Origin of the sequence: Xenorhabdus santafensis (assembly GCF_033949405.1) — a bacterium.
Classification (GTDB): Bacteria; Pseudomonadota; Gammaproteobacteria; order Enterobacterales; family Enterobacteriaceae; genus Xenorhabdus; species Xenorhabdus santafensis.
Window position 1 is genome coordinate 230,687 of the sequence record NZ_VCDN01000011.1, and the last position, 41,897, is coordinate 272,583.

Annotated in this window: 40 protein-coding genes; 28 read left to right on the top strand and 12 right to left on the bottom strand. The window is 44.1% G+C overall.

Annotated features, from left to right (window positions below; all coding sequences use genetic code 11):
• Positions 1 to 771 precede the first annotated feature (771 nt).
• From lsrB to lsrG, 3 genes are all read left to right on the top strand, one after another.
• Entirely contained in the window at positions 772 to 1,791 is a 1,020-nt protein-coding gene (lsrB, locus tag FE392_RS02665) for an autoinducer 2 ABC transporter substrate-binding protein LsrB (RefSeq protein WP_319928679.1), read from the top strand.
• A gap of 65 nt (positions 1,792 to 1,856) precedes the next feature.
• Complete coding sequence (gene lsrF / locus FE392_RS02670; protein ID WP_319928680.1) at positions 1,857 to 2,741, top strand: 3-hydroxy-5-phosphonooxypentane-2,4-dione thiolase; 885 nt, start codon at positions 1,857 to 1,859, stop codon at positions 2,739 to 2,741.
• Between the two features lies 1 nt (position 2,742).
• Positions 2,743 to 3,042: a (4S)-4-hydroxy-5-phosphonooxypentane-2,3-dione isomerase gene (gene lsrG / locus FE392_RS02675; RefSeq protein ID WP_319928681.1), complete on the top strand. Its 300-nt coding sequence runs from the start codon at positions 2,743 to 2,745 to the stop codon at positions 3,040 to 3,042.
• 126 nt (positions 3,043 to 3,168) lie between these two features.
• Here lsrG and FE392_RS02680 read toward each other — a convergent pair whose 3' ends face one another.
• From FE392_RS02680 to mobA, 3 genes are all read right to left on the bottom strand, one after another.
• Positions 3,169 to 4,557, bottom strand: coding sequence for a pyridoxal phosphate-dependent decarboxylase family protein (locus tag FE392_RS02680; RefSeq protein ID WP_319928682.1), 1,389 nt, complete (start codon positions 4,555 to 4,557; stop codon positions 3,169 to 3,171).
• A gap of 82 nt (positions 4,558 to 4,639) precedes the next feature.
• Positions 4,640 to 5,164: a molybdopterin-guanine dinucleotide biosynthesis protein MobB gene (gene mobB, locus FE392_RS02685; protein WP_319928683.1), complete on the bottom strand. Its 525-nt coding sequence runs from the start codon at positions 5,162 to 5,164 to the stop codon at positions 4,640 to 4,642.
• Positions 5,161 to 5,763: a molybdenum cofactor guanylyltransferase MobA gene (gene mobA, locus FE392_RS02690; RefSeq protein ID WP_319928684.1), complete on the bottom strand. Its 603-nt coding sequence runs from the start codon at positions 5,761 to 5,763 to the stop codon at positions 5,161 to 5,163. The genes mobB and mobA overlap by 4 nt, the downstream gene beginning before the upstream one ends.
• 315 nt (positions 5,764 to 6,078) lie before the next feature.
• On the opposite strand from mobA, the gene FE392_RS02695 reads away from it, so the two are divergent.
• The 5 genes from FE392_RS02695 (at position 6,079) to spfP (ending at position 11,730) form a co-directional block, all read left to right on the top strand.
• A complete protein-coding gene (locus FE392_RS02695; RefSeq protein ID WP_319928723.1) occupies positions 6,079 to 6,348 on the top strand; it encodes a YihD family protein in 270 nt (89 codons plus the stop codon).
• Between the two features lie 18 nt (positions 6,349 to 6,366).
• Complete coding sequence (locus tag FE392_RS02700; RefSeq protein ID WP_319928685.1) at positions 6,367 to 7,356, top strand: serine/threonine protein kinase; 990 nt, start codon at positions 6,367 to 6,369, stop codon at positions 7,354 to 7,356.
• 50 nt (positions 7,357 to 7,406) lie between these two features.
• Complete coding sequence (gene dsbA / locus FE392_RS02705) at positions 7,407 to 8,030, top strand: thiol:disulfide interchange protein DsbA (protein WP_319928686.1); 624 nt, start codon at positions 7,407 to 7,409, stop codon at positions 8,028 to 8,030.
• A gap of 392 nt (positions 8,031 to 8,422) precedes the next feature.
• On the top strand, positions 8,423 to 11,242 hold the full coding sequence (gene polA / locus FE392_RS02710) for a DNA polymerase I (protein ID WP_319928687.1): 2,820 nt from the start codon (positions 8,423 to 8,425) through the stop codon (positions 11,240 to 11,242).
• A gap of 440 nt (positions 11,243 to 11,682) precedes the next feature.
• Positions 11,683 to 11,730, top strand: coding sequence for a small protein SpfP (spfP, locus tag FE392_RS22110; RefSeq protein WP_438361642.1), 48 nt, complete (start codon positions 11,683 to 11,685; stop codon positions 11,728 to 11,730).
• Between the two features lie 81 nt (positions 11,731 to 11,811).
• On the opposite strand, the gene yihA is transcribed toward spfP, so the two are convergent.
• Positions 11,812 to 12,435 carry a ribosome biogenesis GTP-binding protein YihA/YsxC gene (gene yihA, locus FE392_RS02715; RefSeq protein WP_319928688.1) on the bottom strand — a complete coding sequence of 208 codons (624 nt, stop codon included), beginning with the start codon at positions 12,433 to 12,435 and terminating at the stop codon, positions 11,812 to 11,814.
• Positions 12,436 to 12,907: 472 nt separating this feature from the next.
• Between yihA and ppiA the strand changes: the two genes are divergently transcribed.
• The 4 genes from ppiA to FE392_RS02735 all read left to right on the top strand — a co-directional run bounded on the left by ppiA (position 12,908) and on the right by FE392_RS02735 (position 15,761).
• The gene (gene ppiA / locus FE392_RS02720) at positions 12,908 to 13,474 is read left to right on the top strand and encodes a peptidylprolyl isomerase A (protein ID WP_319928689.1); all 567 of its coding nucleotides are present in this window, start codon (positions 12,908 to 12,910) and stop codon (positions 13,472 to 13,474) included.
• A gap of 36 nt (positions 13,475 to 13,510) precedes the next feature.
• Complete coding sequence (locus FE392_RS02725) at positions 13,511 to 13,783, top strand: hypothetical protein (RefSeq protein WP_319928690.1); 273 nt, start codon at positions 13,511 to 13,513, stop codon at positions 13,781 to 13,783.
• Positions 13,784 to 13,839: 56 nt separating this feature from the next.
• Positions 13,840 to 14,415: an aminodeoxychorismate synthase component II gene (locus FE392_RS02730; RefSeq protein ID WP_092513414.1), complete on the top strand. Its 576-nt coding sequence runs from the start codon at positions 13,840 to 13,842 to the stop codon at positions 14,413 to 14,415.
• Between the two features lie 122 nt (positions 14,416 to 14,537).
• Positions 14,538 to 15,761, top strand: a complete 1,224-nt coding sequence (locus FE392_RS02735; protein ID WP_319928691.1) for an aspartate aminotransferase family protein — start codon at positions 14,538 to 14,540, stop codon at positions 15,759 to 15,761.
• Between the two features lie 97 nt (positions 15,762 to 15,858).
• Here the strand turns inward: FE392_RS02735 and crp are convergent, their stop codons facing one another.
• From crp to FE392_RS02755, 4 genes are all read right to left on the bottom strand, one after another.
• Positions 15,859 to 16,491 carry a cAMP-activated global transcriptional regulator CRP gene (gene crp / locus FE392_RS02740; RefSeq protein ID WP_004240730.1) on the bottom strand — a complete coding sequence of 211 codons (633 nt, stop codon included), beginning with the start codon at positions 16,489 to 16,491 and terminating at the stop codon, positions 15,859 to 15,861.
• 504 nt (positions 16,492 to 16,995) lie between these two features.
• Positions 16,996 to 17,865 (bottom strand): phosphoribulokinase, encoded by an 870-nt coding sequence (locus FE392_RS02745; RefSeq protein ID WP_319928692.1) that lies wholly within the window; start codon positions 17,863 to 17,865, stop codon positions 16,996 to 16,998.
• A gap of 77 nt (positions 17,866 to 17,942) precedes the next feature.
• Positions 17,943 to 18,161 (bottom strand): YheU family protein, encoded by a 219-nt coding sequence (locus FE392_RS02750; protein ID WP_319928693.1) that lies wholly within the window; start codon positions 18,159 to 18,161, stop codon positions 17,943 to 17,945.
• Positions 18,162 to 18,163: 2 nt separating this feature from the next.
• A complete protein-coding gene (locus FE392_RS02755; protein ID WP_319928694.1) occupies positions 18,164 to 19,249 on the bottom strand; it encodes a hydrolase in 1,086 nt (361 codons plus the stop codon).
• Between the two features lie 100 nt (positions 19,250 to 19,349).
• Between FE392_RS02755 and FE392_RS02760 the strand changes: the two genes are divergently transcribed.
• Positions 19,350 to 19,955 carry a LysE family translocator gene (locus tag FE392_RS02760; protein ID WP_319928695.1) on the top strand — a complete coding sequence of 202 codons (606 nt, stop codon included), beginning with the start codon at positions 19,350 to 19,352 and terminating at the stop codon, positions 19,953 to 19,955.
• Positions 19,956 to 20,326: 371 nt separating this feature from the next.
• The gene (locus FE392_RS02765; protein ID WP_319928696.1) at positions 20,327 to 20,932 is read left to right on the top strand and encodes a LysE family translocator; all 606 of its coding nucleotides are present in this window, start codon (positions 20,327 to 20,329) and stop codon (positions 20,930 to 20,932) included.
• A gap of 15 nt (positions 20,933 to 20,947) precedes the next feature.
• Here FE392_RS02765 and murP read toward each other — a convergent pair whose 3' ends face one another.
• Together murP and murQ are read right to left on the bottom strand one after the other, a co-directional pair.
• Positions 20,948 to 22,432, bottom strand: coding sequence for a PTS N-acetylmuramic acid transporter subunit IIBC (gene murP, locus FE392_RS02770; protein WP_319928697.1), 1,485 nt, complete (start codon positions 22,430 to 22,432; stop codon positions 20,948 to 20,950).
• 26 nt (positions 22,433 to 22,458) lie between these two features.
• A complete protein-coding gene (gene murQ / locus FE392_RS02775) occupies positions 22,459 to 23,364 on the bottom strand; it encodes an N-acetylmuramic acid 6-phosphate etherase (protein ID WP_319928698.1) in 906 nt (301 codons plus the stop codon).
• Between the two features lie 624 nt (positions 23,365 to 23,988).
• Between murQ and FE392_RS02780 the strand changes: the two genes are divergently transcribed.
• Positions 23,989 to 27,036 (top strand): inverse autotransporter beta domain-containing protein, encoded by a 3,048-nt coding sequence (locus tag FE392_RS02780; protein WP_319928699.1) that lies wholly within the window; start codon positions 23,989 to 23,991, stop codon positions 27,034 to 27,036.
• Positions 27,037 to 28,105: 1,069 nt separating this feature from the next.
• Entirely contained in the window at positions 28,106 to 28,996 is an 891-nt protein-coding gene (locus FE392_RS02785; protein ID WP_319928700.1) for a LysR family transcriptional regulator, read from the top strand.
• A gap of 280 nt (positions 28,997 to 29,276) precedes the next feature.
• Here FE392_RS02785 and FE392_RS02790 read toward each other — a convergent pair whose 3' ends face one another.
• Complete coding sequence (locus FE392_RS02790; protein WP_319928701.1) at positions 29,277 to 31,232, bottom strand: ABC transporter ATP-binding protein; 1,956 nt, start codon at positions 31,230 to 31,232, stop codon at positions 29,277 to 29,279.
• Positions 31,233 to 31,348: 116 nt separating this feature from the next.
• On the opposite strand from FE392_RS02790, the gene kefG reads away from it, so the two are divergent.
• The 4 genes from kefG to slyD all read left to right on the top strand — a co-directional run bounded on the left by kefG (position 31,349) and on the right by slyD (position 34,755).
• A complete protein-coding gene (kefG, locus tag FE392_RS02795) occupies positions 31,349 to 31,912 on the top strand; it encodes a glutathione-regulated potassium-efflux system ancillary protein KefG (protein WP_319928702.1) in 564 nt (187 codons plus the stop codon).
• Positions 31,913 to 31,914: 2 nt separating this feature from the next.
• Complete coding sequence (gene kefB / locus FE392_RS02800) at positions 31,915 to 33,720, top strand: glutathione-regulated potassium-efflux system protein KefB (RefSeq protein WP_319928703.1); 1,806 nt, start codon at positions 31,915 to 31,917, stop codon at positions 33,718 to 33,720.
• 14 nt (positions 33,721 to 33,734) lie between these two features.
• Positions 33,735 to 33,938, top strand: coding sequence for a YheV family putative zinc ribbon protein (locus FE392_RS02805; RefSeq protein WP_319928704.1), 204 nt, complete (start codon positions 33,735 to 33,737; stop codon positions 33,936 to 33,938).
• Between the two features lie 280 nt (positions 33,939 to 34,218).
• On the top strand, positions 34,219 to 34,755 hold the full coding sequence (gene slyD, locus FE392_RS02810) for a peptidylprolyl isomerase (protein ID WP_319928705.1): 537 nt from the start codon (positions 34,219 to 34,221) through the stop codon (positions 34,753 to 34,755).
• A gap of 194 nt (positions 34,756 to 34,949) precedes the next feature.
• On the opposite strand, the gene FE392_RS02815 is transcribed toward slyD, so the two are convergent.
• On the bottom strand, positions 34,950 to 35,168 hold the full coding sequence (locus FE392_RS02815; RefSeq protein WP_319928706.1) for a SlyX family protein: 219 nt from the start codon (positions 35,166 to 35,168) through the stop codon (positions 34,950 to 34,952).
• Positions 35,169 to 35,426: 258 nt separating this feature from the next.
• Here FE392_RS02815 and fkpA point away from each other — a divergent pair, with 258 nt between their 5' ends.
• The 8 genes from fkpA to fusA all read left to right on the top strand — a co-directional run bounded on the left by fkpA (position 35,427) and on the right by fusA (position 41,805).
• A complete protein-coding gene (fkpA, locus tag FE392_RS02820) occupies positions 35,427 to 36,203 on the top strand; it encodes an FKBP-type peptidyl-prolyl cis-trans isomerase (protein WP_319928707.1) in 777 nt (258 codons plus the stop codon).
• 453 nt (positions 36,204 to 36,656) lie between these two features.
• Positions 36,657 to 37,379: a helix-turn-helix transcriptional regulator gene (locus tag FE392_RS02825; RefSeq protein WP_319928708.1), complete on the top strand. Its 723-nt coding sequence runs from the start codon at positions 36,657 to 36,659 to the stop codon at positions 37,377 to 37,379.
• The gene (tusD, locus tag FE392_RS02830; protein ID WP_319928709.1) at positions 37,379 to 37,774 is read left to right on the top strand and encodes a sulfurtransferase complex subunit TusD; all 396 of its coding nucleotides are present in this window, start codon (positions 37,379 to 37,381) and stop codon (positions 37,772 to 37,774) included. Before FE392_RS02825 ends, tusD begins: the two co-directional genes overlap by 1 nt.
• Before the next feature lie 16 nt (positions 37,775 to 37,790).
• Positions 37,791 to 38,150, top strand: a complete 360-nt coding sequence (gene tusC, locus FE392_RS02835) for a sulfurtransferase complex subunit TusC (protein WP_319928710.1) — start codon at positions 37,791 to 37,793, stop codon at positions 38,148 to 38,150.
• A gap of 34 nt (positions 38,151 to 38,184) precedes the next feature.
• Positions 38,185 to 38,472: a sulfurtransferase complex subunit TusB gene (gene tusB, locus FE392_RS02840; protein WP_319928711.1), complete on the top strand. Its 288-nt coding sequence runs from the start codon at positions 38,185 to 38,187 to the stop codon at positions 38,470 to 38,472.
• 187 nt (positions 38,473 to 38,659) lie between these two features.
• A complete protein-coding gene (gene rpsL / locus FE392_RS02845) occupies positions 38,660 to 39,034 on the top strand; it encodes a 30S ribosomal protein S12 (protein WP_010848548.1) in 375 nt (124 codons plus the stop codon).
• Positions 39,035 to 39,132: 98 nt separating this feature from the next.
• Positions 39,133 to 39,603: a 30S ribosomal protein S7 gene (rpsG, locus tag FE392_RS02850; protein WP_092513454.1), complete on the top strand. Its 471-nt coding sequence runs from the start codon at positions 39,133 to 39,135 to the stop codon at positions 39,601 to 39,603.
• A 93-nt stretch (positions 39,604 to 39,696) separates the two neighbouring features.
• Complete coding sequence (gene fusA / locus FE392_RS02855) at positions 39,697 to 41,805, top strand: elongation factor G (protein WP_319928712.1); 2,109 nt, start codon at positions 39,697 to 39,699, stop codon at positions 41,803 to 41,805.
• Positions 41,806 to 41,897 lie beyond the last annotated feature (92 nt).

Below are 41,897 nucleotides of genomic sequence, written 5' to 3' on the forward strand. Positions count from 1 at the left end.
AACATATTTTAATATAATCTTATTTTTTTCACAAAATGTGATCTAACTACTAAAAAAATTATTAATTTTTAATTAACTCATTGAATAAACATTATTTTATATAAATAATGCTTCATATAACTATATGGCTGGGTAAGTGAACATAGTCAACAAAGTTACAACTTGAAAGACGGTAGGTATAAGTATTAAAAATGTCATGAAATAAACGTAATGTTACCGATCAACACTGTTACCGATTTAAATAGTTTACTAAGGGAGCATATTGGTTAGGACTACGTGCAGGCTTATTGAGCTATCTTCTGGCATGATTATATTGAAACAAATTAATTTCACGTTGATGTTGAGTCTGGTTTACGCTCTGCGATCCTGGATAGGATTAGTGGAATGTTATTGTTCAGTATCAGTAATTTTATCTGTACTAGAATTATTGCCATTCTTTTAACTTTATTTGTAGGCATGCAGTATAGCTCGTTTAATACCGCCCTGATTTTCTATACGCGTTATGATGTTATTCTTGTGAATAAAATCTTCGCCTGTTTTATATCTTGACTGTGCCGATTTTAATAATAACAGTGATTGTTTTTGTTGTTATTTGGTGTTTTTCTGATTGCAGTGTTGAAGAGCATTTTGTTTTGCTGCATCGCTACCGAGTTCGTGATTGGTGGCAATGTTGAAGGGTTTCTTTTTCATAACAATATATTTCAAATCCGAAATGAAAAAGATGCTCCTGAAATATAAATGATTTTAGGACAAGAATAGATGGAGATAGGCATGAAAGCACCAACAATACAAAAACTGGCTTTAGCTGCTGCATTAAGTCTGGTATGGGTTTCTTGGGGACAAGCGGCAGAAAAGATAGCATTTATCCCTAAATTGGTCGGTGTTGAGTTTTTTACTGGTGGTGCTCGAGGTGCGATAGAAGCTGGGAAGGCATTGGGAGTCGAAGTCACTTATGATGGCCCAGTAGAATCAAATATGGTTGAGCAGGTTCATCTTATCAATACATTCGTTAATCAAGGCCATAACGCAATTGTAGTGTCAGCCGTATCAAGAAATGGCCTTTGCCCCGCATTAAAACGTGCAATGAAACGGGGTGTTAAAATTTTGACATGGGATTCAGATACCTCACCAGAGTGCCGTTCCATCTATATCAACCAAGGGACGCCAAAACAGTTGGGTGGGCTGCTGATAGACATGGCTGCCAATCAAGTGAAGAAGAAAAACGCAAAGGTGGCATTTTTCTATTCCAGCCCAACAGTAACAGACCAAAATCAGTGGGTAAAAGAAGCCAAGGCCAAGATTGCTGCCGAGCACCCTGATTGGGAAATTGTGACTACTCGGTTTGGTTATAACGATGCCACGAAATCGTTGCAAACGGCAGAGGGTATTTTGAAAGCGTGGGATGATTTGGATGCGATCATTGCTCCAGATGCCAACGCGTTGCCGGCAGCGGCTCAGGCAGCAGAAAACCTGAAACGCAAGGATGTGGCGATTGTTGGGTTCAGTACTCCGAATGTTATGCGTCCTTATGTCGAAAATGGTACGGTCAAACAATTCGCTCTGTGGGATGTGGTCAAGCAGGGCAAGATAGCAATCCATATCGCCAATGAGATATTGCAGAAAGGCGATTTGAATGTAGGCGATAAATTGACGATTCCAGATATTGGCAATGTTGAAATTTCTCCCAACAGTGTACAGGGATACCGTTATGAAGCGGAAGGTAATGGTATCGTCGTCATGCCGGAGCGAGTGATTTTTACGAAAGACAATATCAATGAGTACAATTTCTAACCAATGTGATTTCTGATTGATGGGCTGCGGTGCAGCCTGTTTCTGACACCTTTTTGGAGGGCAACATGGCAGATTTAGATGATATCAAAGACGGTAAAGATTTTGGCCTTGATACGCCACAGAAGAATACTTTGTTTGAACTGAAAGGGTGTGGTGCACTGGATTGGGGGATGCAATCCCGCCTGTCTCGGATTTTCAATCCCACGACCAATAGAACCGTTATGCTGGCGTTTGATCACGGTTATTTTCAAGGGCCAACAACAGGTTTAGAGCGCATTGACATTAATATTGCCCCGCTGTTTGAACATACCGATGTGCTGATGTGTACCCGTGGGATCTTGCGTAGCCAAGTTCCCCCTGCAACCAATAAACCCGTGGTGCTGCGTGCGTCTGGCGCCAATTCCATGTTGACTGAACTTTCGAATGAAGCTGTCGCCGTTGCGATGGAAGACGCCCTTCGGCTCAATGTTTGTGCGGTTGCCGCCCAAGTTTATATTGGTTCGGAATATGAACATCAATCCATTAAGAACATTATCAAGCTGGTGGATCAGGGGACGCGCTATGGTATGCCAACGATGGCGGTGACGGGAGTGGGTAAGGATATGGCCCGTGATCAGCGCTATTTCTCGCTGGCTACCCGCATTGCGGCGGAAATGGGCGCGAACATTATCAAAACTTATTATGTCGATAGTGGGTTCGAGCGGATTGTCGCTGGCTGCCCTGTACCGATTGTCATTGCAGGTGGCAAAAAACTGCCGGAGTTGGATGCGCTGGAAATGTGTTACCAAGCCATCGATCAAGGCGCGTCAGGTGTTGATATGGGACGCAATATCTTCCAGTCCGAAGCGCCCGTTGCGATGCTGAAAGCGGTACAGGCGGTGGTACATGGCAATGAAAAACCCGCACTGGCGTATGAATTGTTCCTGAGCGAAAAGGCCAAGGGAGAATAATATGCACGTCACATTAGTTGAGATTAATGTCAAAGCTGACAAGATCGACGAATTTATTCAGGTATTCCGGGATAATCATCTTGGCTCGGTGAAAGAACCGGGCAATTTGCGCTTTGATGTGCTGCGCGATGAGAATATCCCGACTCGCTTCTATATCTATGAAGCTTATGCTGATGAAGCGGCTGTAGCAGCGCATAAGACAACGCCCCATTACTTGCGTTGTGTCGAAAAGCTGGAAGCGTTGATGACTGAACCACGTAAAAAAACGACGTTTGTTGGTTTGATGCCGGAAGGAAAGTAAGAGACAGGGATTGCTCATTCATCCCCGGGAACATAACCATGTGACCGGGGAGAGCGAATGTAGCCAATAATTAAAGCAGCACCTGAAAAACGCAGGGTATATCGAGTTGCTCTTTTTTTATTGCTTTTATTTCATTGGAATCGCTTTTACTTCCTCGATGGCTGTAGCAATTGCTGTCAAGCTGCGCTGAATATCATCTTCCGTCGTTGCCCAAGAACTGACGCTAAGACGTATGGCTTCTTTTCCCTGCCACGTTGTTTGCCCGAACCAGCATTCGCCGGATTGCTGAACTTTTTGCAGCATCGCACGCTGTAAAGTGGTGTCTGGCAGACAGGCGACAACCTGATTAAGAACAACATCATTAAGGACAGTAAAACCGAGTGTTTTCAGCCCTTCAGCCAACATTTTTGCATATCGGCAGCAGCGCTCAACCAGCACCTCTATTCCCTGTGAACCCAGTTCGGCAATGGCAGCCCATACTTCGACCGCTCTGGCCCTGCGAGAAAATTCTGGCAGCATATCTTTTGCCTGCCACATATCTTGTGTTTCTACATAAGCGGCTGAAGTTGTCATGACATCCCTGAGTGCTTGCTTATGTCGAACGATACACATGCCACAATCGTAAGGAGTGTTCAGCCATTTATGGGCATCTACCGCCCAAGAATCTGCGGCTTCAACGCCTTCGACCAATGCGGATTTTTCCTTTGATGCCCGCGCCCAAAGCCCGAAAGCCCCATCAACATGCACCCAGCAGCCCGCTTGTTTGGCTTTTGGGATCAGAGAATGAAAGTTATCCGAACTACCGGAATTCACATTTCCCGCCTGTAACACCAGAATCATGTTGTCTGAAAACTCAGGAACGGCACTCTCGATGATCCGGCCTTGATTATCACATGGCACAAAAATGCATTGCGAACGGCCAAAACCGAGTAGTCTCAATGCCTTTAAAACAGAGATATGTGCTTCTTCAGGTAAGACAATTTTCAATTCCGGTGCATTGTGCAGCCCTTGCTCTGTAATGTCATAACCCTGTTTCTGGTACAGATAATGCCGTGCTGTGCTCAGGGCGCTCACATGGGCCATTGTCGTGCCTGTCACAAAACCAACAAACGCATCGGATGGCAGGCTCAGTAACTCTAGTACCCAGCGACCGGCAATCTTTTCTAATTGATTGGTGACAGGTGAGGAGGATTCCATCAAAGCGATTTGATCCCAAGCACTGGTAATGATGTTGGCACCCATAGCGGCAGGGGTTGAGCCTCCAACAACCAGCCCAAAGTAGCGGCCACCGGTTGTTGCGACTGTGGCTGGCGAACCATATGTATGGAGCTGTTCCAGTACTTGCTGGCAATGAGTGCCCGCTACGGGTAAAGGTTTATCGAAATATTGCAGGTTTGATAAGGCGGCTGCATCGGGATATACCCGTTGGTTTCGGATTTCACTGACGTAGTCGTATGCTATTTTGCTTGCGGTTTTAACCGCAGACAATGAGGCGTCGCGGATAGGATCTTTCATGGCGGGATTCCTGTTATATCTATTTTTCGGTGATCTGATGTAATGCGTTTTTATTGGTATAACTAGTTATCGGTATAGCCACTTATCTGTATAACCATGTTGAAATAAATGCTGCGACTTGCTCTGGTTGGTTGATGTCAAGTTGCGGTAATGATGTTGCCAGTGGAATATCACTGGCAATGGCGATCACATGGGGATCCAGCAGTTCGTCAACGGTATGGTTGAGGCCATCTCGATAAAGGGCAATTTTGGGGATAGGCTCTTGTTTAAAACCTTCAACCAAAATCAGATCCAGTGAATTTGCATCAAATCGGCTGGCGAGGTAGTGAAGATCCAATTCTGGAAGTTCTGGTGTTTCTGTCATCAGCGCCCAACGCTGCTGGCTGGCAACCAATGTCTGGCTTGCCCCAGCCTTGCGCAGTTCATAGCTATCTTTGCCGGGCTTATCAACATCCATATTGTGATGAGTGTGTTTAATCAATCCAATGCGGATATGCTGCTGGCGCAATAGTGGAATAACCTGTTTTAGTAGCGTCGTTTTTCCGGTTCCACTATAAGCAACGATGCCCAGTACAGGCAGTGCTGGATCGTCTAAGCGATGGGTCATGCACTCTCCTGAAGAAATTCCCAATGTCGGAGTTCCCAGTCATGGCACTCTTCCGGTGTATTTAAGTTCGTAAAGGCATTGGTATCAGGGAAATAAACAGCTTTTGCTTTTATCATCTGCATAAAGAACATCAGCTTTCTATCTCCCAGAGCAAGATAGCTTTCCAATCGCGGGATCAAACTGCGGTGCATTAATGTCAGTGTCGGGTGGGCGCGTTCGCAGTCGTGTACATAGGCGGCTCTGGCGTGTTGTTTGTAGCTCCACAGCTTTTCGACAAGATCTTCGGGAAAATCGGGAACATCACAGGGAACAAATACTACCCATTCATGAATAGCTTTCTTTAAGACGGACAGCATACCCGCCAGCGGCCCAGAAAAATCGGTAATGATATCTGGTATAATGGGGTAGCCACTTTGCTGATAAATCCCAAGATTGAGGTTGGCATTGATCAACAGTTCATGCACCTGCGGCTGCAATCTTGTCGCAATATGTTGATAGAGTGGTGAGCCGTCGAATTGCAGCAGTCCTTTGTCATTTCCCCCCATACGGGTGGATAATCCTCCAGCCAGAATTGCGCCACTGATTTTTGGATGCGTCATGTTAAATTACCTGATATTGGGCAATGAAATGTTTGAGTTTATATAACCATTGTGAATCAATATCTAACAATGCTGCTTTGAGTGGGGAGTATAACTTTACGCGGATTGACAGACCAATTCTTTCTAAGAAGCATTAACTCTGCTAATTTATAGAGTTATTTAACAATACTCTTCGTCTTTCAAATTGCTTATTTTTTGGCTGTGCTCGCTCATCCCGATTACCGTTTTTATGAAAATACGGTTATCTATGCTTGCGGGAAGTTCTCCCTTGCTGCTGCGATGCAACTTGAAGTCCATTGGGTAAAGGAACTAAAAATGAAACACCACCGTCTCAATGAAATTATCGAACTTTTACATCCAGTATGGAAGAATGAGCCGGATTTAAGTTTGGCAGCGCTTTTGCAGAAATTGGCTGATGAAGCTGGTTTTACAGGCCCATTATCTGAACTGACAGATGATACCCTGATTTATCACCTAAAAATGCGCGGTACGGATCATCACGCAGAAATTCCCGGATTGAAAAAAGACTATGAAGATGATTTCAAGACAGCGTTATTGCGTGCCCGGGGCATTATCAAAGACTGAGCGAGAGAGAATTGTGTTGTGACGGAATCCAAGGCTTTTAATTTCCAGAATATTACCCCAGATTTGATTATGGATGCGTTAATGCAGTCCGGTTTGCATATCGATTCTGGCCTGACGGAACTGAATAGTTACGAGAATCGTGTTTATCAGTTCATGGATGAAGATCGCAAACGCTATGTTGTGAAATTCTATCGCCCCTTACGTTGGAGCCAGCAACAGATTCAAGAAGAGCATGATTTTGCCCGTGAATTGCAGCAGGCTGATTTGCCAGTGGCCGCTCCGCTTATGTTTGACGGGCAAACTTTGCTGAATTATGCCGGGTTCTTTTTTGCAATTTTCCCTAGTGTGGGAGGGCGCCAGTACGAATCAGACAGTTTTGACCAACTGGAAGATGTCGGGTGTTTGCTGGGAAAGATGCATCAAATTGGTCGCCAAAAAGTATTCACTGCCCGCCCGACTATCAGCCTTGATGAATATCTGTACCAGCCCTATCAATATTTGGCCGAGTGTGAACTGCTTCCTGCGAAACACAAAAAAGACTTTCTCGCTGCGCTGGATGAATTGAGCAAGGCGGTGGCGGAGCAATGGCATGATAATTGGCAAGTATTGAGACTGCATGGTGACTGCCATGCTGGTAATATCTTGTGGCGAGATAAAGCATGGTTTGTTGATCTTGATGATTCCCGCAATGGCCCTGCTGTTCAGGATTTGTGGATGCTGCTCAATGGATCACGGCAGGAACGTCTTATTCAACTGGACATTTTACTCGAATCATATGGCCAATTTACGGATTTCGATCCAAAGACATTGGCATTGATAGAGCCCCTGCGTGCGATGCGGATGGTCTATTATTTGGCTTGGGTTGCTCGTCGCTGGCAAGATCCCGCTTTCCCGAAAGCATTTCCGTGGATGGCTGACAGTGATTTTTGGTTTGAGCAAAAAAAGGTTTTTTCTGAGCAAATCCGTTTGTTGCAGGAAAAGCCTTTGCAACTCAATCCGATGTATTAATTTTTTCTATGTACTAATTTTTCTATGTATTAATTTCTCTGGAGACCGCTATGAAAAAATTTTGGCTAGTGCTGGTAGGGGCGTTTATGGCATTTTCTGCGTCCGCCGCTAATTTTTCTGAAGGTAAGCAGTACATTGCATTAAAAAAAACAGTTGATAACCAGCCGCAGGTTGTAGAATTTTTCTCTTTTTACTGCCCTCACTGCTATCAGTTTGAAAATGTTTATCATGTTCCTTCTACGGTAGAGAAAAACCTGCCAGCAGGTGTGACTCATGAACGTTATCATGTTGATTTCATGGGGCCATTGGGCAGTGCGCTGACAGATGCCTGGGCAGTTGCCATCGTGATGAACCTTCAAGATAAAGTTACGCCAATTTTGTTTGATGGTATTCAGAAGAGCCAAAATATCCATACTAAAGGTGACATTCGCAGTGCTTTCATTAAAGCGGGTGTATCTGGTGAGGAATATGATGCGGCATTGAATAGTTTTATCGTGCAATCTGTTGCCGCCAAAGAGCGTCAGGCTGCCAACGATTTTGCTCTGCGCGGTGTTCCGGCTATTTATGTGAATGGTAAGTATCAGATTAATAATGGCGGAATTGATGCCACGTCAGCGACGGATTACGCGCCAAAATTCTCTCAGGTAGTTAATTACCTGCTGACAAAAAAATAAGTACATTAGTTAAATGTTAGTATTAATATAAAATAACACAGGTATTGAGCCGGCTGCGATAAAGCTGGCACAATACTTGCTGAAATGCCACTTTCATAACATAAACTCCGGTAATATCCACAAGTCAGTGATTTTTAAGTAGTTGCAATATTTTTGTCATATTTCCCGTAATTCATTGATTTTTACCCTCTGTTATTCCTTTTCTATAGTGATAAACATAAATCAGTTTTATGTGCCATTTTTTTGTGCACAAAGTTATCCACAAAACATTCATCAGAATATTTGTCATGAATTGCGTGCTGTGGCGAGAAAATTCTCGCAAAATTCGTCTATAGCGGCACAGTATGGCATTCTATTCTTTATTCATCCCTTAGAATGACGAAGAAAATTTTATGGCACAGATAGCAGATAATCCCCTGATTTTGGTTGATGGTTCTTCATACCTTTATCGTGCATACCATGCGTTTCCTCCGCTGACAAACAGTGCAGGCGAACCAACGGGCGCCATGTATGGCGTGCTGAACATGCTGCGCAGTTTGATTGTGCAGTACAAACCCAGTCATGTGGCGGTCGTGTTTGATGCCAAAGGTAAAACATTCCGTGATGAATTATTCGCTGAATATAAATCTCATCGCCCACCAATGCCGGATGACTTACGAGCCCAGATTGAGCCGTTGCACAACATGGTCAAAGCAATGGGGCTGCCTGTGCTGGTTGTGCCGGGTGTAGAAGCTGACGATGTGATTGGTACACTGGCGTTGCAGGCTGAAAAAGAAGGCCGCTCTGTTTTGATCAGTACCGGTGATAAGGATATGGCCCAGTTGGTGACGCCGAATATCACACTGATCAATACCATGACCAATACGATTCTGGGGCCGGAAGAAGTTAAGGGAAAATATGGCATCCCACCTGAATTGATCATCGATTTTCTCGCCCTGATGGGAGACTCTTCCGATAATATTCCCGGTGTACCGGGGGTGGGAGAGAAAACTGCGTTAGGATTATTACAGGGAATCGGCGGGTTGAATGAGATTTACGCCAGGCTTGATGACATTGCTGCTCTCGGCTTCCGTGGTGCCAAGACATTGGGCGGGAAAATGGAGCAACACAAAGAGGTGGCTTATCTCTCGTATCAACTGGCAACAATTAAAACCGATGTTGAGTTGGACAGGAATTGTGTACAGCTTTCCGTTGTCCCACCTGATGCAGATGAGCTGCTGGCTCAGTTCAGCCATTATGAATTCAAGCGTTGGATCAATGACGTGCAAAATGGCAGTTGGCTGGAAGGGAATGGGCAAAAAACTTCTTCCTCAGCTTCTGCTGCTTCCAAGGTTGCACCGGTTGTAACGGATAAACCAAATACTGCCAACATTTCTCCAGAAAGTTACCAAACTATTTTGGATCGTCAATCCCTTGATGAGTGGATTGAAAAGCTTAAACAAGCTCCTGCGTTTTCTTTTGATACCGAAACTGACGGCCTTGATACTTTAACCGCCAATCTGGTGGGAATGTCTTTTGCTCTTTTAGTTGAAAAAACAGAAGAGGAAAAAACAGAAGTGGAAGCGGCTTATCTGCCATTAGGGCACGATTATCTTGATGCACCGCAACAACTCGATCTGCAAGAAGTTTTAACGGTATTAAAACCACTGCTGGAAGATGCAAGCTTGCCTAAGATTGGTCAAAACCTGAAATTTGATCGTGGTGTTCTGGCCCGTTATGACATTGCCCTAAATGGCATTGTTTTTGACACCATGCTGGAATCGTATGTTCTGAATAGCGTGGCTGGCCGACATGATATGGATAGCCTTGCTGACCGCCATTTAAACTATAAAACCACGACCTTTGAAGAAATTGCGGGTAAGGGTAAAAAGCAACTGACGTTCAATCAAATCCCGCTGGAAGAAGCCTCAAAATATGCAGCGGAAGACGCGGATATCACGTTGCGCTTGCATCAGGCGATGTATCCTCAGTTAGAAAGCGTTTCAACGCTGAAAGACGTTTTCCATAAAATTGAGATGCCGCTGGTACCCGTTTTGTCCCGCATGGAGAGAACCGGGGTATTGATCGATGCGAAGACACTGGCGGAGCATTCGAAGGAAATCACCGCGCGTTTGGATGAGTTGGAAAAATCTGCTTATGAGCTGGCAGGTGAAGAATTCAACCTGGCTTCGCCAAAGCAGCTTCAGGTTATTTTGTTTGAAAAAATGAACCTGCCGATACTGAAAAAGACGCCAAATGGTGCGCCATCAACAAATGAAGAGGTGCTGGAGGAGCTGGCGGAGGAGCATGAGTTACCGCGAGTTATTCTGGAACACCGTGGCTTGGCTAAATTGAAATCCACTTATACGGATAAACTGCCCCAGATGGTTAGCCCTCTGACAAATCGCGTCCATACGTCATATCATCAAGCGGTAACTGCCACGGGGCGTCTCTCTTCCCGTGATCCTAACCTGCAAAACATTCCTGTGCGCAATGAGCAAGGGCGGCGTATCCGTCAGGCATTTATTGCACCGGAAGGCTATCGGATCATGGCGGCGGACTATTCGCAGATAGAGTTGCGGATCATGGCACATTTGTCACAGGATAAGGGCTTGCTGGATGCGTTTGCGCAAGGCAAGGATATCCATCGTGCCACGGCTGCGGAAGTGTTTGGTGTGCCGTTGGAGCAAGTAACCAGCGAGCAGCGCCGCAGTGCGAAAGCCATTAACTTCGGCCTGATTTATGGCATGAGCGCGTTTGGTCTCTCCCGCCAGTTAGGTATTCCACGTGGCGAAGCGCAACGCTATATGGATCTCTATTTTGAACGCTATCCCGGTGTGTTGGCTTATATGGAGCGTACGCGCCAACAAGCGGCTGATCATGGATTTGTGGAAACGCTGGAAGGTCGCCGTTTGTACCTGCCGGAAATCAAATCACGCAATGCTATGCGCCGCAAGGCTTCTGAGCGTGAAGCCATCAACGCACCAATGCAAGGTACGGCGGCGGATATTATCAAGCTGGCGATGATCGCAGTAGATGATTGGATTGTCAGCGAACAGCCAAATGTACGCATGATCATGCAGGTTCACGATGAACTCGTGTTTGAGGTTCATGAGTCTGAATTGGCAACCGTGGAGCAGAAAATTCGGGAGTTAATGGAACAAAGTATGTTGCTCGACGTGCCGTTAAAAGTGGATGTTGGTGTAGGTGACAATTGGGATCAGGCTCATTAATCAGCGGATAATGCGGATAATATAGCCGATTTTGCCAATCAGATTGGCCTTCAATTTTCCACCCAAATACAAATAAAACCGAAAGAGTCGCCAAAATGCGGCTCTTTTTTTCTTTTTTTTGGGGCCGGAGGAGAATGATTTTCTTTGCGCAGGCATGATGGCTTAATTGAATGATTTTTATGGAATAGCTGTTTTTTTAATGAGCTGAATTCAGCGCCATGAAGTCACGGATGGGCTTGTAGCAAGAATTTTAGTTAGGTTTTATATTAGATCTAGATCTCACTAATATGTAATAAAACTACATAAAAAAGTGATTATCGGCTTAATTTGATTAAAAAGTGGCGGCTGAATCGAGGTAGTTGATGAAAATTAATTACAAAAAAGTCTTTTTTTGATTAAAAGAATAGGGTAAAGTTGTCGGCGTAGGGTACAGAGGTAAGATGTTCTATCTTTCAGACCTTTTACTTCACGTAATCGGATTTAGCTGAATATTAGCTGCCCCAGTCATCTCTTTTGACTGGGGCGTTTTTTTATCTTTTATTCGGAGCTTGTAGGAAAAGGGACGGAAATTATTCCATCTCAACGGCAGGCTGGTTAAACCAAAGATCAAGTTTCTGCTCAAGCTTATCGATACCCATCTTTTTCAGGGAAGAAAAGTATTCAATCTGAACATCGCCATCCAGAGACGCCAGTTCCTGACGAACTTTTGCCAGTTGGCTTTTACGGGCACCGGATGCCAGTTTATCGGCTTTAGTCAGCAGTACCATAACAGGCACTTGCATCACAACCGCCCACTCAATCATTTGCATATCCAGATCTTTCAACGGATGGCGGATATCCATCAAAACCACCAATCCCAGCAGGCATTCACGTTTCTGGAGATATTCCCCCAGCGCTTTTTGCCATTTGCGTTTCATCTCTTCTGGGACTTCTGCGTAACCATATCCCGGTAAATCCACCAGACGGACACCTTCTTCCACTTCAAACAAGTTGATCAATTGGGTGCGCCCGGGCGTTTTACTGGTACGTGCCAGGCTTTTTTGACGGGTCAACGCATTCAATGCGCTGGATTTACCTGCATTTGACCTACCGGCAAACGCGACCTCAATTCCCACATCTTGAGGCAGGTGGCGAATGTCAGGTGCACTCGTGACAAAGTGGGTCATGTGATAGTTGTAGTTTTTGATGGTCAAAATGGTTATCTCCAGAAGAATACACAAAAATAGCGTAGAGATTATAGCGGGAGCAATGGCTTGTGGACAGGTGTAACTTTATTCCGACGATTTATTTCAGTGAACGTCATTGTTGGCAGAAAGTGGTGCTCTTTTGATTTTATTAAATTGCGGCGAGAGGTTTTTTTTACCCTATTTATGGAATAATCTTCATTTATGGAACAACTTCCAAACGAGGCTGATTTAGGGACTAGCCTGTTCCCGAGCCTTTTTCTCTTAGTTGGAAAAAGTACCAATATGTGAGGTTATTCCTAAATTAATATTTTCCCAGATATGCGAATATAAAAACTGTATAGATTGATTTCGTCATAACTCATCTAAAATACTCGTAAATGTAGGTAAATCTTTGGAACTTATTCCTATTGAGAATTAAACTTAATGAGTTTTGTTGTTATGAGTTTTATTGTTGACCTCAAAAATAAAGGAACCATAAATGTTTAAACGTATTTTTGTGTCGCTTATGACTGCATGTGCTATCAGTGCGATGGCTACCCCAGCATTGGCCGCCGGAACTCATGTCAAGCTGATGACGTCAGCTGGGGAAATTGAGCTTGAGTTGGATAATAATAAGGCACCAATTACCACCAAGAATTTCGTTGAATATGCCAATGAGGGTTTTTATAACAACACTATTTTTCACCGTGTTATTCCCGGCTTCATGGTTCAAGGTGGCGGCTTTACAAAAGATATGAAGCAAAAAGCGACCAAAGCACCAATCAAAAATGAAGCGGATAATGGTTTGCGTAATCTTCGTGGCACGATCGCGATGGCACGTACCGCAGATAAAGACAGTGCTACCAGCCAATTTTTTATTAACGTTACCGATAATGCATTCCTTGACCACGGTCAGCGCGATTTTGGCTATGCCGTCTTTGGTAAAGTGGTAAAAGGCATGGATGTGGTTGATAAAATTTCTCAGGTCAAGACAGAAAATGTTGGCCCTTATCAAAATGTACCGGTGAAACCTATTGTGATTTTGTCGGCTAAAGTTGAGCTTTAATCGTTAGATATACCCTTTATCTTTCAAGTTGTTGCTATGTTGTTTACGCTGGCTGACGGCAATAATGTCAGAGGCGATTCTGGAAGAAGCTTTCTTTCCTCCGCCTTGCTGCAACTTGAAATCTATTGGTTTTTGGCAGTTTCTCGATTTTCGGCCGTCAATGGCCGGAAATATATTGGATTCTCATCCCGTTTCTGTTTTCCCCCTTTCTCTGTCGCTACTATTTTAAAAGTGCTTATGTGGTATGATGAGTGCCTCGTTGCCATTGGTACTGTTTTGCCTGATTTTTACGTAATACAAAATGCATAATACCCTAACGGGGTAGGGCAACTTATAAAACTATAAAATCAGTAGGATATACTCCTATGTTATTAATAATCGATAATTACGACTCTTTTACATTCAATTTATATCAATATTTTTGCGAGTTAGGGACAGAGGTTTTAGTTAAGCGTAATGATGAGTTACAGCTTGAAGATATCGAAAAGCTGGCTCCTACACATTTAGTGATTTCTCCGGGGCCTTGCACACCGAATGAAGCAGGGATTTCTCTGGAAGCGATTTCGCATTTTGCCGGAAAAGTGCCTATTCTCGGCGTGTGTCTTGGGCATCAGGCGATAGGGCAAGCCTTTGGTGCCAGTGTGGTTAAAGCCCGGGAAGTCATGCATGGAAAAACCAGCCTGCTTCACCACAGCCAGCAGGGTGTGTTCAAGGGTTTGGATCATCCATTAACTGTTACACGTTATCATTCTTTGGTCATTGCGGCTGAGACGCTTCCGGCTTCGTTTGAAGTCACCGCATGGAGCCAGCGTGATGGTAACGTCGATGAAATTATGGGGATACGTCACCGTACTTTGCCGCTGGAAGGAGTGCAGTTTCACCCTGAAAGCATTCTTAGTGAGCAAGGTCATGAGTTATTGAATAATTTCCTTAAATATTAGCCATATATCATTATTACCCCTCACAAAGTTGTTTTTTTATTTGCCACCATCTGATTTTTTATTCATATTTTATGATTATTATTTCATTTTGATATGGCAAATATAAAAACAAGGTGAGGGAAATGGCAGAGCATGCAGGAAAAAATTTAACTACCTTCAATCAGGTGATGTTGCCAGTTTATGCACCGGCAGATTTTATTCCTGTTCGCGGGAAAGGCAGCCGGATATGGGATCAACAAGGTCACGAATATATTGATTTTGCCGGTGGCATTGCTGTTTTGGCCTTGGGACATTGCCATCCGGCCTTGGTCAATGCCCTGAAATTGCAAGGCGAAAAATTGTGGCATGTCAGCAATATTTTCACCAATGAATCGGCTTTAATTCTGGCGCAAAAGCTGATTGATGCAACGTTTGCACAAAAGGTCTTTTTCGCCAATTCAGGCGCTGAGGCAAATGAAGCCGCATTTAAACTGGCTCGCCGTTATGCCATTACTCGCCATCACCCGGATAAAACCAAAATCATCGCTTTTCATCAGGCGTTTCATGGGCGCACATTTTTTACCGTTTCAGTGGGTGGACAACCGAAATACGCCGATGGGTTCGGCCCCAAGCCCGCTGATATTATCCATGTTCCTTTCAATGAGTTGGACGCAGTCAGAGCCGTGATCAGTGACGATACCTGTGCTGTTGTTTTAGAACCCATTCAAGGGGAAGGTGGTGTGACTCCTGCGACGGCAGAATTTCTGCGTGGCGTGCGTGAACTGTGCGATAAGCACCAAGCCTTGTTGGTTTTTGATGAAGTTCAGAGCGGCATGGGGCGTACTGGCAAGCTGTATGCGTACCAGCATTATGGTGTCATTCCGGATATTCTGACAACAGCAAAAGCCTTGGGAGGCGGTTTTCCAATCAGTGCCATGTTAACCACGGATGCTATTGCGGCGGCAATGGAAATAGGCTCCCAGGGAACAACCTATGGTGGAAATCCACTAGCTTGCTCTGTGGGAAGCGCCGCAATTGATATTATCAATACACCGGAAGTGTTGGCAGGAGTGGAAAAACGGCATGATTTGATTATCCATGCGCTGGAAAAACTGAACCAAAAATATGGCATTTTCCACGAATTTCGCGGAAAAGGGCTGCTGATTGGAGCTGTATTGCAAGCTGAGTATCAGGGGAAATCCAAAGAGATATTGCAGTACGCGGCGGAACAAGGTTTGATGCTATTGAGTGCTGGAGAGAGTATCTTACGTTTTACCCCTTCATTAATCATTCCTGAGGATGACATTGCGGAAGGCATGGCACGGTTGGATCGCGCGATTGCACGTTGGTTGAAATGGGGTGAATAAGTCAGCGAACAGGAAAGCAAGCAGGAAGAAGAAAACAGAATAAAGCAGCCAGTGTGGGATCGGTGGATGACACTGGCTGAATTTAGACGTTCAGGAACTAACGGGTTCCATAAACAACAATAGTTTTACCATGTGCAGAGATCAGGTTTTGATCTTCCAGCATTTTCAGAATGCGGCCAACCGTTTCACGGGAGCAACCTACAATCTGCCCGATTTCCTGACGTGTAATTTTGATTTGCATACCATCAGGGTGGGTCATTGCATCGGGCTGTTTGGCCAGATTGAGTAAAGTCTGGGCGATACGGCCTGTAACGTCCAGAAAGGCTAAGTTCCCCACTTTTTCAGAAGTCGTTTGCAGGCGACTTGCCATCTGAGCAGATAAACGCATCAGAATGTCAGGGTTAACCTGAATTAACTGGCGAAATTTCTTGTAGGAAATTTCAGCCACTTCACAGGCACTTTTAGCTCGTACCCATGCCGTACGCTCTTGCCCTTCCTCAAACAATCCAAGTTCACCAATGAAATCTCCCTGATTTAAATAAGAGAGAATCATCTCCTTGCCTTCTTCATCTTTTATTAGAACAGCAACCGAACCTTTAACAATGTAGTAAAGCGTCTCTGCTTTCTCACCTTGATGAATAAGCGTGCTCTTGGATGGATATTTGTGAATATGGCAGTGTGACAAAAACCATTCAAGAGTAGGGTCTGTTTGTGGCTTGCCGAGAACCATTCGCTTTATCCTCTGTTGTTATTTCCGCCTTTGTGAAGTGAGAAACTGACTGTTTCCCTCTAGGCTGGCTTTATAAAGTCAATAGATTAACATATTAACTTGCTGAAAAACTGACAAGGGGAAATTTTATATGGCTGATAAGAATTTCAATATGCTGGTGTATTGAAGTTCGGCCATACTTCTTGCCAGTCTCGCTTGTAACCTAGTTTGTAACACAGGAAAACGTTTCTGTCTTCTCCTGTATCGCTTCAGCATATTAAACTGGTCGCTAGATTACCAGAAATTAGCCTGATGAAGCGGTTTTATTGATTTTGTATTTATAAAAAAAGAAAAAATAAGGTTAGGCGCTGTGCCTGAAATGTGAAGTTTCATCCTGTTTTGGCTTATTTAGGGAGAAGTTTTTTATCGTTAATTTATGGCGACATGAATTGGTTAATTATTTAAATAAAACAGGCAGCATTATTTTTTGTTACCTGTTTCATTAAAAATAAAATGAACTCTAGATTATGAGATCTTTTTGCCTTCCAGTAATTGTTTCACCAGCGGGGCCATAATTAATTCCATGGCCAAGCCCATTTTGCCGCCAGGGACGACGATAGTATCGATGCTGGAAATAAATGACCCCTGAAGCATAGCGAGCAAATAGGGGAAATCTATTTGGGTTAGGCCCCGGAAGCGGATCACGATAAAACTTTCGTCCAGCGAAGGGATCGCATTGGCTGAGAAGGGGTTAGAAGTATCAACCGTAGGGACGCGTTGGAAGTTAATGTGGGTACGCGAAAACTGCGGGGTGATGTAGCGGATATAGTCATCCATCGAACGGACAACGGAATCCATGACGGCTTCTCTGGAATGCCCGCGTTCACTGGTATCACGGATCAATTTTTGTATCCATTCCAGGTTGACAATGGGAACGACCCCAACCAGCAGGTCAACATGGCTGGCAACATTGTGCTGGGGAGTAACGACACCGCCATGCAGCCCTTCATAAAAGAGAATATCGGTGTTTGAGGGTAAAGGTTCCCACGGCGTGAATGTGCCGGGCAATTGATTATAGGGTACGGCCTCATCATAAGTATGCAGGTATTTCCGGCTGCGGCCGCTTCCTGTTTCACCATAGCCAGAGAATGTTTGCTCCAGCATACTGAAATCATTGGCTTCTGGCCCAAAGTAACTGATATGCCTGCCCTGTTCTTTTGCTTTTCGAATTTCAGCATCCATTTCAGGACGCGTATAACGATGGAAACTATCCCCTTCAATGAGTGCGGCCGTTGCGCCAAGTTGCTGGAAAATCTTGCGGAAAGCCACACTGGTTGTTGTTGTTCCTGCTCCACTGGAACCAGTGATTGCAATGACAGGATATTTGGCAGACATGAACAAACTCCTTATCAATAATTCTTGAAATTATATTTTTTAATCAGAATGTTATGGTGAGAAACACAAGCCAAACCTTATGGACGGAACATCTCTTTAGGCATGATATTGACTGTTTCATGTAATTCAGACCATACCAGCAGAACCTCACCTCGTTCAAGTTGACGTTTGATGTCCTGTACTTTTTGTTCAAGTGTTTTTTCTTGTTCGCCGTAATCTGTGCCTTCCCGCAAAACAAAACTTTCTATTAAGTTAAGCAGGGTATCGGGCTCAAGTTGTTGCCACGGTATCATCATTGTCATTGCTCCGGATGATGTTTGGATTGCTCTGTAGTCGGTTGTTTTTCAACTAACTGTTGTTCAGATAATTGTTTTTGCGGTAATGCTTTTTGAGATGATTGCTTCAAACGGGATGCCTCTAAATAAGATGCCAGCCAGTCAGGAATGCGTTGTTCCAGCCACATTTGTGGGGTTTTCAGGGAGCCACTGACAAAACCGACATGGCCGCCATGCTCGGTCAGTTGATATTGAATATTGTCCGGCAAACGGGCCAAGTCAGGGATCACTTCCGGTGCCATAAATGGATCATCTTTAGCGTGGATAATCAACAGCGGCACTGTGATATCCGGTAATCGAGGCAGAGCGCTGCACTGGTGATAATAATCATCCGCATCTTTAAAACCGTGGAGCTTGGATGTGATTACATCATCAAACTCCCGTAGTTTCTTCATTGAGTTCAGTTGCCCGAGGCTCAATGGCAGAGAGTTAGGATAACGCAGTAACTTACGCGTAGCGTTGTTTTTCAGTTTATTGAGCAGGTAATGTTGATAGATTTGGGAAAAGCCTTGTTCTATCCGCCTGGAACAGGCTTCCAGCAGAAACGGTGCCGAGACGATGACAGCGGCATCCACTTGTGCCCGCTCTTGTTCTTCGGCTAAATAACAAGCCAGCATGTTTCCGCCAAGGGAATAACCGACCGCGGCAGTAGGGGCATCGCCATAAGTGGTGTTTAACCAATTGAGGAAATAGCGAGCATCATTGGTTTCCCCTGAGTGGTAAATGCGTTGCTGGCGATTGGGTTCCCCACTGCATCCACGAAAATGCATCACAACGCCGAGCCAGTCTCTTTCCTTACAGGCACTGATAAGGCCGTGGGCGTAAGGGCTATTGAATCCCCCTTCTAAGCCGTGAAAAAGCACTAAGCGTGGTTTATGGGAAGCGGTTTCAGGATCTTCACTCCATGCTAAATCCACAAAATCATCATCGGGCAAGTTGAGCCGCTGCCAGTGAGGTTGCAGTTTAGGATGACGCCGGAGCAGGCGAGGTAAAATCGTTTGCAAATGGGGGTTACTCGCACCCCTTAGGGGACAAAAGTTCTCACTCATAATAAATTGATTTCATGATTGTCTGCCTTGTGTGTGGCATAACATACTGTTATTTTTCTTGAAAAGAAATGTTGGCCATTTGAGTTAGGTGAATCTATCCATGACAGCAAGTTTGATATTCTCGCTTAGTACCTTTATGTTTATTTCTGCTATCACCCCAGGGCCAAATAACTTGCTGCTGACATCAGCGGGAGCTAACTTTGGCATTCGTCGCTCGGTACCGCTTTTTTTGGGCATCATATTGGGAATACAGATAATTTTATTTCTGTCCGCTTTTGGTGTTGCTGCTTTGCTGTTGATTTACCCCGCGATGTACATTGGTCTGAAGGTGCTTGGTAGCCTGTATTTATTGTGGCTGGCTTGGAAAACGGCGACGTCACATTATAAACAACTGAATACAGCACAGCCGGTAGGGGGGCCAATCAAAATTCACCAAGGCTTGCTATTGCAATTCTTGAACCCCAAAGCATGGTTTATGGGATTGGGGGCAATCAGTAGTTACAGTTTGCCGGGAGCACTATATAACAATTCGATACTGACTATTAGCGTAGTAATGTTAATCATTAATTCAATAGCGTGTGTAATCTGGCTAGTCCTCGGTTCATTGATTGGCCGCCTATTGAGAAATCGCCATGCGTGGTTCACCTTTAATATCGTGATGGGGCTACTGACCGCCGCTTGCGTCCCGTTAATCTGGCTGAGCTAAAATGAGGGGCTGAGGTTAATGTATATCAATATTTTTACTGGCAAAGAATAATATCAGTATAAAGCCTGCGATATAGGCGACGATAAGCCCCCATAATTTAATCCTTAATTCGCTTTAATCCGACGCGTAATTCCCTCTACGCGTTCAAACCCATAAATAACCCATCAATGGCACCATAGAATCGACTTGATCCGCGCCGACCATGACGAAGCAAAATCGTTTGCAAATGGGAGTGACTTACACTTCTTTAAAGGACAAGAGCTTCATTCATAATGAATTGATTTCATGATGATCTGCCTTGTTTGCGGCATAACATGCTGCTATTTTCCTTGAAAGGAAATATTGACCCTTTGGGTGAGGGGAATCTACCCATGACTGCAAGTTTGATATTCTCGCTAAGTACATTTATGTTTATTTCTGCTGTCACTCCAGGCCCAAATAACTTGCTGCTGACATCTGCGGGAGCCTCCTTTGGCATTCGTCGCTCGGTACCGCTTTGCTTGGGTATTGTATTGGGAATGCAGACAATTTTATTGCTGTCCGCTTTTGGTGTGGCTGCATTACTGATTATCTATCCTGCGATGCATACTGGCCTGAAAGTGCTCGGTAGCCTGTATTTATTGTGGCTGGCTTGGAAAACGGCAACTTCACACTATAAGCAACTGCACACAGCGCAGACGACAGAAACCCCCATCAAAATACATCAAGGCTGGCTACTGCAATTCTTGAACCCCAAAACATGGTTTATGGGGCTGGGGGCAGTCAGTAGTTACAGCCTGCCGGGGGCGCTATATAACAATTCGGTATGTGTTATTAGCGCAGTCATGTTAATTTCCAGCGCAATAGCGGGTGCAATCTGGCTTATGCTCGGCTCCTTGATTGGCTTTATGCTGACAAATCGCCATGCGTGGTTCATCTTTAATATCGTTATGGGGCTATTGACCGCCGCTTGTGTCCCGCTAATCTGGTTTAGCTAAAATGAGGGGCTGAGGTCAATTTACATCAATATTTTTACTGCCAAAGAATAATGTCAGTATAAAGCCTGCGATATAAGCGACGATAAGCCCCGCTGCATAGACCGCCATCCCTGTGAAAATGCCGCTATTGGACGTCATCAGGGGCAGGGCAACGAGCCCGGAAGGGCCGAATACACTATTTAATCCGACGGGCAATCCCCACCATGCGATCAAACCAATAAAAAACCCACCAATGGCACCACCGAGACAGGCGGTGACAAAAGGCTTAACGCGGGGCAGCGTGACACCATAAATCAAAGGTTCCCCGATCCCGAGAAATCCCGGAATAATGGCACCTTTGATTTGAGTGCGCAGCAGCGAATCTTTGGGGGCTTTCACATACAGTGCTAGTGCGGAGCCGACCTGACCGGCTCCGGCCATTGCGAGGATCGGGAATAACGAGTTGAAGCCCTGTGCATCCATCAAAGCAAAATAAACGGGGACGAATCCCTGATGCACGCCGAACATAACGGCGATCAAAAACAGTCCTGCCAGAATTGCCGTGCCGAATGGGTTACCATTCAAGTGAATGAACAGCCATGACATCGCCGTAAATAAGTAGCTGCCGATGGGCATAATGATGACAAAGGCGATTGCGCCCATGATAAGCAGGGTAATTGCAGATGTCAGGATCATATCCAGATCAGCCGGCATTATCTTGCGGATTTGTTTCTCTACCCAAGCCCCAAGGATACAGGCAATCAAGACGCCAATGATATTGCCACGGGGATCAATGGCGAACCCAAAGAAATTGCTGATACCGGAATAAAACCCGCTGGTGGCTTCAGCGTTATAACCCAGTACGAACAGGGAGGCGATAATGGCGCCATTAACGCTAGATCCGCCGAAGGCTTTTTGTGCATTGTAACCAATCAGAATGCTCAGGAAGCTGAACATGCCTTTGCTGAATATTTTCATGTAACCGAGCATTTCAACCAAAGCTGCATTGGGATCAGCCACGCCTTTGACAAAAATTTGCTCCAGTAATGTAGCAAAGCCCAATAACAGACCAACGGCAATGAAACCGGGGATCAGTGGTGTGAATATAGTGGCAAACTTCGCCAGAAATTTATGGATTGAACTGGTTTGTTTTTCTTTGAGATGTTTTTTATTGGAAGAGGCGATGTCTTTTAGATTGTCGGAGTGAATTTCAGCAGAGCCCGGCACTGCCTCATTGGGGAGATGTGAGCCACTTGGCGGAGTATTTTCACTTAACAAGGCATTCATTAAATCTGCGGCTGTCTGGGCTTTGCCGGGGCCAAGGACAATCTGGAGCTGGTCATCACTTTCGATGACGCCCAAAACCCCCGCAATTTTCTTCAGTCTGGCTTTATCAACCAGTGAATCATTGCGTAGAGTCAACCGCAGGCGGGTCATGCAATTGCCGCTGTGTGCAACATTACCCGCCCCGCCAATGGCACTGAGTATTTCGACCAACATTTCCTGATTAATTTTGGCCATTTATAACCCCTTCAGAGAGGTAATGATTATCGGTCTTTTAAGATGGCTGGCCGGATAAATCCTTGGTTTTCTGCCAATAATGCACTGGCATCTTCGGCATTCACGCCCGATAAAATCATCACGATTGCAGTTTTACAATGACCACCGCAGGCATTCAGTGCTTGTTCTGCTATCTCCCTGCTGCACTCAGTGGCGGCCATGACAATATTTTTCTGACGTTCAATCAACTTCGCATTCGTCGCTTCAACATCGACCATTAAGTTGCCATATACCTTGCCAATCCGGATCATGGCGCCGGTTGTTATCATATTCAGCACCATTTTTTGTGCAGTACCGGCTTTCATGCGGGAAGAGCCTGTCACTACTTCCGGCCCGACCACGGGTATGATGGCGATATCTGCCAATTGCGCCATTGGGCTGTCTGGATTGCAACTGATACAGGCGACGGTAGCACCGACTGATGCTGCATATTCCATCGCACCCAATACATAGGGTGTCCGGCCACTGGCGGCGATCCCTATCAGTACATCGCTTTGATTAAAGTGTAGTCCTTTAAGATCATCTATGCCCAATTGCCGATTATCTTCTGCATTTTCGACGGCTTTCAGAATTGCCTGATGCCCGCCGGCGATCAAACCGATCACTTGTTCTGGCTTGGTACCATAAGTCGGAGGACATTCACTGGCATCTAAAATACCCAGACGGCCGGAAGTGCCGGCTCCGCTATAGATCAAGCGCCCGCCCTGACGAAATGCATTAGCGACTTTATCAACCACGCAGGCAATCTGAGGCAATGTTTTTTCAACAGCAAGGGCGACTTTTTTATCTTCATCATTGATAACGCGGAGCATATCGTGTGTTGATAATTGATCGATGTGAGAGCTGGCGGGGTTACGACTCTCCGTTACCATATTGGTTAGGTCGATTTTCATTATTTTCTGCCGTATGTCATAGGAGTTTATAATGATCTATATTATATACCTTTCACCTTTCAAGCTGCCGTTTTTGTTGGCGGGCAAGTTTATTCCTGACGAGTGAGTCATTCCTTAGACGCCGCGTTGTAAATTGAATTCCATTTAATAGAGCGTAAATAACCAGTTAAAGTTCTAACAAATAAAACAATTTGGTGTATTTAAATAATTAAATACTGCGAATTCTATAATGCCATTATTTTTTTAATCTAATTAATTCCAGAGCCAATGTTATGTAATGCATGATATTAAAAAATGAAATTTAAAATAGTTATCAGCTGATAAAAATATTTCATTACACATTATAGAAAAACGCCCTAATGTATTTTAGATGTATGTATTTTATAAGTTTGTTCTTGTGTGAAATCATTTCATAATGAAAATTTGCGGGTTCAATCTTAATAAATATTGAATAAAATCAACATGGAAATAAATAGCGGCACTAAGAAATATAAATAAAAGAAATTATCAAATGAACAGATAACCGTATGTTTATAAAAACGGGGACTGGAGGCAGTGGGCGTAACCCACAAAGTTGCAATCTGAAAGCTTTTGGGGTGTATATAAATTATGAGGTGTTCAAATATGGACTCGTATGCTTACGGTAAGTTCGTTCGTAGTTTTATGTTAATATGTTCTTTGATTTTTTTGTTTATTTCCATGGGTGCGTTTTCAAAAGATAAAGAAATCTACAACCGTCATGCAGAGAAAACCTCTATTCATCCACAAAACAATCAAAATGAAGATGGGTTGAATATAATTTCTCAAAATATTTATACGGTTGGTAATTTACTCACGTCTTCACCCTCCCAGATCATCGACCAAACTAAATCTTATGCTGTCAGTAAGTTAAATAGTACGGTGGCAACGGAAACACAAAAATGGTTATCTCAGTTTGGTAAAGCAAAAATTCAATTCTCTCTTGATAGAAAAGGAAAACTGGATAATAGCTCATTGGATTTGTTGTTTCCGCTTTATGATAATAAAGCAGAATGGTTATTTTTCTCTCAAATTGGCTACCGCAATAAAGACAGTCGCAATACAGTTAATTTTGGTTTGGGAGGCCGTTATTTCACTGCTGACTGGATGTATGGGCTAAACACTTTCTACGATTACGACACGACGGGCAATAATAAACGATTCGGTTTAGGCGGAGAATTCTGGGCGGATTATATTAAACTTTCCGCCAATACTTACTGGCGCTTGAATGGTTGGCATCAATCTGTCAAAGAGAAGGATTATGAAGAACGCCCCGCCAATGGCTTTGATCTCAATGGCGAGTTTTTCCTGCCATCCCACCCCAACCTTGGGGGGAAACTGAGTTATGAGCAGTACTTCGGTGATAACGTTGCGCTGTTCAACCGTAACACCAGACAGAAAAATCCCAGCCTTGGCAAAATCGGTCTGACTTATACGCCAATTCCATTGATGACTGTCGGAATCGATTATAAATACGGCAGCGGCGGGCACAGCGAAGCGTTATTTCAGGCCAACATAAATTATCGGTTTGGCGTACCTTTCAGTGCACAGATTTCGCCCGGATATGTGGCTTCTATGCGCACACTGGCAGGAAGCCGTTACGATTTGGTGGAAAGAAATAACAATATCGTGCTGGATTATAGAAAAATACCGGAGCTGAAAGTTACCTTACCTGACACCCTCAATGGATACAGCTCCCAAATGAAATTGGTCATGCCCAATATTGCCTCGGAAAAACCCATCAGGCAGGTTACTTGGCGGGCAGGGGAGGGGTTGAAAAAAAATGGGGGGGAGTTGCCGGATGTCAGCGGTACGAACCCAATCGGTATTATCCTGCCGAATTATATTCCCAATGGGATAAATACTTATCCCATTTATGCCGTTGTGGAAGATGAAAGCGGCAGAAAATCGAAAGAAGCTGAGATGCTTGTCACGGTTGAGCCTTTTGTTGTTAAAGATGAGCCACAAATTACCCCATTGGAAGAAGGCTATACATTAGCGAGCACTATCACGTATGGCCATAAAGAGAATGCCCCTCTTTCCAATATTGTGTTCCAAAATATTAAATGGAGTGCTGAACTCCCTGAAGGCAGCACGCCAGATCAGAAAAAAGCCGTGAAATTGGAAGGGGTCGGCTCCGGTACGAGTAACGATAAAGGGCAGCTAATGGTGAATATCATCAGCATGAAGCCCGTTGGAAACGTTGCGATTTATCTCGAAATGACGGGGATGCCCAAGACCAAGATACACACCGTCAATTTTAGTGAAGTTCCGTACCACATCAGTTCGATAGATGTTTCACCACAAGGGCCGCTCGCCTTGGGCAATAGTTATACCTTTACTGCAACCATTGTCGATGACAAGAATAAGCCGGTGGCAGATAACGAGGATCTCATGCCCAAATGGGAAATAGAAAAAGGGGTTAGCGGCATGGTATTAACCGCGGGGGCGACGAAAACAAATAGCAAGGGAGAATTGACGGCGACTGTGATGAGTACGGCGGAAGTCGAAGATGCCAAAATATCTCTTTCACTCCAGAATGGCACCAAGATATCTTCACCGGGCTTTACCTTTGTTCACGCAAAATCAGTTGATATAGAATTCAAGGATCAAATAGAGGTTTCTCCTGCCGGGCCACTTTTAGGCAATGGGGAAGATAAATATACCTATAAGGTTTTGGTTGTTGATGATAAATATAAACAACCTTTGCGTAAATGGAGTTTTGAAAACGTTACCTGGAGTATTGTTGATAAGAATTTACCGGACGATTTGATTTTTAAAGATATTCAGAAAACGACGGATGAGCATGGTTATTTAACGGCCTTATTAGTGAGTAAAGTGGGCATGGATGACATTCATGCCAAAATAAGTGTCGTCACCAGTGACAAGAAAGAAAAATCCGCACTCGCAAAAACGCCGGTAAGTTTTAATGCAGTACCACAAGCGGCGGGAATTATGGTGATGGACCAGCATGAACATAATCTTCACATTTCTTCTGAACAGCAGAATAGGCCATACAATGTCCATAATAAATTACGCGTTGTATTAACCAAGGGCTCTTCAACACCATCGGGAGATCAACCTCTGCATCTTATTGGTGAGGTCAAATATGGCACGTCGAGTTCGGTTGTAAAAATAGATTCAGTAACGGGGCATATCACTTTCCCGCCTGAAGGATTTACAACATCACAGGGGCCAACCATCGTTACAGCAACGATAACCAATAGAGATACGAAAGCTAAATATATCTATCAATACAGTTTTAACCCACAAAGATATGTGTTCAGCCCTGATGTCGGCAATAAAGGTTATGTGAAGCTGGGAGGGCAAGCCAGTAATAGCACATGTGAAACGCTTGAGCCCAAATATTCATTGGGGCAGGGCAATGTGCAATCTATGACGGATTCTGACGTTGGGATTTCGGCCTCAACTGACACAGAGAATTCTTTTTTGCATGAATACGATGGTTTTCCGGGACTCGGGCTGTTGCCTTATGAAGATAATGCAGAAGAAGGTGAAATTTTAAATACGAAAATAAAAGTGGCTTTCAGTAATCAGCAATCTCAATTTTTTCTCTATGATTACAAGATCAAGAGCGCAATAGATTCTGACCCTGAAGACACGGGTAGGTTACTGTGTAAGTTGTCTAACTAATTCAAGATTAAGGTAAAACAAAGGCTCAATTTTATGAGCCTTTGTTATTTTTACCCGTATATGATTTATTTTTTTCATGATAGTATGTTTCTTTAGCTTTATTATTATGTTGGTTTTTTGTTGCCAGTGATTTATTGATTCCAATGAAAATCATCACATCTTTATCATAAAATATCCTATCAATACAGAATATTCCGATATAAAAAAGATCAAAAAATTGAAATAAGGGTATCTCTAACGTCTAAGTTACAAGAAATGAAATTCACCATTTACCTATCATTATTTATTACTGTTTGAATTTTATAACCATTTTGCTCAATTTTTATAATGAATAAAAAAGCAGGTTTATGATAGCTACATTGTTATTGTTGCATTTTATATGATTCTTTTAATTTAAAATTACTGACTAACACGTAATGAGAGTAAATAAAAAATAACTCATAAAGCGAAGCTTTATTTAATTTTGAAAACTAGAATTAATATGAATTATCGTTTATTTATTACAGTTTACGAGTAAATTAGATATAAGTTTTTCATTTTTTGAGCAGTAATTAAAATAGCTACACAATAGTTTCATAATATGATATTTTTATTTTCATGATTTATCCTTTGTTAAAGTTAGTTACCAATAAATAAAAGTTATCGATTGATAACCTTAAGGCCATTATTTGGACCTTGGTGATACTCCTAACTTTGCGATGTGGAATAATCATGACTAGATTGTTTTTATGATGCTTTTTCCAGTTTTTGCACGTTGGTTAAGCTGGAATATCTATGGTTTTAAAAATGAAAAGGAGGGAGAAGCATGGATGAAAGTGAGTAATTTGTCTTTCCTTGTTTTACAAAGGAAAATGCCTCATTGATTTCATGTGAAATTGTTAGTTTAGGTAATCAATTTAGGCGAATAATAAATATTTTGCTAATTGCTACCTTATTAACTAACATTCTACTAGTTGACATTTTGACAAGTTGAATTGATAAAACCTTTGGCAAAAACACTAAGTTAAAATGCTATCACCATGAATCTGTGATGTTTTGTAGTTATTTAACAATCATTGGGCGAAAGAACATGGATATACGCAATCTTGAAGCTTTTATCGTTTTGGCTGAAACTCTGAACTATCATAAAGCTTCAGAGAGACTTTATCTTTCTCAGCCTGCATTGACGAAAAAAATACACGGGTTAGAAGACATTCTTGGTGCTTCATTATTTACAAGAGGGCCGAATGGAACAAGGTTGACTAACTTTGGGCAGAAGACACTGGAAAATACCAGAAAGTTTCTGACGCACTATGAACAGTTTAAAAGTCAGGTACATTTTGATTCAAAAGAAAATTTGGTCAGACATTTGTATGTCGGCTCATGTTTCCCCATCAACAACTATTCTCAGATAGAGAAGAAGATTGCCGGGAATAAAGGAAATGTTGTGCTGGCATTGGTGACCGGGCTGTCAGTTGAGCAGCAAATAAGTTTATTGAATGCAGGAATGTTACATGTTGCTGTAATGCCTCTGGCTTCAGTTTTACATCTGGAGCCGAAAAAGGTATTTACGGAAAAACTGGTTTATATCTTTAAAAAAAGCAGTCAGTTAATATCTCGTTTTAAGTCATCTTTAAATAGAATTGGAAATGGTTTTTTTTCGAACGCTTCATCAGAAAATAAAGAAGTGGTTGAGTTGACTGATTTCCTTAATGTTTTCCCAGTTTATACCGGTGAAAATATGCATCTGTTATTGCAGACAAGCGATTTCATGCTGATTATTGATATGATTACAAAAAATAGTGCTTATACGTGTGTCCCAAAGCGAATGATTAGTTCTATTCCTGAATACTTTATGGACTCTTTGGAAATTATTGAAACAGATAAGAAAGTTGATCTCGGAGTAGTATGGTCAAATTCAATAGATGAGTATTTGATTAATGATGCCGAAGATTTTTCTGCGTGGATTGCGAGTGCATAATTCGGTGCTGTAGTTTCTTTATAAGCGTTTTTATTTACTCTCTATATGAATGAACTTTAATGTATTTCTTGTAAATATTTCCTCAGTAATACTTGAGTCGTAAGGTTTATTGGTATTTTTCATTCTGTGAATTTCTCATTCTGTAAATAGAGGGGCATATTTTCAATATTTAAGTAATTGGTTGTTTGGGCTACTGATCGGATAAATGATGTTCGAATAGATGGCGGGATATAATCGGGCATATTATTCTATGCCCGATTATATTTGATAAAACTGGATTTTAATCAGCGCCTTGAGTTGCATTAAATGCGTCAGTCATTTGCTCAAGTTGTTCCTGAATATCCATCCATTCTATTTCAACATCGTCCAGTTTGGATTTTGCCTCTGTTTGTTGATGTAGGCATTCTGTTAATTCAGCTTTGCGCTCATTTTCATAGAGATTATTGTCTGACAATTTCTCTTCTAATTTAGCCAACTCAGCGCCTAGTTTATCCATCTGCTTTTCAAGGGTGGCGAGCTGTTTGCGCAACGGCTGGGTTTGATTACGGAATTCTGCTTCACGTCGTTTTTGATCTTTACGCTCTTGGGCACTGAAATTTGAGTTGCCATTTGCCTCGGTTTCAGCCGCCGCTTTCCCTTTCTCCTGACTGTCACGCGTTTGCTGGCGTTGCAATTCTGTCAGCCATTGCTGGTAATCTTCCAGATCACCGCTGAAAGATTCCACTTTGCCATCATGCACCAGATAAAGCTCATCCGTTGTGGAACGCAGCAAATGCCTATCATGCGATACCACAACTAACGCCCCTTCGAAATCAATGATCGCTTCGGTCAGCGCCTGCCTCATGTCGAGATCAAGGTGGTTGGTGGGTTCATCCAGCAACAAAAGATTGGGGCGTTGCCAGACAATGAGTGCCAATACCAAGCGCGCTTTTTCACCGCCGGAAAAACGGCCGCTTGGGTCGGTCACTTGATCACCCTTAAAGCCAAAGCCGCCCAGATAATCCCGAAGCTGTTGTTCGGTTTCCTGTGGCGCTATCCGGACTAAATGCTGCAATGGCGATTCATCTGCCCGCAAGTATTCCAGTTGGTGCTGCGCGAAGTATCCCAGCTTGATGCCTTTTGATAAGGATATTGTTCCTTGCTGTGGTTCAAGCTCTCCCGCCAGCAATTTGATCAGTGTCGATTTACCTGCACCATTGCGGCCTAGCAGGCCAATGCGTGAACCCGGTACCAAATTTAATTTAATGGAATCGAGCACGGTTTTGTCGCCATAACCCGCACTGACTTTTTCCATGTTCAAAAGCGGATTTGGCAGGCTGTCCGGCTGGCGAAAGCTGAAATGGAAAGGATTATCAACATGGGCCGGGGCGATGAGCTCCATCCGTTCCAGCATTTTAATGCGGCTTTGTGCTTGCTTCGCTTTGGAGGCTTTGGCCCGGAAGCGATCAATGTAGCTTTGCAAATGGGCAACTTTTTCCTGCTGGCTTTGATATAGCGCTTGTTGCTGGGCAAGTTTGGCTGCACGTTGCCGTTCGAAAGAGGAGTAGTTGCCAGTGTATTCATACAGGCTCTGTTGCTCAATATGCAGCACTTTATCAATGATCGGATCGAGGAAATCCCTGTCGTGGGAGATCAAAATTAAAGTGCCGGTATAGTTTTTTAGCCATTTTTCGAGCCAGATAACGGCGTCCAAATCAAGGTGGTTGGTCGGTTCGTCAAGCAAGAGTAAGTCAGAGCGACAAATCAGCGCCTGTGCCAAATTAAGGCGCATGCGCCAGCCACCGGAAAATGTGCTGACAGGTTGTTCCAACTGGGCTTGGGAGAATCCAAGGCCATGCAGCAGGCTGGAAGCCTTGGAGCGAATTGTCCATGCCTGAATGGCATCAAGCAACCCGTGGATATGGGCGATGGCATGGCCATCATTCTGTTCGTTGGCAATGCTCAGCTTCTGTTCCAGTTGCCGGAATTCACGATCGCCATCGATCACATATTCCAGTGCTGAGGTTTCGAGAGCTGGTGTCTCCTGATTAACCCACGCCAATGCCCAATTGGAAGGAAATGTGACTGAGCCTGTTTCTGCCTGAAGTTCATTTTTCAGTAATGCCAGCAGGGTAGATTTGCCACAGCCATTCTTGCCAACCAATCCTATTTTTTGGCCCGGATTGATGGTTGCGCTGGCATTATCCAGAAGGACACGTATGCCACGGCGGATTTGCAATGAAGAGAAAACAATCATAGATGTTGTCTACTTAATATGTGTTAAGTTAATAATTAGATCGTATGTATTCAATTTGATAGCTTGGCGTGCATGGTAGCGGAAAATATGTGTTCTGACACGCCTTGGGGGGATTGATGTCTTTATCACCTAATATATCGCCACCAAAAGTATTACTATTATATATCCATCCTGAACCCCTGAATTCAGTTGCGAATAGAGCTCTATTGCAGTTTGTACAGGATCTTGAGCATGTGACAGTTCATGATCTCTATGGCTGTTATCCTGATTTTTTCATCGACATTTCCCTTGAACAGCAATTGCTGCGTGAACACAAAGTGATTGTTTTCCAACATCCTTTATATACATACAGTTGTCCGGCTCTATTGAAAGAGTGGATGGATCGCGTGCTGAGCCGTGATTTTGTCAACGGCACTGAGCAGGCGTTGAGAGGAAAATATTGGCGTTCCGTCATTACGACCGGAGAGCCTGAAGGTGCCTATAAAAGAGGTGGCGCGAATCGCTACCCGATGGAGGAGATCCTCCGGCCTTTCGAATTGGCTGCATCCATGTGTCAGATGCATTGGCTATCACCGATGATAATTTATTGGGCCAGACGCCAAAAGCCTGACGTGCTCGCGAGTCATGCCAATGCTTATCACGAATGGCTGAAAATGCCATTGTCTTTGGGAGGGCTGTGATCATGGAGACGTCAGCGCTGTTAAATGTCGGAACACTGTTCTTGTTTGCTGTTGTTGTTGCGGTGCCCCTTGCCCAGAAGTTCGGGATTGGTGCTGTATTGGGCTATCTAATCGCCGGCATTGCACTTGGCCCTTGGGGAATTGGATTTATCAAGGATGTTGATGAAATCCTGCATTTCTCTGAGCTTGGTGTTGTTTTCTTGATGTTTATCATCGGGCTTGAGTTGAATCCAACAAAACTCTGGCAACTCAGGCGGTCTATTTTTGGTGTGGGTACGGCGCAGGTGATCTTAACGGCGTCGGTGCTGGCCTTACTGCTTTATCTGACGAATTTTTCCTGGCAGGCAGCGGTGGTTGGTGGCATTGGATTGGCGATGTCATCAACTGCAATGGCACTGCAATTAATGAAAGAGAAGGGAATGAAGGGCAATGAAGGCGGGAAACTCGGTTTTTCTGTCTTGCTGTTTCAGGACATGGCTGTTATTCCTGCTTTGGCTGTGATCCCCTTGCTGGCTGGCGGAGTCGGTTCCAGTGACTGGTATCGTATCGTATTGAAAATCGCCGCCTTTGCGGGCATGTTGCTGGGAGGGCGGTATTTGTTGCGGCCACTGTTCAGGCTGGTGGTGAAATGCGGTATCAGGGAGGTGTTTACGGCCGCTTCTCTGCTGGTTGTGCTGGGTGCGGCGATTTTCATGGAAAAATTGGGTTTTTCAATGGCACTCGGTACGTTCATTGCCGGCGTTTTGCTGGCAGACAGCGAATATCGCCATGAGCTGGAAATTGCTATTGAGCCATTCAAGGGATTGTTGCTGGGTCTATTTTTCATTTCTGTTGGAATGTCCTTGAATATGGGCGTCCTGCTGACCAATTTATTGAGCGTCCTATTGAGCGTGTTAGGATTGGTGCTGGTAAAAGGTTTCATCCTTTATTTGCTCGGGAGAATATCCGGCTTGAGGCAATCGTCGAGTCTGCAATTATCTGGGGTGCTAAGTCAGGGAGGGGAATTTGCATTCGTACTATTTTCTGTCGCGCTCGGGCAAAAGGTACTGGATCAGAATCAGATGTCACTCTTGTTGGTTGTCGTGACATTATCGATGATGACAACACCTTTGGTAATGCAACTGATTGAAAAACTGTTGGCACATCGATATAACGCACAAGAAGAGCACAGTGAACAACCCTTTGTGGAAGATAATGACCCACAGGTGATTTTGGTGGGATTTGGCCGTTTTGGGCAAGTGGTCGGGCGCTTGCTGATGGCAAATAAGATCCGCATTACGGTATTGGAACGTGATGTGAGTGTCATTGGTACGATGCGCCGTTATGGCTATAAGGTGTATTATGGCGATGCGAGCGAACTAGAGTTATTGCGTTCTGCAGGGGCCGCAAAAGCCAAGGCGATTGTCATTACCTGTGATGAGCCGGAAGATACGATGGCAATTGTGCATTTATGCCAAAAGCATTTTCCTCACCTGCATATTACTGCCCGCGCCAGAGGGCGTCTGGAAGCCCATGAACTGTTACAAAGCGGTGTGAAGGATTTTAACCGGGAAACATTTTCCAGCGCCTTGGATTTGGGGCGTAAGGTTTTGATCCGGTTGGGGATACATCCACATCAGGCACATCGCGCGCAGCAGCATTTCCGTCGTTTGGACATGCGAATGCTGCGTGAGCTTATGCCTCATTTACACGGCGATTTGGCGCAAATAACTCGTGTGAAAGAAGCCCGCAGGGAACTGGAAGAATTATTTGAACGAGAAATGATGAATGAACGTCGCCAGCCGGAAGGATGGGACGAATATGAGTAATGTCGGGGTGAATTATGTCAGTAAGTCGTAAGCGTTTTATTGCGGGAGCAGTTTGTCCGAAATGCCAGTCACAGGATACGCTGGCAATGTGGCAAGAAAATAAGGTAGATATTGTGGAGTGCGTTAGCTGTGGTCATGTGCAGAGACAAACAGATGAGGCGGTGACTTCGCACATTCGGGGGCAGGAGCAAGTTATTGGCATTTTTACGCCACAATAACTCTCCCCTTCACCTGCTAAATTACCGCTTTTGGGGTGGCACGACTCCCGACCACCGTACTTATCAGCGTATGGTTATCTATGCCTCCGGGATAAATGAGAGGCTCCTGCCTCTCATCAAATAATCTATGTTCTTATTAATAAATATATTAACAATAAAACGTGGATAAATTTCATCATCCCTAGGTACAGCGGCGTAGAATTCCGTTACAATTGACGGCATTTTTTAAGCTGTAAAAATTTTCCCTTACGGGTTTTCCCCCGGGTATGTAGGAGTTGTCATGAAAGTAGCAAAAGACGTAGTGGTAAGCCTGGCTTATCAAGTAAGAACAGAAGATGGTGTTTTAGTTGATGAGTCCCCGGTAAGCGCACCGTTAGACTATCTGCATGGCCGTGGTTCTCTGATCAGTGGATTGGAAAAAGCACTGGAAGGCCGTGAGGCAGGTGAACGTTTCGACGTGAGCGTGGAAGCGGGCGATGCATACGGTCAGTACGATGAAAATCTGGTTCAGCGTGCACCAAAAGACGTATTTGTTGGTGTTGATGATATTCAGGTTGGCATGCGTTTTCTGGCTGACACAGATCAAGGGCCTATCCCAGTTGAAATCACCGCGATTGAAGGTGATGAAGTTGTCGTTGATGCTAACCACATGCTGGCCGGTCAAGACCTGAAATTCAATGTTGAAATCGTTGCAATCCGTGAAGCAACAGAAGAAGAATTGGAACATGGTCATGTGCATGGTCAAGGTGGTTGTGGTGATCACGATCATCACCATGAGCACGATGAACATGGATGCTGCGGTGGCGGCTGCCATTAATTGACGCTACTGAGTATTTTTAGCTGACAGCCTGAATGAATCGGCAGGCTGAAAAATCAGTAAGCAGAAGAAAAAGGGAGGCTCGGGTGAGCTTCTCTTTTTTTATTCTGCCTTTCATCACCCCGCCTGTTTTCAGCCTTCCTTGGCAGGAAATTTTCCCCGTTAATCATACTGATACACATTAATCATGTGCATCAATAATGCGGAGGCGGAGTTTCCTCTGAGAGTGGGGCAATAATCGACGATTGTTGGGTTTTCAGACGTTCAGCCATTAACCGTAGCTGCTCTTTCAATCTGTCAGTTTCAATTTGCTGTTTTCTGACTTCTTGACTCAATTCTTCAATGGTGGCTTCCTGGTAGGCCAGCTTTGTTTCCACCTGCTCCATTCTTTGTTCAAAATCGGATAATTCCATTACCTTTTCTCCTGCATCTGTTTAATTAATTACCTTATGAGATAATTTTTCTAAAAACAATTTTCACACAAAGTAACACTATAATATTTAAATCATTCAGTAAAAGCAGGTCTTGTGAAACCTCTCTACATTAATGTTGTCTCAATGGTTTTAGAGCGAAATATAGCAAATATTGTCATAAGATGATGTAGGCAGTTATAGTAGGTGTTGCGTGTAGCTTGTGCTGACGTTGACCCCAAAAACTTATTGGAGAGTAGGATGAAATCATTGTTTAAAACAACTTTGCTGGCGACGACTCTGGCAGTAGCATTTAGTGTACCTCAAGCTTTGGCAGACAACACAGCAACCAAAAGCGACGTTAAACTCAATAGTGCATTTAAAACGGCAGATCAGCAAAACTCTTATGCTCTGGGTGCTTCTTTGGGCAGCTACATGGATAACTCATTGAAAGAGCAAAAAGCACTTGGCATCAGTATTGAGAAAGCCCAATTGCTGGCGGGTGTTGAAGATGCCTTGAATAGCAAGAGTAAGCTGACAGATAAAGAAATTCAGCAAACGCTGATCGCTTTCGAAACCAAAGTGAAAGAGGCTGCACAAGCCAAAGCAGAAAAAGAATCCAAAGAAAATGGCGAAAAAGGTGCTAAGTATCGCGCTGAATTTGCCAAGCAAGCAGGTGTCGTGAAAACCAAGACTGGCCTGCTTTACAAAGTTGAAAAAGAAGGTACTGGCAAGGCACCTAAACCAAGCGACACCGTGGTTGTTAACTACAAGGGTACTTTGATTGATGGTCAGGTTTTTGATAACTCTTTTGATCGCAAAGAACCTCTGTCCATCCGTCTGGATAGCGTGATCCCAGGTTGGATTGAAGGTCTACAGCATGTGAAGAAAGGCGGAAAAATCACACTGGTTATCCCACCAGAACTGGCTTACGGCCAAGCCAGCGTGCCTCAAATCCCTGCAAATTCTACCTTAATTTTCAATATCGAACTGTTGGATGTTAAACCAGCTGCAAAACCAGCGGGCAAAGCAAAATAATTTCTGACGATAATTTAGCAATAACACTGTCGGGGGCTTAATGGCTCCCGATTTATATGTATTTCCTTCGTTTTTTATCTTTCTATGGTTATTTACTTCAGCTTGATGAGTAATAAGTTTTGAATAAAGATGAACGAATTTGTCTGCTTATTATTTCCTGCGGTATCACATAAAATATTATTTCCTATTTCAGTCGTAATTTCAGGCATATTTGCCATAAAGCTGTGATAAACCCCCGTGATATGCTCAGCAATAGCTTGACGTAAATTCAATGTAGTTTTAACGTCAATGTAGTTTTAACATTATCACCCCGAATAGAATATAAAACATTCTGCCTGCGACAGTAGAAGTTTACTGAGGCAGATCCTCGGTTGTCGTAATGTGATTTTATAATAAATCTCACGTTGAGATTTTTGGTAAGGCAAAGTTTGAGCTTGAAGGATGGTGCATTACATGTCTACCCCGTTATTAACTGGTGATAACAGTGATCTCGATTTACTGGAAAACCAACCGTTTACTGAAATAGATCATGAAATTTTAAAATCTTACGAAGCTGCTGTTGATGGCCTGGCTATGTTGATTGGTGGGCATTGTGAGATAGTTCTTCATTCACTGGAAGATCTTAAATGTTCAGCTGTCAGAATAGCCAATGGTGAGCATACAGGCCGTCAGATTGGCTCGCCAATTACCGATTTGGCGTTACGAATGCTGCATGATATTACCGATGAAGATAGCAGTGTCTCTAAAGCATATTTCACACGGGCGAAAAGTGGCTCGTTGATGAAATCTGTCACAATTGCTATTCGTAATCGCCAGCGTCGGGTTATTGGGCTTTTATGTATTAATATGAACCTCGATGTACCTTTCTCTGAGATTATTCAGACCTTTATCCCGGAAAAAACACATGAAGTTGCTTCAAATGTTAACTTTGCTTCTTCTGTAGATGATTTAGTGGCACAAACGTTGGAATTCACGATTGAAGAAGTGAATGCTGATCGCACGGTTTCTAACAATGCGAAAAACAGGCAAGTGGTACTGAACCTCTATGAAAAAGGCATTTTTGATATTAAGGATGCAATCAATCAGGTCGCTGAACGTTTGAATATCTCGAAGCATACGGTATATCTCTATATTCGCCAGTTTAAAAATGGTGAATATGCTAGTCCGGAGAAGTAATGTCTTCACTGTCATATTGCTTGCTGGTCACCGGGCCAGCTTATGGTACTCAACAAGCAAGCAGTGCCTATCAATTTGCTCAGGCGCTAATCGCTTCAGGTCATACGCTGCGCAGTGTGTTTTTTTATCGTGAAGGAGTCCAAAATGGTAATCAATTGGTCTCTCCTGCCAATGATGAATTTGATCTGACCAAAGCATGGCAAACTTTGGCGGCCGAACACCAGTTCAATCTGTCTATCTGTGTCGCTGCGGCATTGCGGCGTGGGGTTGTGGATGGACAACAAGCCCGTGAATTGGCGCTGCCTGCGGCAAACTTGGCGCAGGGTTTTGAACTCAGCGGATTAGGAGCGCTGGCAGAAGCCATGATGCTAAGTGATCGGGTTGTACAATTTTAGGGGCCGTGAGGTATTAATGAAAAAAATAGCTTTTGTATTTACTGAAGCCCCCCACGGTTCTTCTGCCGGCCGAGAAGGGCTGGATGCATTACTTGCAACATCAGCATTGACCGAGCAAATTGGTGTATTTTTTATTTCTGATGGCGTACTCCAACTACTGCCCAATCAGCAACCAGATAAAATTTTGGCTCGTGACTATATCTCGACTTTTAAAATCTTGCCGATGTATGACATTGATAAATGCTATGTATGCCTCGATGATCTACTGAGCCGCGGAGGCAATCCAGCACATGATTTGGTGCTGAAGGCTGAATTTCTTTCAGCGGAAGCCTTGCGGGAGCTGTTGGCGGAATATGATGTCGTGGTGAAGTTTTAATCTATTGCAGCGATAGCTATTGCAGGTAGGTAACATGTTATATACTGTTGGTCGCTCACCATACCATATCGACTTCAAAGCAATGCTTAGCCTTATTTCTGATATTGATGATGTTTTATTAATTCAGAATGGTGTGTTATTAGGCATCAATAATAATCGCGATTTAGTGGAATTGCTTAATACAGGTGCTGGCATTTATGTTCTGAAAGAAGACTTGGATGCCCGGGGGATGTTTGAACAAATATCTGACCGTGTAAAGGTGATTGATTACGCCGGATTTGTTAGCTTAACAGTGAAACATCAGCAAAATTTTGCCTGGTAAATGTGAATTGAACTTTTCTGCTACTTTAGCAGTACAGAAAAACGCTTTACCAGCATAGAAAAACTGTATATTTCTTGACACCTAGTCAAGTCAGCAATAAAATTCCGCGTCCTCTCGTTTTGCCATTATGGCAAGGCGAGAGTAAAATCCGTGTTTACGAAGCAAAAAACCAGGAGCTTTTTTAATAATGGCAACTATTAACCAGCTGGTTCGCAAATCTCGTAGCTCGAAAGTTGTGAAAAGCAACGTTCCTGCTCTGGAAGCTTGCCCGCAAAAACGTGGCGTATGTACTCGTGTATATACTACCACCCCTAAAAAACCAAACTCCGCACTGCGTAAAGTATGCCGTGTGCGTTTGACTAACGGCTACGAAGTTTCTTCCTACATTGGTGGCGAAGGCCACAACTTGCAGGAACACTCCGTTATCCTGATCCGTGGCGGTCGTGTAAAAGACTTGCCAGGTGTGCGTTACCACACTGTTCGCGGTGCACTGGACTGTGCCGGTGTTAAAGACCGTAAACAAGGTCGTTCCAAGTACGGTGTGAAGAAGCCAAAGGCTTAATGGTTCTCCGTTAAGTAAGGCCAAACATTTTTCACTTTAATGTCAAAATAAACTCGTAGAGTTTTGGACAACCCTGAAATTCGAAACGGAGTATTTCCATGCCACGTCGTCGTGTAATTGGTCAACGTAAAATTCTGCCAGATCCAAAGTTCGGATCTGAACTGCTGGCCAAATTTGTAAATATCCTGATGGTAGACGGTAAAAAATCTACCGCAGAAGCAATCGTATATAGCGCGCTTGAGACCCTGGCTCAGCGTTCTAGTAAAGATCATCTGGAAGCATTCGAGCTGGCACTGGATAACGTGCGCCCGACTGTGGAAGTTAAGTCCCGCCGTGTTGGTGGTTCTACCTATCAGGTTCCAGTTGAAGTTCGTCCGGTTCGTCGTAATGCTTTGGCAATGCGTTGGATCGTTGATGCTGCTCGTAAACGCGGTGATAAGTCGATGGCTCTGCGCCTGGCGAATGAATTATCTGATGCGGCTGAAAACAAAGGCGCTGCTGTGAAGAAACGTGAAGACGTTCACCGCATGGCAGAAGCTAACAAGGCGTTCGCACACTACCGTTGGTAATCCCTTTTTAGGTCAATCATCGGCAGTGAATATGTTCGGGGTAGCGGCTCAGCTACCCGTTCTCTATATTGAACGTCCACGAGAGAGGAAAAAATGGCTCGTAAAACACCTATAGCGCGTTACCGCAACATCGGTATCAGTGCTCACATCGACGCCGGTAAAACCACGACAACTGAACGTATTCTGTTTTACACGGGTGTAAACCACAAAATTGGTGAAACTCACGAAGGTTCAGCAACAATGGACTGGATGGAGCAGGAACAGGAACGTGGTATCACTATCACGTCTGCTGCGACCACTGCGTTCTGGTCTGGTATGGCTAAACAGTTTGAGCCACACCGTGTAAACATCATCGACACCCCAGGCCACGTTGACTTCACCATCGAAGTAGAACGTTCCATGCGTGTTCTTGACGGCGCAGTCATGGTTTACTGTGCAGTTGGTGGCGTTCAGCCGCAGTCTGAAACCGTATGGCGTCAGGCTAACAAATACAATGTTCCACGTATCGCGTTCGTTAACAAAATGGACCGTATGGGTGCGAACTTCCTGCGCGTTGTTGAGCAGATTAAAACCCGTCTGGCTGCTAACCCAGTTCCACTTCAACTGGCTATCGGTGCTGAAGATACCTTCACCGGTGTTGTTGACCTGTTGAAAATGAAAGCAATCAACTGGAACGAAGCTGATCAGGGAACTACCTTCACTTATGAAGAAATCCCAGCAGACATGGTTGAACTGGCTCAAGAATGGCATCAGAACCTGATCGAATCCGCAGCAGAAGCATCAGAAGACCTGATGGACAAATATCTGAGCGGTGAAGAGCTGACTGAAGAAGAAATCAAGACAGCTCTGCGTAAGCGTGTTCTGGCTAACGAAATTATCCTGGTTACCTGTGGTTCTGCATTTAAGAACAAAGGTGTTCAGGCAATGCTGGATGCAGTTATCGAATATCTGCCAGCACCTACCGATGTTGAATCCATCAAAGGTATGCTGCCAGACGGTAAAGACACACCAGCAGAACGTCACTCTAGCGATGACGAGCCATTCTCTGCACTGGCGTTCAAAATCGCAACCGACCCATTCGTGGGTAACCTGACGTTCTTCCGTGTTTACTCCGGTGTTGTTAACTCCGGTGATACCGTACTGAACCCAGTTAAAGACAAAAAAGAACGTTTTGGCCGTATCGTACAGATGCACGCCAACAAACGTGAAGAAATCAAAGAAGTCCGTGCAGGCGATATCGCTGCTGCAATCGGTCTGAAAGATGTGACTACAGGTGATACTCTCTGTGACATGAACGCACCAATCATTCTGGAGCGCATGGAATTCCCAGAGCCAGTTATCTCTGTTGCTATTGAGCCAAAAACTAAAGCTGACCAAGAAAAAATGGGTATCGCTTTAGGCCGTCTGGCTCAAGAAGACCCATCATTCCGCGTGAGCAGTGACGAAGAAACTGGTCAGACTATCATCGCAGGTATGGGCGAACTTCACCTCGACGTACTGGTTGACCGTATGCGTCGTGAATTCAACGTTGAAGCGAACGTAGGTAAACCTCAGGTTGCTTACCGTGAAACTATCCGTGCTTCTGTTGAGCAGGAAGGTAAACACGCTAAACAATCCGGTGGTCGTGGTCAGTATGGTCACGTATGGCTACGTATCGAGCCTCTGGAAGCAGGTGGCGCTGGTTACGAATTCGCGAACGAAATCGTTGGTGGTGTTGTTCCTAAAGAATACATCCCAGGCGTTGACAAAGGCGTTCAGGAACAGCTGAAGAGCGGTGTTCTGGCTGGTTACCCAATCGTTGACGTTAAAGTTGCTCTGTTCGATGGTTCTTACCATGACGTTGACTCTTCAGAAATCGCCTTTAAAATTGCCGCATCCATGGCATTTAAAGAAGGCTTCATGAAAGCTAAACCAGTTCTGCTGGAACCTATCATGAAAGTTGAAGTGGAAACACCAGAAGACTACATGGGTGACGTCATCGGTGACTTGAACCGTCGCCGTGGTATGATCGATGGTATGGATGATGTAGCTACGGGCAAAGTTGTTCGTGCTCAAGTACCATTGTCTGAAATGTTCGGTTATGCTACTGACCTGCGTTCTCAGACCCAAGGTCGTGCTTCTTACTCCATGGAGTTCTTGAAGTACAACGAAGCGCCTAGCAACGTCGCTCAGGCTATTATTGAAGCTCGTAAAGCTAGATAAGTTTTCGAGTTTACTATCTTTTTAGCTCCCTCATCTCTGTGACGGGGGAGCAGTATTAAGGAATAGAGTCGTGTCTAAAGAAAAGTTTGAAC

Bases quoted from the DNA above. Each gene is read 5' to 3' on its own strand.
- FE392_RS02780 (WP_319928699.1), top strand. From the start codon at position 23,989: ATGGACTCGTATGCTTACGGTAAGTTCGTTCGTAGTTTTATGTTAATA.
- lsrF (WP_319928680.1), top strand. From the start codon at position 1,857: ATGGCAGATTTAGATGATATCAAAGACGGTAAAGATTTTGGCCTTGAT.
- crp (WP_004240730.1), bottom strand. From the start codon at position 16,491: ATGGTTCTCGGCAAGCCACAAACAGACCCTACTCTTGAATGGTTTTTG.
- lsrB (WP_319928679.1), top strand. From the start codon at position 772: ATGAAAGCACCAACAATACAAAAACTGGCTTTAGCTGCTGCATTAAGT.
- dsbA (WP_319928686.1), top strand. From the start codon at position 7,407: ATGAAAAAATTTTGGCTAGTGCTGGTAGGGGCGTTTATGGCATTTTCT.
- FE392_RS02805 (WP_319928704.1), top strand. From the start codon at position 33,735: ATGTCAGTAAGTCGTAAGCGTTTTATTGCGGGAGCAGTTTGTCCGAAA.
- FE392_RS02815 (WP_319928706.1), bottom strand. From the start codon at position 35,168: ATGGAATTATCCGATTTTGAACAAAGAATGGAGCAGGTGGAAACAAAG.
- rpsG (WP_092513454.1), top strand. From the start codon at position 39,133: ATGCCACGTCGTCGTGTAATTGGTCAACGTAAAATTCTGCCAGATCCA.
- FE392_RS02760 (WP_319928695.1), top strand. From the start codon at position 19,350: ATGACAGCAAGTTTGATATTCTCGCTTAGTACCTTTATGTTTATTTCT.
- slyD (WP_319928705.1), top strand. From the start codon at position 34,219: ATGAAAGTAGCAAAAGACGTAGTGGTAAGCCTGGCTTATCAAGTAAGA.
- mobB (WP_319928683.1), bottom strand. From the start codon at position 5,164: ATGACCCATCGCTTAGACGATCCAGCACTGCCTGTACTGGGCATCGTT.
- FE392_RS02785 (WP_319928700.1), top strand. From the start codon at position 28,106: ATGGATATACGCAATCTTGAAGCTTTTATCGTTTTGGCTGAAACTCTG.
- FE392_RS02725 (WP_319928690.1), top strand. From the start codon at position 13,511: ATGTTGTTTACGCTGGCTGACGGCAATAATGTCAGAGGCGATTCTGGA.
- mobA (WP_319928684.1), bottom strand. From the start codon at position 5,763: ATGACGCATCCAAAAATCAGTGGCGCAATTCTGGCTGGAGGATTATCC.
- tusC (WP_319928710.1), top strand. From the start codon at position 37,791: ATGAAAAAAATAGCTTTTGTATTTACTGAAGCCCCCCACGGTTCTTCT.
- fusA (WP_319928712.1), top strand. From the start codon at position 39,697: ATGGCTCGTAAAACACCTATAGCGCGTTACCGCAACATCGGTATCAGT.
- FE392_RS02750 (WP_319928693.1), bottom strand. From the start codon at position 18,161: ATGATGATACCGTGGCAACAACTTGAGCCCGATACCCTGCTTAACTTA.
- kefB (WP_319928703.1), top strand. From the start codon at position 31,915: ATGGAGACGTCAGCGCTGTTAAATGTCGGAACACTGTTCTTGTTTGCT.
- FE392_RS02730 (WP_092513414.1), top strand. From the start codon at position 13,840: ATGTTATTAATAATCGATAATTACGACTCTTTTACATTCAATTTATAT.
- FE392_RS02735 (WP_319928691.1), top strand. From the start codon at position 14,538: ATGGCAGAGCATGCAGGAAAAAATTTAACTACCTTCAATCAGGTGATG.
- polA (WP_319928687.1), top strand. From the start codon at position 8,423: ATGGCACAGATAGCAGATAATCCCCTGATTTTGGTTGATGGTTCTTCA.
- ppiA (WP_319928689.1), top strand. From the start codon at position 12,908: ATGTTTAAACGTATTTTTGTGTCGCTTATGACTGCATGTGCTATCAGT.
- murQ (WP_319928698.1), bottom strand. From the start codon at position 23,364: ATGAAAATCGACCTAACCAATATGGTAACGGAGAGTCGTAACCCCGCC.
- FE392_RS02765 (WP_319928696.1), top strand. From the start codon at position 20,327: ATGACTGCAAGTTTGATATTCTCGCTAAGTACATTTATGTTTATTTCT.
- FE392_RS02680 (WP_319928682.1), bottom strand. From the start codon at position 4,557: ATGAAAGATCCTATCCGCGACGCCTCATTGTCTGCGGTTAAAACCGCA.
- FE392_RS02755 (WP_319928694.1), bottom strand. From the start codon at position 19,249: ATGAGTGAGAACTTTTGTCCCCTAAGGGGTGCGAGTAACCCCCATTTG.
- tusD (WP_319928709.1), top strand. From the start codon at position 37,379: ATGTCTTCACTGTCATATTGCTTGCTGGTCACCGGGCCAGCTTATGGT.
- FE392_RS02695 (WP_319928723.1), top strand. From the start codon at position 6,079: ATGAAACACCACCGTCTCAATGAAATTATCGAACTTTTACATCCAGTA.
- kefG (WP_319928702.1), top strand. From the start codon at position 31,349: ATGTCTTTATCACCTAATATATCGCCACCAAAAGTATTACTATTATAT.
- tusB (WP_319928711.1), top strand. From the start codon at position 38,185: ATGTTATATACTGTTGGTCGCTCACCATACCATATCGACTTCAAAGCA.
- murP (WP_319928697.1), bottom strand. From the start codon at position 22,432: ATGGCCAAAATTAATCAGGAAATGTTGGTCGAAATACTCAGTGCCATT.
- rpsL (WP_010848548.1), top strand. From the start codon at position 38,660: ATGGCAACTATTAACCAGCTGGTTCGCAAATCTCGTAGCTCGAAAGTT.
- fkpA (WP_319928707.1), top strand. From the start codon at position 35,427: ATGAAATCATTGTTTAAAACAACTTTGCTGGCGACGACTCTGGCAGTA.
- FE392_RS02790 (WP_319928701.1), bottom strand. From the start codon at position 31,232: ATGATTGTTTTCTCTTCATTGCAAATCCGCCGTGGCATACGTGTCCTT.
- FE392_RS02825 (WP_319928708.1), top strand. From the start codon at position 36,657: ATGTCTACCCCGTTATTAACTGGTGATAACAGTGATCTCGATTTACTG.
- lsrG (WP_319928681.1), top strand. From the start codon at position 2,743: ATGCACGTCACATTAGTTGAGATTAATGTCAAAGCTGACAAGATCGAC.
- FE392_RS02745 (WP_319928692.1), bottom strand. From the start codon at position 17,865: ATGTCTGCCAAATATCCTGTCATTGCAATCACTGGTTCCAGTGGAGCA.